Genomic DNA, 53,933 nt, shown 5'->3' with positions numbered 1-53,933 from the left:
TTGTCCGTGGAGGAATGGCCCCTCCTAACCCGGCTTGCCAACAAGGGCAATCGCCGCCGCACCATATGCGCAATTATTCAGCAATGTGGAGAAGGGTGTCGGGGTGGAACACCCCGAATGGCTCCGCGAGCTGGACTCGAACCAGCGACCATTCGATTAACAGTCGAACGCTCTACCAACTGAGCTATCGCGGAACACTTTTCGGTAGGCCTTTGGTAGGGGCCTTTCGGTGTGCCTTCTTGCTGAAGGCGAGGTCGATGTACCCCGACTGATTTGGTTTGCCAAGCCCCCAATGCATTTGCCTGTGAATAAAATTGGGAAAGCTCAATCGCGGCGGCGCTTTGGCGGGTTTTTCTCACACGCCGGCTCGGCGGAAAACGCCCGCGCTCTCAGGCTTTTTGTGCCCTGCGCTGCATTTCGATGAGGTCTGAGAGGCTATTGAGGCTGGCAAACGGGTCTTCCGTGAAGAGTTGGCTCCAGTCGACCCGTCGCGCTCCAATCGCCGCCAGAATCGACTTCGGACCGGCATTCGTCTGGTGAATCGCGAGAGCGGACCAAAGAGATTCGAGCGGCCAAGCCGCATTGGTTGGATAAAATGCGTCGCCGAAACTGGCATAGGCCGCGTCTTCGGGCGTCTGGGTAAGGCGCGGAACATAGTCCTCGGGGAGAAAGGGCGAATCCACCGCGACGCTCACAAGGACGTCGCGCGCTATGCCCATCTCGCGAAGATAGGACGCGGCCGCGGTGATTCCGGCCAGCGGGCCTCTGGATTGCATTTCGGCATCCGGCACGCCGATGGCTCCGGCCGGCAGCTTGAGCCTTGTGTGGGTGCCGGTCGAAACCAGCAGGGTTCCGTCTATTCCGCCCAGCCGACCCGCGACGCGGTCGATCAATCTCTGTCCGTCGACAATGAGGTCGGCCTTGCGCACATGCCCAAGCCGGGAGCCGAGGCCACCGGCCAGAATCACGGCATGGACACTCACGCCGGTGTCCGTGTGCGGAGCATGAGCAGCAGGGCGATGCCCCCGACAAGGCCCCAGAACGGGGCGCCGACCCCGATAATGGTCACGCCCGACGCCGTGGCGACAAAGGTGAGGATTGCCGGCAGCCGCGTTTGCTCCTCCGCCAGGGCACCCGACAAGGCTGAGGCGAGGCTGGACAGCAGGGCAAGCCCGGCGACGGCCTGGATGAGCACGGGCGGCGAGGCGGCGATGAACGCTGCGGCGATGCTCGCGGCCGGCCCCAGGATCAGATAGACGACGCCGGCGGCGACAGGCGCGGGCCAGCGCTTGTCCGGATCGGGATGCGCTTCCGGTCCTGCACAGATCGCTGCGGTGATCGCCGCCAGATTGCTGGTGTGCCCGCCGAAAAACGCGGTTACCGCGCTCGCGGCGCCGGTCAGTACGAAAAGCGGTGCCGGGCGCAAATCATAGCCATTGGCTTTCATCACCGCGAGCCCCGGCAGATTCTGCGAGGCCATGGTCACCACATAGAAGGGCAGGCCGATTCGCACGATTGCATCCCAGGTGAAGACGGGCATCACGGGCACGAGACTCGGCCATGCCCCGTCCAGCGCTCCGGCGGGCAGATTGGTCGTGGTGGCGAGGATAATCCCGGTGACCACCACGGCCACGGGCACTGCATAGCGCCGTGCAAATTTGAGCGCGATCATCCAGGCCAGCAGAATGGGCAGGGCCAGCATCGGCATTTCGGCCACCGCGGTGATCGGCGCGAGGCAAAGCGTCAGCAGCATGCCGGCCAGCATGGCATTGGCAAGCGCCGAGGGGATGGCGGCGATGGCGCGTCCCAGTGGCTTCACCAGCCCGGTAATCACGATCAGCACGGCGACAACGAGAAACGCCCCCGCCACAGCTGGAAACGACCCCACCGGCTCGCCAACTGTCAGGAGAAACGCGACCCCGGGGGTCGACCAGGCAAAACTGATCGGCGTTTTCACCCGCGCGGCCACGACAATATTGAGAATGCCGATGGCGATGCAGACCGAGAAGAGGCCCGAACCAGCCTGCTGGGGCGAGGCCCCCGCCGCGGTCAGCGCCGCCAGGACGAGTGTGAACGTGCTCGCATAGCCGACAATGGCGGCAAGCCCCCCCGCCAGCAATGGCTGCAGGAAGTCCTGTCGCGGCGCAGCTTCACTTGTGACGCTCGAGTTCATCCTGATTCCCCCCGAAAATTCGCCTCGCAGGCTATTCAGCCCCAGCTTGAATGGAAAGCACGCAGTCGGACCCGTGGGAATCGCTCCCGCCGTGCCGGCGCGCCCGGCGCTCTCCTCCGCGTCGCCCGCGCGGTGTTGCAGACGTGGGTGCGCAAACGACTTATTCGCGCCAATTCTTGCTAAACCCCCGGAAAACAAGACTTTCTTAATCTTTAGAAAGTGGATTATTAACCATAATCGCAAATTCTCGGACGCAAGATTGCTTCATCCGAGTTGGCGCTGTGTCGGTTTCACGCTTTGTTTTGTCTCTTGTGGTTGCCGGCGCTCTGCTGGGCGGATGTGCCAAGCCGGTGAGCCCCGAGCCGCGTCTGGCCGATACGGCCAAGCTCGACCCCATCGCCACTTCGGCCTTTGTGAGCCCTGCCGTCGCGCGCATGGAGCAGCCCCTGCCGCGGGAGATTTTCTCGCCGCGCAATATCGCGGGACGCACGCTGGCAGTCGCCAGCACCAGCGACATCGTCCTCAAGCCCGGCGAAGTCGTCCTGACATTCGACGATGGTCCGCGCGTCGGCAAGACATCTGTCATCCTGGACACGCTCGACGATTATGGCGTCAAGGCCACCTTCCTCATGCTCGGCTCGGCCGCCAAGGCCAATCCGCGCCTCGCCCAGCAGGTCGCGCAGCGCGGGCATGCCGTCGGCAGCCACACCTATGGCCATGTCGATCTCTCCAAACTGACGCGGCAGGAAGCGATCAACGAGATCGTCAAGGGCGAGGAGGCCGTTGCCGCCGCGCTCGAAGGGTCGGGCAGGGCGGCTGCCCCCTTCTTCCGTTTCCCATATCTCAGCCAGACCGGTTTCCTGCGCACCAATCTGTTGCAGAGCGGCGCCGTCGTGCTCGACGTCGATATCGATAGCAAGGATTATTATCGCGACAGCGCGGCCGTGGTCGCCCAGCGCACCATTGCGCGTCTGGATGCGCGGGGCAGCGGTATCATCCTCTTCCACGATATCCACCAACGCACCGTGGACATGCTCCCTGCATTCCTCGATCAGCTGGCGAAAAAGGGCTACACGGTCGTCCGGCTTGTCCCGCGCAACGGGAAGATCTTCGGTCGCGACCTGATCACCGCTGGAATGGCCGACGAGAGCGCCGAACAGCTCTAGAGCATTTCACCGCGTCGTTGACGCGATGAAATCACTGCAAGTCCTTGTTTTCTCGCGCTTCCGAACCGGAAAAGTGGTGTCCACTTTTCCTGGAAACGCTCTAGATAAGAAATAGGCGCCCAGTGGGCGCCTATTCGTCGTCTTCTTCGACATCGGTCAGGTAGACCGAAAACTCGATATCGATCCCAAAGCCCGCAATCGCCGCGACCGCATGAGCCGGCAGCCTTGCCGACATTGCTTCGCCATGGGGCGGGTAGTCGAATGCCATGTCGAGAACGGCCCGGCCAAGTCGGCGGTCTTCGAGCATTGCGGCAATGCTCGGCCCGGAGCGCTCCGCCAGATCGAGAAGCGCGCGCACCGGCTGTTCCACTGGAACATCCACCTGCGCGTAGAAACTGCCATCGGCATCTTCCGCCTCATAGCGCGAGGTCAGCTGCTTCAGCGCCGTTTCCAGCGCCTCCTGCTCCAGCGTAACGCCAGAGAGGCGAAGGGCCATGGCGAAGGGTTCGAAAACGCTCATCAGCTTCTCCCGGCCGTCGCGGCAAAGAGGGCAATCGCGGCGGCGTTGGACACGTTGAGGGATTTGATCGGGCCTGGCATGTCCAGCCGCACCATCTCGTCGCACAATTCGCGCGTGCGCTGGCGCAGTCCCTTGCCTTCGGCGCCGAGCACCACGGCCAGCGGCGTGTCGTCGGTTCGCGGCTTGAGCGGGGCAGATGCTTCCGAATCAAAGCCCAGCACGGTCATGCCGCGATCCTTGAGCTTCTCCAGCGCGTCCGCCAGATTGCGGACTTCGATCATCGGCACGAGATCGAGGGCGCCGGAGGCGGATTTCGCCATCACGCCGGTTTCGCGGGGCGAGTGGCGGGCCGTGGTGATAACGGCATCGGCGCCGAATGCGCAGGCCGTGCGCAGGATAGCGCCGACATTGTGCGGATCCGTGACCTGGTCGAGAACCACCACCAGCTTGAGGGCGTGGATGTCGTCGAGGCCAAAGCGGCTGACGGGATCGACTTCCAGCGCCAGGCCCTGGTGCACGGCTTCGCCGCCCAGCAGGCGATCGAGATCTTTGGGCGTCGTCTCGCGCACACTGACGCGCCCGATATCACCACTCTCCTTGAGGCGGTTCAGACCGTTGGGGGTGGCCAGCAGCTCCTTTTTGGTGCGGCCTGGATTGTCCAGCGCCGCCCGCACAGTGTGCAGGCCATAGAGATAAACGGGACCCTCATCGGGGTCGTATTTGGGCTTGGGCGGAAATTTGTTGCGGCTCATAGAAAGCGCGTAGCGCCTTTCGCGCATGGCGGCAATGCCCTGCGGTGCGCAATCACAACGATGTCTTGATTATTGCCTGGCAGGGGCTGGGGGACTCGAACCCACGACCCTCGGTTTTGGAGACCGATGCTCTACCAACTGAGCTAAACCCCTTCAGGCGAGCCAGTGTCTAATCGCAAACTTTCGCCTGCGCAAGGGGAAACGGCGTTTTCCCCCGGACCCGTTTCGCCATTTTCGGGAGGGGCGCCAAATCCTGCCGGCTCGCTCCCTTTCTGCGTCTGCGTCGCACACCCAAGGATCTGTCGCACAGCTTTCTTCTCGGACGGTCAGGCCCGGCGGCGCCAAATTGGTTTCGACCCGGCGCGGCGCAGGCGTCGTCCTCTACACCACTCGGTGAGTGGGGGAACGCTTGTGCTCGTTCCGGGATTGAGCAGGAGATACAAAGAAGGAGCCAGCTAAATGGATCATAGCAATCACGTGCGCCTCGGCGCTGCCGAACTCACCCCGGATGTTCTCAAGGATGCAACCATCTACGGTGCCGACGACCACAAGGTCGGCAAGATCGACCATGTGCACGGCGCTGGCGCGTCCACCACTGCCATTATCGATGTCGGCGGCTTCCTGGGAATTGGCGCAAAGCCGGTCGCCGTTCCCTTGAGCGATCTCGAGTTTATGCGCGACGAGAATGGCCATGTCCATGCGGTCACGACCTGGACCAAGGACCAGCTCAAGGAGATGCCTGAGCATCATCACCACTAAAATAGATCGGCCCGCTTCAAGCGGGCCTTTTTCTGTCGGGTATCGATGGGACGGAAGGTGATTCCGGCCTTGGTGCCCTAGACGTCGACCACGCCACCGGATTGTGTGATCACGTCGACCAGCCGCTGCATTTCCTCGCGGGAACACGGCTTGCCGAAGCGCTCGATATGGTCGAAGCGTTCGGGAATGGACCCGTCATTGTAGCCGGTCGCAAAAACGAAGGGTATCGACTGCCCGGCCAGTTCGTCAGCCAGCGGAAATACCAGCTCGCCCTGCAGATTGACGTCCAAAACAGCCGCGTGAATGCTCTCGGCAGCAATCAGCCTGCTGCCCTGCAGGACGGTGCCCACAGGCCCAATCACCTCGGCGCCAAGAGACTCCAGTGCTTCCACCAGATCCATGGCGATGAGGTATTCATCTTCAGCGATAAGGATCCGGCGCCCACTAAGCTCTTTCATGTCTCGCCTTCCCTTGGTCTATGGAATGGGCAGGGTTCGATGGCCATAATATTGGCAACGCGCGACGGTTCAATAGCCCGAGTTTAGGGCTTGTTTCTGCTCTGCTCAATTTAGTCCGGGCCCACATCGCTTTCGACCCTGGCACCACCGGCCAGGGAATCAGTGCCCGTCCCTTTATTCTCATCCAACAAGTCCGTGCGCGCATGCGGGCCCACTGGCGGGACAGGCGTGTCCTTTCGCGGTGCATAAGGATTGCGGTCGTCGTCCGGCTTCGCCATGTTAGCCTCAGCAATTATTAATGCGTCAACACCGTGAATGCGCGTAAGTTCCGTAAGGGAGTATGCGCATTTTGTGGCTGAATGCCGCATGCACGGCCCAAGCCAGAACATTTTTTGCCCGCCATCGAGGAGGCCGCCCGGGCTCGGCGTCTGAGTCTATATTTGCGCGTGGCCGTCCCGGCTGCGCCGACTCGCAAATTGTGCGCTTCCCGTCCCCGGGATAATTGCGGATCGCTAACCTGGGTTAATCTTCGACCGCCTGTGGCGATGACGTCGCCACAATCGTGCGAGAGGCCGACCACCGCACCTATCCCGCAGACCTCCCCTCTACGCGCTCGTTTAAGGCGTTTGGCCAAAATGCTGCCGGCTTGGCTTACAGTCATTTTACCCCAGCGGCGGGACCTAAAGCGATGCGCTGCGTTCTCTCCATGTTGGCAATTCATAGTGCCCTGGAGCGATGATGAAATTGTACCGGAACGACCGGGGCGGCGACTTCCTCGCCAGGCTGTCCGGAGGCGGTGTCTTGAAAGGAGCGGCAGGCGAGGCACTCTCTGACTTGCCCTGGAGTCGTCAGGATATTGCAACCCGCGCGCCTCTTGCCCTCAAGAACAGATTGGCGATTATCGGTGCAGGATGGATCGGACGGCACCGTGGCGGCGCCACCGGCAGCGAGCAATTGCTCGCCCTCTATCTCCCCGGTGAAATATGTGGGTACGGGGTACTGATGTCCGACCCGCCCGATACGATGTTGATGGCGCTCACTCCGGCGACGCTCTGGACGCTGCCTCTGGGAGATTTCCTGACCGTCAGTGAGAAGCACACGGAAGTCATTTCTGCCGTTCTGTCCGCCCTCGCGCGGGAAAGGGCAATTTCGGACGAGCATCTGATTTCGATCGGCTCAAGGAATGCCCTGATGCGCATGGCGCATCTGATCTGCGAAATTCAGTGGCGATTTGCCGCCAGCGGCAGCGCATTGGACGGCATCATCGAGTTTCCGCTGAGCCAGACCCGGCTGGCAGATTATCTGGGCCTGTCGAGCGTACACGTCAATCGGACGCTTCAGGCCCTGCGAAGAGATGGCCTCATCGAGACGCAGGCAAGGCGCCTCCGGGTCCTCGACCAGCAAAAGCTTGCGGACATCGGCGGCTTCACACCGACTTATCTGGAGTTGCCGTCCGCGCCAGCCTCCTCCGCATTACCCTGATCAAGAGGTGCGCCAGCCGGTCCTGGCTCTCGCGGGGCTTGAGGGCGGTATCGACCAGGATGGGTCTATCCAACTCGCGCGGGGCAGAAACCAGCCGGTCCATTTTTATCAGCAGTTCATCGCAGAGATATGGCTTTTGCACATAGGGCATTCCGCGGAACCGCTCGGGAATATGTTCGCTTCCCATCGCCGTGGCAAAAATGAGTGGAGTGCCCCGCTCGAGCAAAAGATCGGCCAGTTCGAAAACTGTCTCCGAATGCAGCCTTATGTCGAGGACCGCGCCGTCGACGCGCCGGCTGAGAAGGTTGGCTGCATAAAAAGGCGTGGGGGCGGGGCCCAATATTGTCGCCTCGTGTCGCCTGAAATAATCACAAACTTCGTTGGCGAGAAAATAATCGTCCTCGACGACCAGAATGCGTTTGCCTCGGAAATCCATGTCCGTCCCAATTGTCATTGCTAGCCTGGAAGGGCGGCGGATCCGGCAGACATACTTTCACACACCGCTCCCGCACTAACGCTATGGCGGCAGGGGCGATCCATCGACAACATGCGTTAGGCTGGGAAAGTTTTTTGCGCGGTCGTGACGGTTGGCGTGGCCGTGGGCAATTTGCACGGCTAGGCATAGGCGCAGCGGCGGGCGACGAGGCGAGCGAAGCTGACGCCAACAGGCCGAAACTGTGCAATACTAGGATTTGGGGGAGCCCGGTCTTCCGGGCGATTGGCCTCCCTGAGGGAGGCCGGTGGTGGAGGGGACTGGATTCGAACCAGTGTACGCTAAGCGGTCAGATTTACAGTCTGATGGATTTAACCACTCTCCCACCCCTCCACATTTCCGGGTAGGAAACGAAGCGCATCGCGTTTCGTTGGGCGGTTTATGGTTGCCACTCGCAAGAGTGTCAACACCCTTGATGCATCTACCCAAAAGAAATCGCGCAGCAGATGAAAAAACCCATCTCATCCACAGGCACGGTCTTGCATTTTGCCGCCTGGTTACGCTAAGCCATCCTTCGCTTCGGTGCTCCGGGCGGGTATAGCTCAATGGTAGAGCAGCAGCCTTCCAAGCTGAATACACGGGTTCGATTCCCGTTACCCGCTCCAGTTTCTCCCATTGAAATCATTGCTGTTCCTCGATGTCGCCAAGAGGGCGCATCAAGCGAACTTCCGTGAGTCCATCGGTCAACGAACCGCGCCGCTGGACGCCCTTCCGGGCGATCCACAACCGATGGTCTAGCCATCTCAATGACTTGGGCTCAGCGGAATCACTGCGTGCGTCATCCCCTCATCGCCTCAATCTCGGTTTGCGGGGGAACTTCCGCGTCTCCGCCTCGTTTTGTTTTCACACCTAAACTGGAGGCAAAAAAATGTTCAAAGGCGGTCTTCTCTGGCTGATCGGTATTCCGATCCCCGTCATTCTCGTACTCTGGTTCATGGGCTTCCTGGGATAATTCCCGGTGTTGGACCCACGCTTCTGACCGATTATTTCCACGGCACCTGTCGCCGGCCCAGAGCCGCACAGGTGCCGTTTCTTTGCACAGACGCGCGACGCCACCGCCCATTCATGTAGCGTTCACGCACCCCATGACACAGTGCGTCCGCAATGGCGCACCACCTTGCCCACCACAATGCAGCGCGAATCCCTATCGCAGCTGCCGCTGAGGAGAATTGAGAATGGCCCGTATTACCGCCAACGCCGGTTTCAACACTTACGATCCCGTCGCCTGGACCGGGCGCCCGACGTTCCTGGGCAGCAACCAGATGACCGTCACCAATGGGTATGACACGACCCGGATCGAAGGCTATAGCCTCACCTATTCTTTCGACGGCCGCTTGACTGGTGGCACCGTCACCAAGATTCAGTATTTCCAGGGCGAACAGCTAAAAGGCGCCATCGACAATTTCTCCCTCTGGGGCGGGACTGTTGGCCAGCATGTGAGCTGGGGCGACTATGCCGGCCTCTATCGCACCATCCAGCAGGGCCACGACACCGTCTTTGCGTCGAGCGGCAACGACCGCCTGGCCGGCCATGATGGCGACGACTCGATCACTGCCGGTGGGGGCACTGACCAGGTCTACGCAGGCGCCGGCAACGATACGATCACGCTGACCCGCGGCAGCACCTATGTGGATGGCGGCAGCGGCTTCGACATCGTCTACATGCCCGGTCGCGGTGGTACCTATGGCCAGTCCAAGACTGCCGAAGGCTGGCAGTTCTGGAACAACGCCGAAGGCATCAACTCCAATATCGCCAATGTCGAACGCGTGGCCTTCTCCGATGGCGTCCGTGCCTTCGACGTCGATGGCAATGCCGGCATGGGTTTCCGCGTTTACCAGGCGGCCTTCGCCCGCGACCCGGATGCGGGTGGCCTTGGCTGGTGGATCAAGGCGCTCGACGCCGGCCGCAAGGACCCGCACAGCATGGCCGCCGATTTCATCTATTCGAGCGAGTTCATCAACAAGTACGGCACGCCGCAGACCGTCAGCAACGGCCGCTACATCGAACTGCTGTACCAGAACGCGCTGGGACGCCAGCTCGACCAGAGCGGCTTTGACTTCTGGAACCAGAAGCTCAGCAGCGGCCAGATGGACCGCAGCGATCTGCTGCTCTACTTCGCGGACAGTGCCGAGAATCGCGCGCAGACCGCACCCGAGATTTCAGACGGCATCTGGTACGTCTGATCCAAAAGAAACGGGCCGCCCAACAGGGTGGCCCTTTCTCTTTCCTGCATCCGCATCTCGATCCGGCCAGCGATCCGCTGGGGCAGGGCACTTCATCCCTTACGGCCCCAAATTCTACTCGGCCGCCGTCAACACCGGCTGGTGCCTGGCCTTGAGCTTGTTCAGCTGCCTGGCGGCATGGGCCAGCAGCGCTTGCCGCACGGCTTCGGAACTGACGGTCCCAATATCCGCCTTCACCTTGAGATCGAGCGAGTAAGTGGTGATATTGCCCATGAAGGTTTCGCGGATTCGGACCCGCACGGCGCCCACCACACGCCCAGGCACCGCCCGATGTGGTCCGAAATGCAGAATCTGGCACGACTTGATTTCGAACGACATTGGGAAGCCCTCCCGCCCCTGCCGCGATTTCGTCACAATTTGATCCAAAGCCATGCGTGACATCTAGGCAAGTAACATTTTTGGATTACTCCTCATATGATTACCGCGCTGGCATTTGCCGATCGGCCCTGTGTGGTTGGTCTCACGAGATTGCATGTTGCAATTGGCATTAAGATTCACTAGATAGCCATCTCCAGCCGTGCGGGTGTCCTGCGCGGCCTTTGGTTTTGCACCAAGATAACCGGAACAGATTCGCTTATGGCTCGTACCAACCCGATCACCTTCTTCCAGCAGGTTCGCTCGGAAGTCTCCAAGGTCACCTGGCCGGGCCGGAATGAAGTCGTGATTTCGACGATCATGGTCCTGGTGCTCGTTGCCTTTGCCAGTGTGTTCTTCCTTTTGGCGGATCAGATTATTTCCTGGCTGGTATCTTTGATGCTTTCGATCCGCTAAGCGGATCTCACGACTAACGAGGAGCGGCGAGGCGGCATGGCCAAGCGCTGGTACATTGTTCAGGCGTATTCGAATTTCGAGCGCAAGGTCGCCGATGCGATCAAGGAAAAGGTCGCACAGACCAAGCTCGAGCATTTGTTCGACGACGTCATCGTGCCGACAGAGAAGGTCGTGGAAGTGCGTCGCGGCCGCAAGGTCGATACCGAGCGCAAATTCTTCCCGGGCTACGTTCTGGTGAAGATGGATCTTACCGATCAGACTTTCCATCTGATCAAGAACACTCCCAAGGTGACCGGTTTCCTGGGCGCTGATAACAAGCCCATGCCGATCTCCGAAAAGGAAGCCATGTCGATCCTGCAGCAGGTGCAGGAAGGCGTTGAGCATCCCAAGCCTTCCGTCAGCTTCGAGGTTGGCGAAAGCGTTCGCGTTTCCGACGGCCCCTTTGCCAGCTTCAATGGCATTGTCGAGGAAGTCGACGAAGAGCGCTCCCGCCTCAAGGTGGAAGTGTCGATTTTCGGGCGTCCCACTCCGGTGGAGCTCGAATACGGTCAGGTCGAAAAGGTCTGATATCAACCTTTTGGCGCAAGCCAAAATGGTTCCCAGCGTTTTGGCGACAGCCAAAATCGCATCAGCGTTTTGGCACCAGCCAAGATCGCGTCAGCGTAGCTTCCGCTGCGTAAAACCGAGACGCTCCGGTGTCTCGAAAACCGTGGAAGGAGATGGCGGTCGCCAAGCCGTCTACTCACTCCGCACCACGGCTCAACTGCCGGTTTCGGCACTAAGAGGATAGAAAATGGCAAAGAAAATCGTTGGCTACGTAAAGCTGCAAGTGCCGGCTGGCTCCGCCACTCCGTCTCCCCCGATCGGCCCGGCCCTCGGTCAGCGCGGTCTGAACATCATGGAATTCTGCAAGGCCTTCAATGCGGCCACGCAGGAGATCGAAAAGGGTGCTCCGATTCCGGTCGTGATCACCGCTTTTGCCGACAAGAGCTTCACCTTCGCGATGAAGCAGCCGCCGGTAACCTACTTCATCAAGAAGGCCGTCAACCTCAAGTCCGGCTCCAAGCTTCCGGGCAAGGAATCGGCTGGCACGATCACGACAGCTCAGCTGCGTGATATCGCCGAGAAGAAGATGAAGGATCTCAACGCCGACAACATCGAAGCCGCTATTTCGATGATCGCCGGTTCCGCCCGTTCCATGGGCATTCAGGTCGAGGGCTGATCACTATGGCAAAGATCGCAAAGAAGGTTGCCGCCGGCCGCGAAGGCATCGACCGCAACAAGCTCTACAAGCTCGAAGAAGCTGTGAAGATGGTAAAGTCGCGCGCTTCGGCCAAGTTCGACGAGACCATCGAGATCGCGATGAACCTGGGCGTTGACCCGCGTCACGCCGACCAGATGGTCCGCGGCGTTGTCAGCCTGCCCAACGGCACCGGCAAGACCGTTCGCGTCGCCGTGTTCGCCCGTGGCGCCAAGGCCGACGAAGCCAAGGAAGCCGGTGCAGACATCGTCGGCGCCGAAGACCTGCTGGAAATCATCCAGGGCGGCAAGATCGATTTCGATCGTTGCATTGCCACTCCGGACATGATGCCGCTCGTTGGTCGTCTCGGTAAGATCCTCGGCCCGCGCAATTTGATGCCGAACCCGAAGGTTGGCACCGTGACCATGGACGTCAAGGGTGCTGTCGGCGCTGCCAAGGGTGGCGCTGTCGAGTACCGCGTCGAGAAGGCTGGTATCATCCATGCCGGTATCGGCAAGGTCTCCTTCTCCGAGGAAGCTCTGCTGCAGAACATCAAGGCCTTCACCGACGCCGTCGTGAAGTCCAAGCCTGCTGGCGCCAAGGGCACCTACGTCAAGAAGGTCGCCGTTTCCTCGACCATGGGCCCTGGCGTCCATGTTGAGCCGGCTTCGGCCATCTAACTAGAATTCCGGGCGGTTCGCCGCCCGGTATGCTCTTCGCAAGAAGGGCAGAAGTCCTGTCCGAGACTGCCGGTGCCAATCAATCTGGGTTGGCTTAAAGCTGCAAGGCGCCAGCATAGATGGGGTGAAGACCAGGATTTCCTGTCCGCCAGGGCAGGGTGTCTCGGTTCGAACCAGGCCAGTTGCCCTTCGCGGGCATCACGGTTGACAGGCATGTAACCGTTGTCCCTCTCCTCCCTTCGGGGAGATCGGAGGGCAGCAATTGGCAATGGCCCGGATGATTTGTGCCGGGCTCAATGTGGAGACTAGCAGTGGAAAGAGCGGAAAAGCGTGAGCTTGTCGCATCGCTTCAGTCAGCCCTCGCGGGCGCTGGATCGATCGTCCTTGCGCAGAATACCGGTCTGACCGTGGCCAATCTGGAGTCGCTTCGCCGTGAGGTGAAGGCTGCAGGTGGCTACGTCAAGGTCGCTAAAAACCGTCTTGCCAAGCTTGCTCTTAAAGAAACCGATCACGCGGACATTTCGGACCTGTTTATCGGTCCGATCGTCATCGCCTACGCGGACGACCCCATGACTGCGCCGAAGATCGCGCAGAAATTCGCTGACAAGAACGCCAAATATGTCGTTCTCGGCGGCGCAATGGGCAAGACCGCGCTCGACGCCAATAGCGTCAAGGCGTTGTCGACCATGCCCTCGCTCGATGAACTGCGCGCCACGCTCGCCGGGATGCTCAAGCAGCCCGCAACGCGTATCGCGTCCGTCATCGTCGCACCGGCTGGTGGTATCGCGCGCGTGTTGGCCGCTCATGCGGAAAAGAGCAACGAAGCAGCGTAATCCCATGGTCCCATCTCGGGGCCGGTTTGAACTGAACACCTTAAAAGAGAGATTTATCAAATGGCCGATCTCGCCAAAATCGTAGACGACCTGTCCGCACTGACCGTTCTGGAAGCTTCCGAGCTGTCCAAGATGCTTGAAGAAAAGTGGGGCGTTTCCGCCGCTGCTCCGGTTGCTGTTGCAGCCGCTGCCGGCGCACCTGCTGCCGCCGCTGAAGAAAAGACTGAATTTGACGTGATCCTCGCCTCCTTCGGCGACAACAAGATCAACGTCATCAAGGAAGTCCGTGCCCTGACCGGCCTGGGCCTCGGCGAAGCCAAGGCTCTCGTTGAAGGCGCTCCGAAGGCCCTCAAGGAAGGCATCTCGAAGGCTGAAGCTGAAGACATCAAGAAGAAGCTGGAAGACGCCGGCGCCAAGGTCGAACTCAAGTAATTTCGACTTTTGCCTTGAAAAACGCGAAATGGCGCCTTATGTGCCATTTCGCTTTTGTCGTTTCTGAACGAAGCGATTCGCCGTGACCGATTGGATGGGTCACTGGCGTCCCCATTGAAATTGAGAAGAATTGGATGACCGCTGCTGGGTGAAAACCCCGTGTGACCTCCGCGGAGGTAGTTTCGGTTATCCCGGCCCGTTGGTCGCAAGACCTGGGCGCACAGAACTGCCCGGGCATATATCCCGAGATCCGACGGCTGATAGTCGGCTCTTTGGATATCTGCCTCCGAGACAATCGCTATAGAAACAGGAGCTTTCATGGCTACCACGTTCAACGGCCGCCGCAAGGTTCGTAAATCCTTCGGCTCCATCCGCGAAGTCACGGAGATGCCCAATCTGATCGAAGTCCAAAAGGCTTCCTACGATCAGTTCCTCATGGTCAACGAGCCCAAGGGCGGTCGTGGCGATGAGGGGCTTCAGTCCGTATTCCGTTCGGTCTTCCCGATCACTGACTTTTCCAACACTGCCAGCCTTGAGTTCGTGCGCTACGAATTCGAGCAGCCCAAATACGACATCGACGAGTGCCGTGCGCGCGACATCACGTTCGCTGCCCCGCTCAAGGTGACGTTGCGGCTGATCGTGTTCGAAGTGGACGAGGAAACCGGCGCCAAGTCCGTCAAGGACATCAAGGAGCAGGACGTCTATATGGGCGACATGCCCTTCATGACGTCGAACGGCACCTTCATCGTCAACGGCACCGAGCGCGTCATCGTCTCCCAGATGCACCGTTCGCCGGGCGTGTTCTTCGATCACGACAAGGGCAAGACCCACTCTTCGGGCAAGCTGCTCTTTGCCGGCCGCATCATTCCCTATCGCGGGTCCTGGCTCGATATCGAGTTTGACGCCAAGGACATCGTCTTTGCGCGTATCGACCGTCGCCGCAAGATCCCGGTCACCTCGCTGCTCAAGGCGCTGGGCATGGATGCCGAGGAAATCCTCGCCACCTATTACACCACGCTCGACTACGAGAAGATCGAGAAGGGCTGGCGCGTTCCCTACGATGCCGAAAAGTGGAAGGGTGCAAAGCCCAGCCATGATCTTATCGATGCCACCACTGGCGACGTCGTGCACGAAGCCGGCAAGAAGCTCTCGGCCCGTCAGGCCAAGAAGCTGGCCGAAGGCGGTCTGACGCACCTGCTGGCAGTCGATGAGGACCTCTACGGCACCTACATCGCCCAGGACATCGTCAACCTCAAGACCGGCGAGATCTATGCCGAGGCTGGTGACGAGCTTGACGAAAAGCTGCTCACCAAGCTGCTCGACATGGGCTTTGACGAGCTGCCGATCCTCGACATCGACCACATCACCATCGGGGCCTACATCCGCAACACGCTGGCCGTGGACAAGAACGAGTCGCGTGAAGACGCGCTGTTCGACATCTACCGCGTCATGCGCCCGGGTGAGCCGCCGACCGTCGATACCGCCGAAGCCATGTTCCAGTCGCTGTTCTTCGACAGCGAGCGCTATGACCTGTCGGCCGTTGGTCGCGTCAAGATGAACATGCGTCTCGAGCTCGATGCTCCCGACACCATGCGCACCCTGCGCAAGGAAGACATCGTTGAAGTCGTCCGCACCCTGGTCGACCTGCGCGATGGCCGCGGCGAAATCGACGACATCGACAATCTCGGCAACCGTCGTGTTCGCTCCGTCGGCGAACTCATGGAAAACTCCTATCGTCTTGGCCTGCTCCGCATGGAACGCGCCATCAAGGAGCGCATGAGCTCGGTCGAAATCGACACGGTCATGCCGCAGGACCTGATCAACGCCAAGCCGGCTGCCGCCGCTGTGCGCGAGTTCTTCGGCTCGTCCCAGCTGTCACAGTTCATGGACCAGACCAACCCGCTCTCCGAAATCACCCACAAGCGCCGTCTTTCGGCACTTGGACCGGGCGGTCTCACCCGTGAGCGCGCTGGCTTTGAAGTCCGCGACGTGCATCCGACCCATTATGGCCGTATCTGCCCGATCGAGACGCCGGAAGGCCCGAACATCGGCCTGATCAACTCGCTCTCGACCTTCGCCCGCGTCAACAAGTACGGCTTCATCGAGACCCCGTACCGCAAGATCGTCGATGGCAAGGTCACGGACGACGTCGTCTACCTCTCCGCCATGGAAGAGGCCAAGCACTACGTCGCCCAGGCCAACGTCGAGATCAACAAGGACGGCACCCTGGTGCACGACCTGGTTGTGGCGCGCCACGCCGGCGACAACGGTCTGACGCCCAAGGAAAACGTCGACCTGATGGACGTTTCCCCCAAGCAGATGGTGTCCGTCGCCGCCTCGCTGATCCCGTTCCTCGAAAACGACGACGCCAACCGCGCTCTCATGGGCTCGAACATGCAGCGTCAGGCCGTGCCGCTTCTGCGCGCCGAAGCCCCGTTCGTCGGTACCGGCATGGAGCCCATCGTGGCCCGTGACTCCGGCGCCGCCATCGTGGCCAAGCGCAAGGGCGTGGTGGACCAGGTGGACGCGACCCGTATCGTTATTCGCGCAACGGAAGAAACCGATGCGTCGAAGTCGGGCGTCGACATCTACAATCTGATGAAGTTCCAGCGCTCGAACCAGTCGACCTGCATCAACCAGCGTCCGCTGGTCGTGGTGGGTGACCATGTCAACCAGGGCGACATCATCGCCGACGGTCCCTCGACCGAACTGGGCGATCTGGCTCTCGGCCGCAACGTGCTCGTCGCCTTCATGCCCTGGAACGGCTACAACTTCGAAGACTCCATCCTGCTCTCCGAGAAGATCGCGATGCAGGACGTCTTCACCTCGATCCACATCGAGGAATATGAAGTCATGGCCCGCGACACCAAGCTTGGTCCGGAAGAAATCACGCGCGACATTCCGAACGTTTCGGAAGAAGCGCTGAAGAACCTCGACGAAGCCGGTATCGTTCACATCGGTGCTGAAGTTCAGCCGGGCGACATCCTGGTCGGCAAGATCACCCCGAAGGGCGAAAGCCCGATGACGCCGGAAGAAAAGCTCCTCCGCGCCATCTTCGGTGAAAAGGCCTCTGACGTTCGCGATACCTCGCTCCGCGTTCCGCCGGGCGATGCTGGTACTGTCGTTGAAGTGCGCGTGTTCAACCGCCACGGCATCGATAAGGACGAGCGCGCCATGGCCATCGAGCGCGAGGAAATCGAACGCCTCGCCAAGGACCGTGACGACGAACAGTCGATCCTCGACCGTAACGTCTATGCCCGTCTCAAGGAAATGCTGTTCGGCAAGGCCGCGACCGCGGGTCCGAAGGGCTATGTTGTGGGCACCAAGCTCAACGATTCCATCTTCGAAGCGCAGCCGCGTTCGAAGTGGTGGCAGTTTGCGGTCGATGACGACAAGGTCATGACCGAGATGGAAGCTCTTCATGCTCAGTATGAAGAGAGCCGTCGTCTGCTCGAGCAGCGCTTCATCGACAAGGTCGACAAGCTCCAGCGCGGTGACGAACTGCCTCCGGGCGTGATGAAGATGGTCAAGGTCTTCATCGCAACCAAGCGCAAGATCCAGCCGGGCGACAAGATGGCCGGTCGTCACGGGAACAAGGGCGTGGTTTCGCGCATCGTTCCGGTCGAAGACATGCCCTATCTTGAAGACGGTACCTCGGTGGATATCGTGCTGAACCCGCTCGGCGTGCCTTCGCGCATGAACGTGGGTCAGATCCTCGAGACCCATCTGGGTTGGGCTTGCGCCGGCATGGGCAAGAAGATCGACAAGATGCTCCGGGCCTATCAGAAGTCGGGCGATCTCAAGCCGCTCCGTCTTGAAGTCCAGGATCTCTTCGCCGGCGACACCGCCATCACCGATCTCGATGATGACGGCATGGTCCGCCTCGGCGAGCACCTCTCCAAGGGTGTTCCGATCGCCACTCCGGTGTTCGACGGCGCCAAGGAAGCCGACATCGTGGTCATGCTGGAAAAGGCGGGCCTCAAGTCCTCCGGCCAGTCGACCGTCTTTGACGGCCGTTCGGGTGAGCAGTTCGACCGCCAGGTGACTGTCGGCTACATCTACATGCTCAAGCTCGACCACCTTGTGGACAACAAGATCCACGCGCGTTCGATCGGTCCGTACTCCCTCGTCACCCAGCAGCCGCTTGGTGGTAAGGCCCAGTTCGGTGGTCAGCGCTTCGGCGAGATGGAAGTGTGGGCTCTTGAAGCGTATGGCGCCGCCTATACGCTGCAGGAAATGCTCACCATCAAGTCGGACGACGTGGCTGGCCGTACCAAGGTCTACGAAGCCATCGTGCGCGGTGACGACACCTTCGAAGCGGGTATCCCGGAAAGCTTCAACGTTCTGGTCAAGGAAATCCGGTCGCTCGGCCTCAATGTCGAACTCGACATGCGCGAGAAGGACGACCAGGGCCAGGCGGAAGCGGAACTCGCACCTCCTCGGGAAGCGGCGGAATAATCCGGCTCTTCCACCCCCATTCATCCTCCGTTCGGGTGCGCAGTGAGCGCGGCGCCCGAACGGATAGAGGAGAAATTTGATGAACCATCATTCCCACGTCATGGACCCGTTCAACCCGGCGGTTCCGGTGCAGACCTTCGATCAGATGAAAATCTCGATCGCGTCGCCCGAGAAAATCCTTTCCTGGTCCTATGGCGAGATCAAGAAGCCTGAGACCATCAACTACCGCACGTTCAAGCCCGAGCGTGACGGCCTGTTCTGCGCGCGCATCTTTGGCCCCGTGAAGGACTATGAGTGCCTGTGCGGCAAGTACAAGCGCATGAAGTTCAAGGGCGTCATCTGCGAGAAGTGCGGTGTCGAAGTCACCCTGAGCCGCGTCCGTCGCGAGCGCATGGGCCATATCGAGCTCGCCGCTCCCGTCGCCCACATCTGGTTCCTGAAGTCGCTGCCGAGCCGCATCGCCCTGCTGCTCGACATGACGCTCAAGGATATCGAGCGCATCCTGTACTTCGAGAACTACGTCATCCTGGATCCGGGTCTGACCCCGTTCACCCAGCACGAACTGCTGACCGAAGAGCAGTATCTCGACGCACAGGACGAATATGGTGCCGATAGCTTCACCGCCAAGATTGGCGCCGAAGCGATCCGGGACATCCTGCTCGCCCTCGATCTCGAAACGATCGCCGCCGATCTGCGCGTCGAAATCGCCGAGTCGACCACCGAGCTGAAGCCCAAGAAGCTGGCCAAGCGTCTCAAGATCGTCGAGCAGTTCATCGTTTCGGGCAACAAGCCCGAATGGATGATCATGACCATTATTCCGGTCATCCCGCCCGAGCTGCGTCCGCTGGTTCCGCTGGATGGCGGCCGCTTTGCGACCTCCGATCTGAACGACCTCTACCGTCGTGTGATCAACCGCAACAACCGCCTGAAGCGCCTCATCGAGCTGCGTGCGCCCGATATCATCATCCGCAACGAAAAGCGCATGCTGCAGGAAGCTGTGGACGCGCTGTTCGACAACGGCCGCCGTGGCCGCACCATCACCGGTGCCAACAAGCGTCCGCTGAAGTCGCTGTCCGACATGCTCAAGGGCAAGCAGGGCCGCTTCCGTCAGAACCTGCTCGGCAAGCGCGTCGACTATTCGGGTCGTTCGGTCATCACCGTGGGCCCGTACCTCAAGCTGCACCAGTGCGGCCTGCCCAAGAAGATGGCGCTTGAGCTCTTCAAGCCCTTCATCTACTCGCGCCTCGAAGCCAAGGGTCTGTCCTCGACCGTCAAGCAGGCCAAGAAGCTTGTGGAGAAGGAAAAGCCAGAGGTCTGGGATATCCTTGACGAAGTCATCCGCGAGCACCCGGTTCTGCTGAACCGCGCGCCCACGCTGCACCGTCTTGGCATCCAGGCGTTCGAACCGATCCTCATCGAAGGCAAGGCTATCCGTCTGCACCCGCTCGTCTGCTCGGCCTTCAACGCCGACTTCGACGGTGACCAGATGGCCGTGCACGTTCCGCTGTCGCTCGAAGCACAGCTGGAAGCGCGCGTGCTGATGATGTCGACCAACAACATCCTGCACCCTGCCAATGGTCAGCCGATCATCGTGCCGTCGCAGGACATCGTGCTTGGCCTCTACTATCTCTCGCTGATGAATGAGCGCGAGCCGGGCGAAGGCATGGCGTTCGCGTCCTATGCAGAGCTCGAGCATGCGCTCGACAACAAGGTCGTGACCCTGCACACCAAGATCAAGGCACGCGTGCCTGCCTGGGATGCAGAGGGCAAGCAGATCACCGAGATCGTGGAAACGACCCCGGGCCGCATGTTGATTGGCCAGATCCTGCCCATCAGCCCGGCGGTGCCGTTCGCAACTGCGAACCAGCTGATGACCAAGAAGATGATCTCCAAGATGATCGACACCGTCTATCGCGGTTGCGGTCAGAAGGAGACGGTCATTTTCTGTGACCGCGTCATGCAGCTCGGCTTCAAGAACGCTTGTGACGCCGGCATCTCGTTCGGCAAGGACGACATGGTTATCCCTGCGTCCAAGTACACGATCGTGGACGAGACCCGTAAGCTGGTCGAGGAATTCGAGCAGCAGTACAATGACGGCCTGATCACCCAGGGCGAAAAGTACAACAAGGTCGTGGACGCCTGGGCCAAGTGCGGTGACAAGATCGCCGAAGAGATGATGAAGGGCATTGCTGCCGTTCAGATCGACGAGGTAACGGGTCGCCAGAAGCCGATCAACTCGGTTTACATGATGAGCCACTCCGGTGCTCGTGGTTCACCGGCACAGATGAAGCAGCTCGCCGGCATGCGCGGCCTTATGGCCAAGCCGGACGGCTCGATCATCGAGACACCGATCACCGCGAACTTCAAGGAAGGCCTGAACGTTCTCGAGTACTTCAACTCGACCCACGGTGCCCGTAAGGGTCTGGCCGATACCGCCCTGAAGACCGCTAACTCCGGTTACCTGACGCGTCGTCTCGTCGACGTCGCCCAGGACGCAATCATCGTCACCGAGGATTGCGGCACCGAGCGCGGCCTCACCATGGAGCCGATCGTCGATGCGGGCCAGATCGTGGCTTCGCTGGGCCAGCGTGTCCTGGGCCGCACCACTGCGGATGATGTCTTCCACCCGATCACGGGTGATCTCATCGCTCCCAAGGGCATCCTGCTCGAGGAAAAGCATGTCGACGTGATCGAAGAGGCGCGTATCCAGTCGATCCGCATCCGTTCGCCGCTGACCTGCGATCTTCGCCAGGGTTGCTGCGCCGCCTGCTATGGTCGTGACCTTGCACGCGGTACGCCGGTCAATATCGGTGAAGCTGTCGGCGTTATCGCCGCTCAGTCCATCGGTGAACCCGGCACCCAGCTCACCATGCGCACGTTCCACATCGGTGGCACGGCACAGGTGGTCGACAGCTCGTTCCTCGAGTCCGGTGCTGAAGGCAAGATCACCATCCGCAACCCCAACCTCGCCAATGTCGAGGGTGGGCGCCAGGTGGTCATGGCCCGTAACGTCGCTCTCGTCATTCTCGATGACGAAGGCAAGGAACGCGCCACCCACAAGGTGACCTACGGCTCCAAGCTGCTCGTCAAGGAAGGCGACAGCGTTCGTCGTGGCCAGCGTCTGGCTGAATGGGACCCCTACACCCGTCCCGTTCTGGCCGAAGTCGAGGGCGAGGTCCTGTTCGAGGATCTGGTCGACGGTGCTTCCGTTGCGGAAAACACCGACGAGGCCACCGGCTTCACCAAGCGCGTTGTCATCGACTGGCGCGGCAATCAGCGTGGTGAGGGTCTCAAGCCCGCACTGGCCATTGCCCGTGGCGGTACGGTGGCCAAGGTCGACCGTGGTGGCGAAGCCCGCTACCTGCTCTCCGTGGACGCGGTTATTGCCGTCGAGCCGGGTGAAAAGGTCATCCCAGGTGACGTTCTCGCGCGTATCCCGCTCGAAAGCGCCAAGACCAAGGACATCACCGGCGGTCTGCCGCGTGTGGCCGAGCTGTTCGAAGCCCGTCGTCCGAAGGATCACGCCATCATCGCCGAGATCGATGGTACCATCCGCTTCGGCCGCGACTACAAGAACAAGCGTCGCGTCATCATCGAGCCGACCGAGGACGGTGCAGATCCGGTCGAGTACCTGATCCCGAAGGGCAAGCCTTTCCACCTCCAGGAAGGCGACACCATCGAGAAGGGCGAATACATCCTGGACGGCAATCCCGCTCCGCACGACATCCTTGCCATCAAGGGCGTCGAGGAACTGGCACGCTACCTCGTCAACGAGATCCAGGAAGTGTACCGCCTGCAGGGCGTGTTGATTAACGACAAGCACATCGAAGTGATCGTTCGCCAGATGCTGCAGAAGGTCGAGATCGTGGATCCAGGTGAGTCTGGCCTGCTCAAGGACGAGCAGCTCGACAAGCTGGACTTCGACGAACTCAACGACCAGCTGGTCAGCGAGGGCAAGAAGCCTGCTACGGCCAACCCGGTGCTGCTCGGCATCACCAAGGCGTCGCTGCAGACCCGTTCGTTCATCTCGGCTGCATCGTTCCAGGAAACCACCCGCGTCCTCACCGAGGCGGCGGTTTCCGGCAAGGCCGACCTGCTCGAAGGCCTCAAGGAGAACGTCATCGTTGGCCGCCTGATCCCGGCGGGTACCGGTGCCGGCACTTCGTCTGCACGCCTCATCGCTGCCAAGCGCGACGAACTCATCCTCGAGGAACGTCGTCGTCAGGCAGAGACGGTGCAGATCGCCGCTCCTGCCGCCGAGTAACTCCCGGCTCCATGAAGAATAGGGAAGGGGCCTTCGGGCCCCTTTTTCTTTTTGTCATTTTCGCACCTCGGGCGGACAAACGGTAACAGTCTGTTAGCGTTCACCATCCGGATGCGAATCGTAACCTTGCCTGCACCGAACGCTTTCAAAACGATCCGTCCACCCCCTCCCGGGGAGCCCCGCAAGGCTGTACTCCCTGAAACGCAAGGCTCTCCGTCCGGTTTTTCACGAAAGAATCCTTGACGGAACGAGTCATCGGTTCTAAACAGCGCCTACCTTAGCGGTCGGTCGTGGTCGTCACACCGGGTCCCTGCCATCTAGCGCGGGAATCCAAGACAACCAAACACACTGTCGGGTAACTAGACGAAGCAAATCCTTGTGCGCATGACTGCCGCCAGAAATGGTGCGTGGTCCGCTGCAATAGAGGCGCCGCCGGTCCTGAAAGGGTTCGGGTGAGCGCCACTTTGGTTTGCTTGTGTAGACCGTATATTTTTGGACCAATGGAAAGAGCGCAATGCCCACCATTAATCAGCTGATCCGCAAGCCACGCGCCAGCAAGCCAAAGCGGAACAAGGTTCCGGCCATGGAAGCTAACCCGCAGAAGCGCGGCGTCTGCTCTCGTGTGTACACCACGACCCCAAAGAAGCCGAACTCCGCTCTCCGCAAGGTGGCCAAGGTTCGTCTCACCAACCAGCGTGAAGTGATTTCCTACATCCCCGGCGAGGGGCATAACCTGCAGGAACACTCCGTGGTGCTGATCCGCGGCGGCCGCGTTCGCGACCTTCCCGGCGTTCGCTATCACATCCTGCGCGGCGTCCTCGACACCCAGAGTGTGAAGGATCGCAAGCAGCGCCGTTCGAAGTATGGCGCGAAGCGTCCGAAGTAAGGAGATCCTGAGTCATGTCCCGTCGCCACCGCGCAGAAAAGCGTGACGTTATTCCAGATGCCAAGTTCGGCGATCTGGTGCTCACCAAGTTCATGAACTCCCTGATGAGGGACGGCAAGAAGTCCGCTGCCGAATCCATCGTCTATGGTGCATTCGACATCGTCGAAGCAAAGCTCAAGCAGGACCCGGTCACCGTTTTCCATGGTGCCCTGGACAACATTCGCCCGGCCGTTGAAGTCAGGTCGCGCCGCGTTGGCGGTGCTACCTACCAGGTGCCGGTTGAGGTTCGTACCGATCGTCAGCAGGCTCTTGCCATTCGCTGGCTGATCGAAAGCGCCCGCAAGCGCGGCGAGAACACCATGCGCGAACGTCTGTCCGGCGAGCTCATGGATGCCATCAACGGCCGCGGTCAGGCCGTCAAGAAACGCGAAGACACGCACCGTATGGCCGATGCCAACCGTGCCTTCTCGCACTACCGCTGGTAGTAGGAGTATCCAATGGCACGCGAATTCCCGATTCACCTCTATCGTAACTTCGGCATCATGGCTCACATTGATGCTGGCAAGACCACTACGACCGAGCGCATCCTCTACTACACGGGCAAGAACCATAAGATGGGCGAGACCCATGATGGTGCTTCGACCATGGACTGGATGGAGCAGGAGCAGGAACGCGGCATCACCATCACTTCGGCTGCCACGACCACGTCGTGGAAGTCGCGTGACGGTGTGCAGCATCGCTTCAACATCATCGACACGCCCGGTCACGTGGACTTCACCATTGAGGTCGAGCGTTCTCTCCGCGTGCTTGACGGTGCCGTTGCGCTGCTTGACGCCAACGCCGGCGTCGAGCCGCAGACCGAAACTGTCTGGCGTCAGGCCGACAAGTACGAAGTTCCGCGTCTGATCTTTGTCAACAAGATGGACAAGATCGGCGCCGACTTCTTCCGCTGCGTCGAAATGATTGGTTCTCGCCTGGGTGCCAAGGGCATTCCCGTGCAGATCCCCGTCGGTGCAGAAACCGAGTTCAAGGGCGTCGTTGACCTGATCGAGATGAATGCTCTGATCTGGCACAACGAAGAGCTGGGCGCTCAGTGGGACGTCGTCGAAATCCCGGAAGACCTCAAGGCAACTGCCGAGAAGTTCCGTGAGAAGATGATCGAAGCCGCCGTCGAAATGGACGACGACGCGATGGAAGCCTATCTGAACGGCGAACTGCCCAACAACGACACCATTCGTCGTCTGCTGCGCAAGGGCGTTCTGGATACCAAGTTCTTCCTCGTCTATGCTGGCTCGGCCTTCAAGAACAAGGGCGTTCAGCCTCTGCTCGACGGCGTGATCGACTTCCTGCCTGCGCCGACCGACATCCCGGCCATCAAGGGCGTCGATGCCAAGACCGACGAGCCGATCGAGCGTCATGCCGACGACAGCGAGCCGCTCTCGATGCTGGCGTTCAAGATCGCCAACGACCCGCACATGGGCACGTTGACCTTCTGCCGCATCTATTCGGGTCACCTCGAAGCCGGTATCAGCCTGGAAAACACCGTGAAGGGCAAGCGCGAACGCGTTGGCCGCATGTTCCAGATGCACTCGAACAGCCGTGAGCAGATCACCGAAGCTTTTGCTGGTGACATCGTGGCTATCGTGGGCCTCAAGGACACCACCACCGGTGACACCCTGGCGCCGACCAACTCGCAGGTTATCCTCGAGCGCATGGTCTTCCCGGATCCGGTTATCGACATCTCCGTCGAGCCGAAGTCCAAGGCCGACCAGGAAAAGATGGGCCTCGCCCTGAACCGCCTGGCTGCCGAAGATCCGTCCTTCCGCGTCAAGACCGACGAAGAATCCGGTCAGACGATCATTTCGGGCATGGGCGAGCTTCACCTCGACATTCTCGTCGATCGCATGAAGCGTGAATTCAAGGTGGAAGCCAATATCGGTCAGCCGCAGGTGGCTTACCGTGAGACGATCACCAAGAAGACCGAAAAAGACTACACCCACAAGAAGCAGTCTGGTGGTTCGGGTCAGTTCGCCCGCATCAAGATCATTGTCGAGCCGGGTGAAGCTGGTAAGGGCCTCGAATTCGTCAACGCCATCGTCGGCGGCGCTGTTCCTCGTGAATACGTCCCGGGCGTTTCGAAGGGTATCGAATCGGTCATGGGCGCAGGCCCGTTGATCGGCTTCCCTGTCGTTGACGTTAAGGTGACCCTTGTCGACGGTGCCTACCACGACGTGGACTCCTCGGTTCTGGCCTTCGAAATCGCCGGCCGTGCAGGCTTCCGTGAAGCCCTGCGTGAAGCTGGCCCGAAGATCCTCGAGCCGATCATGAAGGTTGAAGTTGTCACGCCGGACGATTACATGGGCGATGTCATCGGCGACCTCAACTCGCGTCGTGGGCAGATCCAGGGCACTGAAAGCCGTGGTGTTGTCCAGGTCGTGAATGCGTTCGTGCCGCTTGCAAACATGTTCGGTTATGTGAACTCGCTGCGCTCGATGAGCCAGGGTCGTGCTCAGTACACGATGACGTTCGACCATTACGAGCAGGTTCCGCAGGCCGTCGCTGACGAAGTCCAGGCCAAGTACGCCTAAAAACAGCGCAAGCTATAAACTCAACTGAAAGTCGGCCTTTGCGCTGACGATTTTGGAGAAAAAAGATGGGTAAGGAAAAGTTTTCCCGCTCCAAGCCGCACTGCAACATTGGCACCATTGGCCACGTTGACCATGGCAAGACCTCGCTGACTGCAGCGATCACCAAGGTTTTGGCTGAAGCCGGTGGCGCTCAGTTCAAGGACTATGCGTCGATCGACAGCGCGCCCGAAGAAAAGGCACGCGGCATCACCATCAACACGTCGCACGTCGAGTACGAGACGGCTAACCGTCACTACGCTCACGTCGACTGCCCAGGCCACGCTGACTATGTGAAGAACATGATCACCGGTGCCGCCCAGATGGACGGCGCGATCCTGGTCGTGTCCGCTGCCGACGGCCCGATGCCCCAGACCCGTGAGCACATCCTGCTCGCTCGTCAGGTTGGCGTGCCGGCTCTCGTCGTGTTCCTGAACAAGTGCGACATGGTCGACGATCCGGAACTGCTCGAGCTCGTCGAACTCGAAGTTCGTGAACTGCTGTCCTCGTACGAGTTCCCGGGCGACGATATCCCGATCATCAAGGGTTCGGCTCTGGCCGCTCTTGAAGATTCCGACAAGAAGCTCGGCCACGACGCCGTTCTCGAGCTGATGGCCGCTGTTGACGCGTACATCCCGCAGCCGGAACGTCCGGTTGACCAGCCCTTCCTGCTCCCGATCGAAGACGTGTTCTCGATCTCGGGTCGCGGTACGGTTGTGACCGGTCGCGTTGAGCGCGGTATCGTCAAGGTTGGTGAAGAAGTCGAAATCGTCGGCATCAAAGCCACCCAGAAGACGACCGTTACCGGCGTTGAAATGTTCCGCAAGCTGCTCGATTCGGGCCAGGCTGGCGACAACGTTGGCGCCCTGATCCGTGGTATCGACCGCACGCAGGTCGAGCGCGGCCAGGTGCTCTGCAAGCCCGGTTCCGTGACCCCGCACACCGACTTCACGGCTGAGGTTTATATCCTCACCAAGGAAGAGGGTGGCCGTCACACGCCGTTCTTCGGTAACTACCGTCCGCAGTTCTACTTCCGCACGACGGACGTGACCGGCATCGTGACCCTTCCCGAAGGCACCGAAATGGTGATGCCGGGCGACAACCTGAACATCAACGTTCAGCTGATCGTTCCGATCGCCATGGAAGAGAAGCTCCGCTTCGCTATCCGTGAAGGTGGCCGTACGGTTGGTTCGGGCGTCGTTGCTACGATCCTGAAGTAAGCCTCTTAGACATTCGCGGCGCGCGGATGATCGCGCGCCGCGATCAATTTTGTCAGGATTTGAGAAGATGAACGGTCAGAATATCCGCATCCGCCTCAAGGCGTTTGACCATCGCGTGCTCGATACGTCGACCCGCGAGATCGTCAATACCGCCAAGCGCACGGGTGCACAGGTTCGCGGTCCCATTCCGCTGCCGACCCGCATCGACAAGTTCACCGTCAACCGCTCGCCGCACATCGACAAGAAGGCTCGCGAGCAGTTTGAGATCCGGACCCACAAGCGTTTGCTTGACATTGTGGACCCGACCCCTCAGACGGTGGATGCACTGATGAAGCTTGACCTCGCCGCCGGCGTCGACGTCGAAATCAAGCTCTAAAGCATAAAACAAATTCCGCGCCTGCCGCTAAAGGGGTCCTCTGAAACCATGACCCGGCAGAGCGCCAACAAGAAGGTATAACCGATGCGTTCTGGATTGATCGCACAGAAGCTGGGGATGACTCGCATCTTCGCAGAGGACGGCTCGCACGTCCCTGTGACAGTTCTGAGTCTGGAAAACTGCCAGGTGGTAGCCCAGAAGACCGTGGAGAAGGACGGCTACGTCGCCCTGCAGCTCGGCGCAGGCCAGGCTAAGGCAAAGAACACCTCCAAGGCAGAGCGCGGCCACTTCGCCGCTGCCAAGGTCGAACCCAAGCGTCACGTGACCGAATTCCGCGTCGATGCAGAGAACCTGATCGAGGTTGGCGCCACTCTTAAGGCTGACCACTTTGCTGAAGGCCAGCTCGTCGATGTGACCGGAACGTCCATCGGTAAGGGTTTTGCCGGTGGTATGAAGCGCTGGAACTTCGGTGGTCTGCGCGCCTCGCACGGTGTTTCCGTGTCTCACCGCTCCATCGGTTCGACTGGTGGTCGTCAGGACCCCGGTAAGACCTTCAAGAACAAGAAGATGCCTGGTCACATGGGTGACCGCCGCATCACCACTCAGAATGTCAAGGTCGTCAAGACTGACGTGGAACGTGGCCTGATCCTGATCCAGGGTTCGGTGCCGGGCTCCAAGGGTGCTTGGATCACGATCAAGGACGCCGTCAAGAAGCCGGCTCCCGCGAACGCTGCCCTTCCGGGTTCGTTCGAGGCCGCTGCTGCGGGAGAAGCGAAGTAAATGGAACTCCAGGTAACTACTCTCGACGGGAAGTCGGCCGGTACTGTCGCCCTCGCGGATGACGTGTTCGGTCTCGAGGTTCGCCCCGACATCCTGCACCGTATGGTTCGCTACCAGCAGCTTAAGGCTATGGCTGGCACGCATGACGTGAAGAACCGTTCCGAAGGCGTGCGCACGGGCAAGAAGTTCGTGAAGCAGAAGGGTTCGGGCGGCGCTCGTCACGGCGATCGCAAGGCTCCCCAGTTCCGTGGTGGCGGCCGTGCATTCGGTCCGACCCCGCGTAGCCACGCGATCGATCTTCCCAAGAAGGTCCGCGCCCTGGCACTTAAGCATGCTCTGTCGGCCAAGGCCGCTGCAGGCTCGCTGATCGTGCTGGAAAGCGTTGCACAGGCGGAAGCCAAGACTGCAGCTCTGCGCACCACCTTCGGCAAGCTCGCCTGGGCAAACGCTCTGATCATCGACGGTGCAACCGTCGACCAGAACTTCGCTCTTGCCGCGCGCAACATCCCGAATATCGACGTGCTGCCGGTGCAGGGGATCAACGTTGTTTCGATCCTTAAGCGTGACAAGCTCGTCCTGACCAAGGCAGCGCTTGAGGCGCTGGAAGCGAGGTTCGCATGAACAAGCTTGCCGCTTACGATATCGTCCGTAACCCCGTCGTGACTGAAAAGTCGACGATGGCTTCGGAAAACAACCAGGTCGTTTTCGACGTGGCCATCGATGCATCCAAGCCCGAGATCAAGGCTGCCGTCGAGCAGCTCTTCTCGGTCAAGGTCAAGGCAGTGAACACCCTCGTCCGCAAGGGCAAGGTGAAGCGCTTCCGCGGCCGCATCGGCACCCGGAACGACGTGAAGAAGGCCGTTGTGACCCTCGTCGACGGCCAGTCGATCGATATTTCGACCGGCCTCTAAGGGACAAGAGACAGCAAAATGGCTCTAAAGACTTACAATCCCACCTCCGAAGGCCGTCGTACTCTCGTTACGACCGACCGTTCGCAGCTCTGGAAGGGTGCCCCGGTCAAGGCTTTGACCGAAGGCCTCAGCAAATCCGGTGGTCGTAACAACCGTGGTCGCATCACTGCGTTCCACCGTGGTGGCGGTCACAAGCGTACGTATCGCATGATTGATTTCAAGCGTGCCAAGTTTGACGTCGTCGGGACCGTAGAACGTCTCGAATACGATCCGAACCGCACCGCTTGGATCGCTCTGATCAAGTACGAAGATGGCGAGCTTGCCTATATCGTGGCTCCCCAGCGTCTGGCTGCAGGTGACAAGGTCATCTCGTCCATGTCGGCTCTCGACGTGAAGCCGGGCAACGCCATGCCGCTCGAGCGCATGCCGGTCGGCACCATCGTGCACAACGTCGAGCTGAAGCCCCGCAAGGGTGGCCAGGTCGCCCGTTCTGCCGGCGCCTATGCCCAGTACGTTGGCCGCGACTCCGGTTGGGCCATCCTGCGCCTCAACTCGGGTGAGCAGCGTCGTGTGCATGGCACTTGCCTTGCAACCGTCGGTGCTGTGTCCAACCAGGATCACGCCAACACCTCGCTCGGCAAGGCTGGTCGCAATCGCTGGCTCGGCCGCAAGCCGGTCAACCGCGGTGTGACCATGAACCCGGTCGATCACCCGCATGGTGGTGGTGAAGGCCGTACCTCCGGTGGTCGTCACCCGGTTACCCCGTGGGGCAAGCCGACCAAGGGCAAGCGTACGCGTAGCAACAAGGCAACGGACAAGTTCATCGTTCGTAGCCGTCACGTTAAGAAGGGCAGGTAAGCGATGACCCGTTCGATTTGGAAGGGCCCGTTCGTAGACGGCTACATGCTCAAGAAGGCTGAGAAGGCCTTGGCATCCGGCCGCAACGACGTTGTCAAGATCTGGAGCCGTCGCTCTACCATCCTGCCGCAGTTCGTGGGTATCACGTTCGGCGTGCACAATGGCCAGAAGCACATTCCGGTCAGCGTCACCGAAGACATGATCGGCCACAAGTTTGGCGAGTTCGCGCCGACCCGTACCTATTACGGTCACGCCGCCGACAAGAAGGCCAAGAGGAAGTAAGATGGGCAAGCCAAAGACTGAGCGCGCTCTCAAGGACAACGAGGCTAAGGCTGTCCTGCGCATGCTGCGCATCAGCCCTCAGAAGCTGAACCTCGTCGCGCAGTTGATCCGTGGCAAGAAGGTTGAGAAGGCCCTGGCCGATCTCGAATTCAGCCACAAGCGCATCTCTGGCCAGGTGAAGAAGGTGCTCGAGAGCGCCATCGCCAATGCCGAGAACAACCATGGCTTGGACACCGACGCCCTCGTCGTTGCCGAAGCCTTCGTGGGCAATTCGCTTGTCATGAAGCGTTTCACTGCACGTGGTCGCGGTAAATCGTCGCGGATCGAGAAGCCTTTCTCGCATCTGACGATCGTCGTCCGGCAAGTTGAGGAGGCCGCATAATGGGTCAGAAGATCAATCCAATCGGCTTCCGCCTGGGCATCAACCGCACCTGGGATAGCCGCTGGTACGCCAATAAGGGCGAGTATGGTTCGCTGCTTCAGGAAGACCTGAAGATCCGCACCATGCTGATGAAGGATCTGAAGGCGGCCGCCGTCTCCAAGATCGTCATCGAGCGTCCGCACCGCAAGTGCCGCGTGTCGATCCACACCGCCCGTCCGGGCATCGTGATCGGCAAGAAGGGCGCTGACATCGACAAGATCCGCGCCAAGGTGAAGAAGTTCACCGACTCGGAAGTGCACATCAACATCGTTGAAGTGCGCAAGCCCGAGACGGACGCGACCTTGGTTGCCCAGGGCATTGCTCAGCAGCTGGAACGCCGTGTGGCATTCCGTCGCGCCATGAAGCGTGCCGTTCAGACCGCAATCCGCATGGGCGCCGGTGGTATCCGCGTCAATGTTGGTGGTCGTCTTGGTGGTGCCGACATCGCTCGTACCGAATGGTACCGCGAAGGCCGCGTGCCGCTGCACACCCTGCGTGCGGACATCGACTACGGCACGGCCGAAGCCGAAACCACGTATGGCATCATCGGCATCAAGGTCTGGGTCTTCAAGGGCGAAGTCCTCGAGCATGATCCGTCCGCTCATGAGCGTCGCGCTACCGAAGGTAGTGAAGGTGGCCAGCGTAGCGAGCGCGAACCGCGCCGTGAGCGTGGCGATCGCGACCGCGAACGCGCATAAGAAGGTTGAACGACTATGCTGCAACCGAAGAGAACTAAGTTCCGCAAGGCCCACAAGGGTCGCATCCATGGCCAGGCCAAGGGTGGCACCGAGCTGGCATTCGGCCAGTACGCACTGAAGGCCACCGAGCCGGAACGTGTTACTGCCCGCCAGATCGAGGCAGCCCGTCGCGCGATCACTCGCGAGATGAAGCGTCAGGGCCGCGTGTGGATCCGGATTTTCCCGGATCTGCCAGTTTCCAAGAAGCCTACCGAAGTCCGAATGGGTAAGGGTAAGGGCTCCGTGGAGTTCTGGGCGGCACGTGTAAAACCTGGTCGCATCGTTTTTGAGATTGACGGCGTACCCGAAGACGTTGCAAAGGAGGCCCTTCGCCTCGGAGCAATGAAGTTGCCGATCACCACGCGCATCGTACAGCGCATTGTCGACTAAGGAACACGAGCATGAAAGCCAGTGATGTGCGGAGCAAAACCGCAGACGAACTGAAAGATCAGCTCGTCGACCTCAAGAAAGAACAGTTCAACCTGCGTTTCCAGCGTGCTACCCAGCAGCTGGAAAAGCCGGCCCAGGTCAAGCAGGTCCGCCGCGATATCGCGCGGATCAAGACGATCCTCGGCCAAAAGAACGCAGCTAAGTAAGGAATCGATCCCATGCCAAAGCGCGTTCTGCAGGGGACTGTTGTCTCCGACGCCAATGACAAGACTATCGTTGTTCGTGTCGAGCGCCGTTTCACGCACCCCCTTCTGAAGAAGACGGTGCGTCGGTCCAAGAAGTACCATGCCCATGACGAGGCCAATGTGGCCAAGGTCGGGCAGATCGTCTGGATCGAGGAAACTGCGCCGATCAGCAAGAACAAGCGTTGGACGCTTGTTCCGTCAGCGTAAGAGAATTTTTGATATTAGGTCGGCGAGCCGGATGACGGTGCAGCCGGTTCAACTAGAAGGCATCCAGTTATGATCCAGATGCAGTCCAATCTCGACGTCGCCGATAATTCCGGCGCTAAGCGAGTCATGTGCATCAAGGTGCTGGGCGGCTCGCATCGCAAATACGCCTCGGTCGGCGACATTATTGTCGTTTCGGTCAAGGACGCTATTCCGCGTGGTCGCGTTAAGAAGGGCCAGGTAATGAAGGCTGTGGTGGTTCGCACCGCAACTGACATCCGTCGCCCCGATGGCACCGTCATCCGTTTTGACAAGAACGCCGCTGTTCTTCTGAACAATCAGAAAGAGCCCATCGGCACCCGTATCTTCGGACCGGTTCCGCGCGAACTTCGCGCCAAGAACCACATGAAGATCATCTCGCTCGCCCCAGAGGTGCTGTAATGGCCTCCAAGATCAAGAAGGGCGACAAGGTCGTCGTCCTCGCTGGTAAGGACAAGGGCAAGACCGGTCAGGTCCTGCAGGTAATTCCCAGCGAAACCCGCGCGCTCGTTCAGGGTATCAACCTGATCCGCCGCCACACCAAGCAGACTGCGTCGACCGATGCCGGCATCTTCACCAAGGAAGCGCCGATCCATCTGTCCAATCTCGCCGTTGCTGATGCCAATGGCAAGCCGACCCGCGTCGGTTTCCAGATCAAGGACGGCGTGAAGACCCGCGTCGCCAAGACTACCGGAGATGGGATCGATGGCTGAGACCGCTTATATTCCGCGCCTGCGCACGGTCTATGAAGAGACCATCAAGGCTGAACTGACCAAGCAGTTCAACTACACCAACGTCATGCAGCTGCCCAAGGTCGACAAGATCGTGCTGAACATGGGCGTTGGTGAAGCCGTGGCCGACACCAAGAAGGTGAAGTCCGCTGCTGCCGAAATGGAAAAGATCGCTGGTCAGAAGCCGGTTATCACCCATGCGCGCAAGTCTATCGCTGGCTTCAAGGTCCGCGAAGAAATGCCGCTCGGCGTCAAGGTCACCCTGCGCGGCGTGCGCATGTACGAATTCCTGGACCGCTTGGTGAACATCGCCCTGCCGCGCGTCCGTGACTTCCGTGGCCTCAATCCGAATTCCTTTGACGGCCGTGGCAACTATGCCATGGGCATCAAGGAACACATCATTTTCCCCGAAATCAACTACGATCAGATCGATCAGGTTTGGGGCATGGATATCGTGATTGCCACGACGGCCAAGACGGACGATGAAGCACGCGCGCTTCTGCGGGCTTTCAACTTCCCGTTCCGCCAGTAAGCGGGCAGGGAAGGGATAAAGGATCAGGACATGGCAAAGACCAGCTCCATCGAAAAGAACAACAAGCGCGCGGCCCTGGCCAAGCAGTATGCTGACAAGCGTTCTGCCCTCAAGGCAACGATCAAGGACCAGAATCTGTCCATTGAAGAGCGCTTCAACGCAACGCTCAAGCTCGCAGAACTTCCCCGCAACTCGGCAAAGGTGCGCGTGCGCAACCGTTGCGAGGTCTCGGGTCGTCCGCGTGGTTACTATCGCAAGCTCAAGATGAGCCGTATCGCCCTGCGTCAGCTGGGCAACCTGGGTCAGATCCCGGGTTTGGTCAAGTCGAGCTGGTAAGGAGAGAAGACAATGAGCTTTTCCGATCCCATCGGCGATATGCTGACCCGCATCCGCAACGCTCAAGAGCGTCGCAAATCTTCCGTTTCGACACCGGCATCGACCCTTCGCGGTCGCGTGCTGGACGTTCTCCAGTCCGAGGGTTTCATCCGCGGCTATTCGGAGACCAAGTTCGAGAACGGTGCTTCCGAGTACGAGATTGAACTCAAGTACTCCGAGAACGAAGGCGTGATCCGCACCATCGAGCGCGTTTCCCGTCCCGGCCGCCGCGTGTACGCGTCGGTAAAGAATATTCCGCAGGTGGCTAATGGCCTCGGTGTGTCGATCCTGTCCACCCCCAAGGGTGTTATGGCCGACCACGAAGCCAAGGCTGCCAACGTTGGTGGCGAGGTACTCTGCCGCGTCTTCTAAGGTGTGAGCCCGGAATGCAGGGTCCCCTGCGTTCCGGTCACTTGCTCGCATCGCGCGGTAAGACGATTACTCAAGGATAAGAAATGTCACGTACTGGCAAGAAACCGGTGGCCCCGGTAAGCGGCGTCACGGTAACGATCAATGGTCGTACCGTCTCGGCTAAGGGCCCGAAGGGCGAATTGAGCATCGCGCTCATGGATGTGGTGAACGTCGAGCAGGGTGAAGAAGGCGTTGTCGTCTCTCCTGCCAACGACAGCCGTGAAGCCCGTGCGGCTTGGGGCACCACCCGCGCCCTCATCCAGAACATGGTCACCGGTGTCAGCGCCGGCTTCGAAAAGAAGCTTGCGATCCAGGGCGTGGGTTATCGCGCCGCGATGCAGGGTAAGGATGTGAAGCTGTCTCTGGGCTTCAGCCACGAAGTAGTCTATCAGGCGCCCCGGGGGATCACCTTGGCCGTGCCGGCTCCGACCGAAATCATCGTGACCGGTATCGACAAGCAGGCTGTTGGCCAGGTGGCCGCAGAGATCCGCGGCTGGCGTCCGCCCGAGCCCTACAAGGGCAAGGGTGTGCGGTACTCGAACGAGACCGTGTATCGCAAAGAAGGCAAGAAGAAGTAAGGAGCGCCTGCAATGGCTATCACTGCAAAAGGTGCGGATCGCCGCAAGGCCCGTGTCCGCAAGGCGCTCAAGGCTCGTGCCTTTGGTCGTCCCCGTCTCAGCGTTTTCCGCTCGGACAAGAATATCTACGCCCAGATCATCGACGACACGACTGGTCGTACGCTGGCTGCCGCTTCGACCCTCGACAAGGATCTGCGCTCGGGCCTCAAGAGCGGTTCGACCGCCGAGGCTGCTGCGTCCGTCGGCAAGGCGATTGCCGAGCGTGGCGTGAAGGCAGGCGTTGGCGAAGTCGTCTTCGACCGTGGCGCCTACATCTATCACGGCCGTGTTAAGGCCCTTGCAGACGCTGCCCGTGAGGGCGGTCTGCAGTTCTAACCACGGCGAGGAAGAGATAAAATGAGCAGAGACGTTCAAGAGCGCGAAAGCGAATTCGTCGATCGCCTGGTCCACATCAATCGTGTGGCCAAGGTTGTGAAGGGCGGCCGTCGCTTCGGTTTCGCAGCACTCGTCGTTGTTGGTGACCAGAAGGGTCGCGTCGGTTTCGGTCACGGTAAGGCCCGTGAAGTTCCCGAGGCAATCCGCAAGGCCACTGAACAGGCCAAGCGCCAGATGATCCGCGTGCCGCTCCGCGATGCACGTACCCTTCACCACGACGTGACGGGTCGTCACGGCGCCGGCAAGGTGATCCTGCGTGCCGCCGTTCCGGGTACTGGTATCATTGCCGGTGGTCCGATGCGCGCCGTGTTCGAAACGCTTGGCATCAACGATATCGTTGCCAAGTCCCAGGGCACTGCAAACCCCTACAACATGGTTCGCGCCACATTTGATGCGCTCAAGCGCGTTGATAGCCCCCGTGCGGTGGCTTCTCGTCGCGGCCTGAAGGTCTCCGAACTGCAGGCTCGCCGCGGCGAAACTGCTGTCGAAGCTTGACCGTAAGGACGGAGAAGCAAAATGGCTGACAAGAAGACCATCACTGTGCAGCAGATCGGTTCGCCGATCCGCCGCGAAAAGAGCCAGCGCGCGACCCTTATCGGTCTCGGGCTCAACAAGATGAACAAGCAGCGCGAGCTGGTTGATACGCCCGAAGTTCGTGGCATGATCAACAAGGTCCCGCACCTCGTCCGCGTTGTCGGCGAGTAAGAGAGGGTCCGTACAAATGACTCGTTTGAACGAACTTCGCGATAATCCAGGTGCCAACAAGGTCCGCGTTCGCGTTGGCCGTGGTATCGGTTCGGGCGTCGGCAAGACCGGCGGCCGCGGCGGCAAGGGCCAGACAGCTCGCGCCGGTGTTGCGATCAACGGCTTCGAAGGCGGCCAGATGCCCCTTCACATGCGTATGCCGAAGCGTGGCTTCAATGCTTGGAATCCCAAGGATTGGAACGAAGTACGCCTCGACCGCATCCAGGCCTACATCGACAGCGGCAAGCTGGACATCAAGGGTGTGGTTGACTCCGCGGCCCTGGTTGCAGCTGGTGTCATCCGTCGTCCCAAGGACGGCGTGCGCCTGATCGGCTCGGAAGGTTTTTCGGCCAAGAAGGTGACCTTCAAGGTTGACTACGCCACCAAGGGCGCAGCCGCTGCCATCGAGGCAGCCGGCGGCAAGCTTGACCTGATCCCGGTCAAAGAGACCTGGAAAAAGACTCCTTACGCCGCCAAGTAATCTGGCAAATGCGCACCCGACCATTGGATTGGGTGCGCTTTTTGGTTTGTTGCGCCAGGGTGGCAGGACTATATGCTCCTCAGGCGCTCCAACTGCGCCTGGCCTTGAAGCCTTAGGGAGCGAAGTATGGCGTCCGCAGCCGAGCAACTAGCTCGCAATCTTTCTTTTTCGACCTTCTCCAAGGCGAAAGCCCTGCAGCAGCGCATCTGGTTCACGCTGGGCGCGCTGCTTGTGTATCGTTTGGGCACTTTCATTCCGGTTCCGGGCATCGATCCAGATGCGTTCCGGGCCACTTTCGAGCAGAGCCAGCAAGGCATCATCGGCATGTTCAACATGTTCTCCGGTGGCGCCGTGGAACGTATGGCGATCTTTGCTCTCAACCTGATTCCCTACATTACGGCGTCCATCGTCGTGCAGGTGATCTCGACGGCGTCTCCGCGCCTCGAAGCCCTCAAGAAAGAGGGTGAGGCTGGCCGTCGCAAGATGAACCAGTACACCCGCTACCTCGCCGTGCTGTTCTGCGCGGTGCAGGCCTATGGCATTGCCGTGGGTCTGGAAGGCAGCCAGGGCGTCGTCCTCAATCCGGGCTGGTTCTTCCGCATCTCGACCGTCATCACCCTCGTTGGTGGCACGATGTTCCTGATGTGGCTGGGCGAACAGATCACGGCACGCGGCGTCGGCAACGGTATCTCGCTGATTATCTTTGCAGGTATCGTGGCCAATCTGCCCTCGACAGTGGCTCAGACGCTCGAGCTCAGCCGTACTGGCGCCATTCCTGGTTTTGCCGCGCTTGGCATGATCGTTTTGGCCCTCGTGGTCATCGCGATCATCGTCTTCTTCGAACGGGCCCAGCGACGCTTGCTGATCCAGTATCCGAAGCGTCAGGTCGGCAACAAGATGTTCCAGGGGGATACCTCGCATCTGCCGCTCAAGCTGAACACCGCCGGCGTTATCCCGGTGATCTTCGGCTCGTCGCTCCTCCTGCTGCCGGCGACCATTGCGTCCTTTGCAGCGCAGGGGAACGCACCGGGCTGGCTGACCACCGTCACGGCCCTTCTCGGCCGCGGGCAGCCCCTCTATCTGGCGCTGTTTGCGTTCCTGATCATCTTCTTCGCCTTCTTCTACACGGCCATCGTGTTCAATCCCACGGAGACGGCGGATAATCTCAAGCGCTCTGGCGGTTTCATTCCGGGCATCCGTCCGGGTGAGCGGACCGCACAGCACATCGACTATGTGCTGACGCGCATCACCGTTGTCGGTGCTATATACCTCACGGTCGTGGCTCTGATTCCGGAAGTTATGTTCAGCCAGCTCGCTGTCAGCCAATTCATTGGCGGCACCTCGCTCCTGATCATGGTGACGGTGACCCTTGATACGGTCAGTCAGATCCAGAGCCATCTCGTTGCCCAGCAATATGAAGGGCTTTTGAAGAAATCCCGACTTGGAGGGGGCAAGCGTCGATGAGGTTGATCCTTTTGGGACCGCCGGGGGCAGGCAAGGGTACACAGGCAAAGATTCTGGTCGAAGCCTATGGTATTCCCCAGCTGTCCACTGGCGACATTCTGCGCGCCGCGATTGCGGCCAAGACCCCGCTCGGGGTCGAGGCGAAGGCGATCGTGGATCGTGGTGACCTCGTGTCGGACGCCATTGTGAACGGTATTGTCTCTGAGCGGCTCGACGCCGAGGATTGCAAGCCTGGCTTCATCCTCGACGGTTTCCCGCGGACCATCGCCCAGGCGGAAGCCCTCGATGGCATGCTCAAGGACAAGGGTGTCTCGCTTGACGCGGTTATCGAGATCAAGGCAGACGCCGACATTCTCGTGCAACGTGTTATCAATCGGGCTAAGGAATCGGGTGGCGCGCGCGCCGACGACAACGAGGAAGTGCTGCGCAAGCGCCTTGGTGTTTATGCCGATCAGACTGCCCCGCTGGTTTCGTACTATTCCGATAAGGGCCTCCTGTGCCCCGTGGATGGTATGGCCCCGGTGAACGAAGTGACCACTGCCATCAAGGCAGCGATTACCAAATAATTTGATAGAGCGGGGCCTGTTGACTCCGCTCGGTCGAATCCTTAAAGAACCGCATCAGTCTCATGGATTTTTGGGCTGGATTCGGTTCTCAACCATGGTTGGGGGTCGAGATCCGGTCCCTTGTTGTTTAAGGACACCCGCCGGGATGGCGCGTGTTGAATGAAGGAGAGCAGACGTGGCTCGTATTGCTGGCGTCAATATCCCGACGAACAAGCGCGTTGTTATCGCGCTGCAGTATATTCACGGGATCGGCGAAAAGTTCGCCAAGGACATCACCGACACGGTCGGTATCCCCGCTGAGCGTCGGGTCAATGAACTGACCGACGCCGAGGTGATTCAGATCCGTGAAGCCATCGACCGCGACTATGTCGTGGAAGGTGATCTTCGTCGCAGCGTTGCGATGAACATCAAGCGCTTGATGGACCTTGGTAATTATCGTGGTCTGCGTCATCGTCGTGGCCTTCCGGTCCGCGGCCAGCGCACCCACACCAATGCTCGTACCCGCAAGGGTCCGGCAAAGCCGATCGCCGGTAAGAAGAAGTAAGTTTCGCACCCGCTGGGGCGGGGCGGTTGTTTTATCGGAAGTGGCGGGTTTGATCCCTCTGGAGCTTCGTGCTCCTGGATGCGATTCGCTTCTTTCGTGGTGGAGCTGCTGGCACTACGGCAGCGCCGATACCTAAGAGGACCTTTATGGCTAAGACCGAAGTCGCGCGCGTCCGTCGCAAGGAGCGCAAGAATATCACTTCTGGCGTTGCACACGTGAACGCCTCCTTCAACAACACCATGATCACCATCGCGGACATGCAGGGCAACACGATCTCGTGGTCGTCCTCGGGCGTGATGGGTTTTAAGGGCTCGCGCAAGTCGACCCCCTATGCTGCCCAGGTTGCCGCGGAAGACGCAGCAAAGAAGGCTCAGGAACACGGCATGAAGACCCTCGAGGTCGAAGTGCGTGGTCCCGGTTCAGGCCGTGAGTCGGCGCTGCGCGCCCTTCAGGCTGCTGGCTTCAATGTCACCTCGATCCGCGACGTGACTTCGATTCCGCACAACGGTTGCCGTCCGCGCAAGCGGCGCCGCGTCTAAACCTTAGACCACTTGGTAAACTCCCGGCTTCAAGGGCCGGGAGTCCTATTGTGTTTGCGGCGGAGCGGCCTTAGCGGGCCGCGAATTTGAAAGGACAATACCGTGACGATCCAGAGGAACTGGCAGGAACTCATCAAGCCGACCAAGCTGGAGATTGTTTCGGATGGCGTCGATACGCGCCAGGCATCGGTGATCGCCGAGCCTCTCGAGCGCGGCTACGGCCTTACCTTGGGCAATGCGCTGCGTCGCGTTCTGCTGTCGTCGCTTCAGGGCGCCGCAGTCACCGCGATTCAGATCGACGGCATTCTGCACGAATTCTCGTCTCTGCCCGGCGTGCGTGAGGACATCACCGATCTGGTGCTGAACGTCAAGGAAATCGCCATCAAGATGGGTGGCGAAGGTCCGAAGCGTCTCACTCTGACCCGGCAAGGCCCGGGCTCGGTGACGGCTGGCGACATCAAGGTGTCGGGCGACATCGAAGTGCTCAATCCCGAACTCGTGATCTGCCATCTCGACGATGGTGCCGAAATCAATATCGAGTTCACCGTCAATACCGGCAAGGGCTATGTCCCCGCCGACAAGAATCGTCCGGAAGATGCCCCGATTGGCTATATTCCGGTCGACGCCCTGTTCTCGCCGGTTCGCCGCGTGAGCTACAAGGTTGACGCGACCCGCGCTGGCGAAAGCTTGGACAAGGACAAGCTCACCCTGCAGGTCGAGACCAATGGCGCCGTGTCGCCGGAAGATGCCGTGGCTTACGCTGCGCGCATTCTCCAGGACCAGCTGTCGGTTTTCGTGAACTTCGAAGAGCCCAGCAAGGAAAAGGCACAGGATGCCGTTCCCGAACTGGCCTTCAACCCGGCTCTGCTCAAGAAGGTGGACGAACTCGAACTCTCCGTTCGTTCGGCCAACTGCCTCAAGAACGACAACATCGTCTACATCGGCGACCTTATCCAGAAGACGGAAGCCGAAATGCTGCGGACTCCGAATTTCGGCCGCAAGTCGCTCAATGAAATCAAGGAAGTCCTGGCACAAATGGGGCTTCATCTCGGGATGGACGTCAACAACTGGCCGCCTGAGAATATCGATGACCTCGCCAAGCGCTACGAAGATCATTACTGATCCGGCGCCGGCCAAGACTTTTAGGAGATAACCCATGCGACACGGTAATCGCGGCCGCAAATTCAGCCGTACCGCTTCCCACCGTAAGGCGATGTTCGCCAATATGTCTGCTGCGCTGATCAAGCACGAGCAGATCGTTACCACGCTTCCCAAGGCCAAGGACCTGCGTCCGATCGTCGAGAAGCTGATCACCCTCGGCAAGCGCGGCGACCTGCACGCTCGTCGTCAGGCGATCGCCCAGATCCGTGACGAAGCCATGGTTGCGAAGCTTTTCGCAGTCCTCGGCCCGCGTTATGCCGAGCGTCAGGGCGGCTACATCCGCATCCTCAAGGCCGGCTTCCGCTATGGCGACAACGCCCCGCTGGCCGTGATCGAGTTTGTCGATCGCGACGTCAATGCCAAGGGCTTGGACTCCGGTCCGTCCTTCGCACAGGACGACGAAGCCGAAGCCGCATAAGAGCGCTTCAGCATCAAATTCAAAAGGGCGGCCTCTGTGGTCGCCCTTTTTGTTTTCTGTGATCCGGTTGGTACGGTCGGTGTCTGCCTGGGCGGGCAGGGCGGTTCAGCCGCGTCTCTCGGCTTCCGCCCGGGCTTTGAGCCGCTCCGGCGGCACGGGATTGAAGGCCCGGACCTCGACGGGCGCCCTGCAAGCGATTGCGGCCTTCTTGCCCCAGTCCAGCGCGTCCTCGATGTCCTTGCATTCGAGCACCCAGAACCCTCCAACATGCTCCTTGGCTTCGACGAAGGGGCCGTCCGTGATCACGGTGCCGCCATTGCGGTCGGCTCGGATTGTTCGAGCCCGCCGCGCCGGCTCGAGGCCTCCCACGAAGGCCCGAACATTTTTAGCGATCATCTCTTCATTGAGATCTGAAATGTCCGCCCGCAGCGCGCTGTTTTCCTGCGCGGTGTCGTAGTCGTCGGGCAAATGGATCGCGACCAGGAACTGCATTTTCGTCTCCTCACGTTCGGTGGAGCCTCTCTCCGCCGTTGAATCTAGACGAACGGCATGGCGGCAGTCAGACTAAGCAGTTCAATATTCGGGCCCCGACCCTTCGCTGCCAGGTGCAATGACCCTGGCGCCGGGCTTGTTTTCCCGCTTTCACGCGATCCATCCAGTGTGTACCCATTGAGGAGATACGGGGGGACATAATGGATCGCATTCTCGTCACCGGAGCTTCGGGCTTCGTTGCCAGGCATCTTATCGGTGAACTCCTCCGCGCCGGATATCTGGTGCGGGGCACGGTCCGAACCCGCTCGCGCCTGCAGTCGATCCAGGCGGCCACCGTGGCCCTAGCCCCGGGCAGGGAGGATCGCCTCGAGATCGTGGAGGCCGACCTCCTCGACGATGCGGGGTGGGCGTCGGCCATGGCCGATGTCCAGGCGGTGATGCATGTTGCGACTGTCATCGTCGCCGAAGAGCCCCGGGATCCGTCCACTGTAATCCGTCCGGCTGTGGAGGGCACGGAACGCATCCTGCGCTTTGCGCACGCCGAAGGCATCAGGCGCGTGGTGATGACCTCTTCCATTGCCACTGTCGGCTATGGTCATGGTTACGATAGTGGCGTCCGCACTTATACCGAGGCGGATTTCACCGATCTGTCAAAAATGCGCCATCCCTGGGCCTATTGCATCGGCAAGACCCGGGCCGAGCAGGCGGCGTGGGCCTTCGCCAGCGGCAAGGGAATGGAACTTACCACGATCCACCCCGGGGCCATTCTCGGTCCCGCGTCCGATCCCCAGACCAGCATCTCGCTCGGCCTTGTCAGCGGGCTCCTGGATGGCTCGACCCCCGCCATGCCGCGCATCGGCTTTGCGATTTCCGATGTGCGCGATGTCGCGGCAATGCATCTGGCGGCCCTGCGCGATCCCGAAAGCATTGGCCAGCGCTATCTGTGCACGGGCCCCTACACCCGCTTTGACCAGGTCGCCGCGATTCTCCGCCGCGCCTATCCCGATTACCCCGTGACGCTCAAGACTGTCCCCGACTGGCTGATGCGCCTCGTGGCCCTAATGAATGGCCCCGTCCGGCAGATCATAAACGATATCGGCAACGAGAAACATTTTGATGGCGCAAAAGGTGAGCGCCTCCTGGGCCGGCCCTATTTTACCGTCGAGGAGGCAATTCTGAGCGCTGCCGAGAGCCTCATCCGGCTAGGACTTGTGCATCGTCCGAATTCGGCGCGACCGCGTCAGCCTGAGCCGGCGGAATAGGGAAGTTCGTGCCGAACAGCTGGCCTGGATCGTATTCTGCCTTGAGCAAACGCAGTTTTTGCAGCGTCTCGCCGGGGAAGGCCCTGTCGAGCTGAGCGCGGTCCCGCGATGTTTCGAAGTTGAGGTAGAGCCCGTCGAGATAGGGTTCGACTATCGGCCACAGGCTTTCGAGACGGTGGGCTGTGCTGCCAAATCCGCTAGCGTTGAGGCTGAAATTCTGGTGCCGATGGGCGTATGCGGTCGCGTCAACAGGCACATCGTTCACCGCGCCGCCGACCGCCCGCAACTGCATCATATTGGTCGCCTTGCCGCGCAGGATTTCGCCCATGGCCCCGGCCAAGTCGGGCGTCAGCCCTGTCACGAGGCCCGCCCGTGAGACAAAATCGCCGGACCCGTCATGCCCGCTGAAATTGGTTTCGACGAGCCCTGTATAGGGAATGATATAGGCCTGGCTGCCCAGTACCGGGCCGACGCTGAGGAAGGGCTGCAGCATGGGTTCGGCTATGGTTGGATCAGGATTGGCGATCACGATGCTGGCCTGCCCGATTGCCGGATTGCCTGACCGGGCCGGAACCATGGTCAGGAAGCTCGTGAGCTCCCGTGGCGCGGAGACCACCGCCTCTGCCCAGCGGGGCAGGACGGCACGAGCATCGCTGAGATCGTAGGTGAGCTGCGCGAACACAACATTGCCGACGGGATAGGCTTCCAGCTCCAGCGCTGTCACCGCACCAAAATTGGCGCCGGCGCCGCGAATGGCCCAGAACAGGTCCTTGTGATTGTCCTTGTCCGCCCGCACGAGCCGCCCATCGGCCAACACGATCTCGGCCGCCTTGACGTGATCGAGGGTCAGGCCATGTTTTCGCGAAAACCAGCCGATACCGCCTGCCGTGGCGAGCCCACCGACGCCGACATCGCCATAGTCGCCCGAGCCCATGCCCAGCCCATGAGGCGCCAGTGCTGTCGCCACATCGCCCCAGCGGGCCCCCGCGCCGACGCGGAACAGGCCGGTCCTGGCGTCGAGAAGCCTGATCTCGTTCATCTGCCCCAAATCGAGGACGATGCCGCCATCATTGGTAGCCTGGCCTGAAATGCCGTGGCCGCCGCTGCGCACCGCCAGGGCGACGTTCTGCCGTGCCGCATAGGTAGTGGCCGCCGACACCTCTTCCGCCGTCCACGGCCGCAGCACGAGGCCAGGATTCCCCCTATAGAGATAGGTGGAGCGGAATTTGGGAAAGTCGTGGTCGCCCGGTTCGACGACCCGCTCTGCCAGGCTCGCCGGAATAGCGTCGTAGTCTATTCCGATGCGCCTCTTTGCCATTACCGCTCTCGTCCGGCCTGGGGCCGCAGCCGTGCCTTTCGACGCCCGGGCCGCTTCCACCTTGGCGCGTACGGCCGGCGCGACCTCGTCGCCGAACAGCGCGATCGGCCCCGAACTGTCTGCAGGCAGGATGAATGTCGAGAAACCGTGCTCGCGCGCCAATCCGACGAGCTGGTCGACCATCTCTGCAACATCTTCGGGCGTTGCCAGCCGGCCGCTGATATTGAGCAGCCGCCTGATGTCGCGCGGGTCGCGTCCGGCCTCCACGGCCGCGTCATCGATAATGGCATTGGATTCGGCCATGGTCGGCGACTTGATATATCCAAGCGAGGGCAGCCAGCCATCGGCCTTTCGGCCCACCAGCCTCAGCATGCGTGGCTTATAGGCGCCGAGCCAGATACCGACGGGATGATGGGGCAGGGGGCCGCGGCGCGCGCCGCGCGCTTTGTGATAGGTGCCATCGAGCCGAGCACCGCCGGCCTCGCCCGCGTCCCAGATACCCCGGATGATATCCATGGCTTCTTCCAGCGCGTCGACCGCCTGTCCGGGCGTGAGCTTTTCTTCGCCCATCGCCTCGATGCCATCCCAGAACGCGCCCGCGCCGAGGCCAAGTTCTACGCGCCCTTGCGTCAGCAGATCGAGGCTGGCAACGGCGCGTGCCAGCACGGCCGGCTGGCGCAAGGGCAGGTTCAGCACATTGCCCGAAAGGCTCACGCGACTGGTCTTGGCCGCGACATAGGACAAGAGCGTCCAGGTATCGACGAAGTTGGACTGGTAGGGGTGGTCCTGGAAGGTGACGAGGTCGAGCCCGTGGGCTTCGGTCTCCTGCGCTAGCACGACGACGTCGTCCACCCGCTGGGCCGAGGGGGTGATGAACGTGCCGAAACGCAGATTATGCCGATAATCGCTCATGGCATGGTCTCTGTGGTTACGAAAGGATACTTGCTATCTAGGCAGTACCGAGCCGATCGCAAGGCGGCACACGGATGTAACTATCGGCTATTGCGCCCCGTGCATGGCGAAACTGGGGGCCCGCCACCAAAATTTAGCCGCGCAGGGGCATTCCCCGGCTGGACCCCAGGCACGCGCCAGCCTGCGACATAGGTTCCCTCTTTTCCTTCCGCCGGTTCTGGGCCATAAGGAGGCGTTCGCGCGACTGGCGAGATGAGATGGGTAACCATCGGGGAACGCGAACCTGAGAGAGCCGCTCGCCTGGGCATCCATCCGTCAATCAGGGGAGCCCTATGATTCTTACTGACTTAACCCGGCCTTGGAATCGCGCCCACCGTCGTGATAACACCGCCGCCACGCCCGTCCGTATCCTCTTGTCCGAGGTTTTCTTCTCATGAGTGCTGCAAACTCACTTCCGCTGTTTCCGAATTTCTTTTCCAATACGCTGGCCGAGACCGATCCCGAGATCGCCGGCGCCATCGGTCAGGAGCTCGGTCGTCAGCAGCACGAAATCGAGCTGATCGCCTCGGAAAACATCGTCTCCCGCGCCGTCCTTGAGGCGCAGGGGTCGGTCATGACCAACAAATATGCCGAAGGCTATCCGGGAAAGCGCTACTACGGCGGCTGCGAGTTCGTCGACATTGCCGAAAGCCTCGCCATCGAGCGCGCCAAGCAGCTCTTCGGCGTCGAGTTCGCCAATGTTCAGCCCAATTCCGGCTCCCAGGCCAACCAGGGCGTCTATCAGGCGCTGGTCCAGCCCGGCGACACCATCCTCGGCATGTCGCTCGACGCCGGTGGCCACCTGACCCACGGCGCCAAGCCTAACCAGTCCGGCAAGTGGTTCAATGCCATCCAGTACGGTCTGCGCAAGCAGGACGGCCGCGTCGACATGGACCAGGTCCGCCAGCTCGCCCGCGAGCACAGCCCCAAGATGATCGTGGCAGGCTTCTCGGCCTATTCGCGGGTCATGGACTGGGCCGAGTTCCGCGCCATCGCCGATGAAGTCGGCGCCATCCTCTTCGTCGACATGGCTCACGTTGCCGGTCTCGTCGCTGGCGGTCAGTACCCCAGCCCGTTCCCGCATGCCCATGTCGCTACCACCACCACGCACAAGACCCTTCGTGGCCCGCGCGGCGGCCTGATCCTGACCAATGACGAGGCGATCGCCAAGAAGATCAACTCGGCCATTTTCCCGGGCATCCAGGGCGGCCCGCTGATGCATGTGATCGCCGCAAAGGCCGTTGCCTTCAAGGAAGCGCTGCAGCCCGAGTTCAAGCAATACGCCGCTCAGGTCGTTGCCAACGCCCAGATCCTGGCCGAAACCCTCGTAAAGGGTGGGGTGGATATCGTCTCGGGCGGTACCGACAACCATCTGATGCTGGTGGACCTGCGTCCCAAGGGGCTCACAGGCAAGGCCACCGAGGCGGCCCTCGGTCGCGCCTTCATCACCTGCAACAAGAACGCCGTCCCGTTCGATCCGGAAAAGCCTGCGATCACCTCGGGCATTCGTCTCGGGACGCCGGCCGGCACCACCCGTGGTTTCGGCACCGAAGAGTTCCGCGAAGTTGGCGAGCTCATCATCGAAGTGCTCGACGGCCTCAAGACCAACGGCGAAGACAACAATTCATCCGTCGAAGCGGCCGTGCGTGAGAAGGTCAAGGCCCTCACCGCCCGCTTCCCAATCTACGCCAACTAAGGGTTACCCATGCGCTGCCCCTATTGTGGCAACGACGACACCCAGGTGAAGGATAGCCGCCCGACCGAAGATTCGGGCGCTATCCGCCGCCGCCGCGTGTGCAATGCCTGCGGCGGCCGCTTCACCACGTTCGAACGTGTGCAGCTGCGCGACCTCACCGTGGTCAAGAAGAGCGGCCGCAAGGTCCCCTTCGACCGCGAAAAGCTCTCCCGCTCGGTCTATACCGCGCTGCGCAAGCGCGCCGTCGATCCCGAGCGCGCCGAGCGGATGATTTCGGGCATTGTCCGCCAGCTCGAAAGCCTCGGCGACGTCGAAATCACCTCCGACCAGATCGGCGAATACGTGATGGAGGGGCTCAAGGGCCTCGACGATGTGGCCTTTGTCCGCTTTGCCTCCGTGTACAAGAATTTCTCTTCTGCCGACGATTTCCGCGACTTCCTGGCTGAACTGGCCGAGGGCGTGACCCCGTCATTCCCGGACGAGGATTGACCGGTCCCTGTTGCAGACCCCGTCAGGCCGGATTAAGGGAATGGACTAGCTCGTGCGCTCCGATTTGGCGGGGCGCGCGGAACACAAGGGTTTCGAGTCATGGACTCCTACGGCGAGCGCTTCCCTATTGAAGCCAATTCGGCGGCCGGACAGCACTTCCTCATCGTGGAAGGGCGCTCCTATCCCGGCATTGCCGATGAGATGCGCGGCGGCGCCGTTGCTGCCCTTGAGGCCGCCGGTGCGACGCACGAGGTCATCGGCGTACCCAGTGCCATGGAAGTGCCTGTCGCCATCGCAATGGCGCTCGAGGCTGGCGACTATGACGGGTTTATCGCCCTTGGCTGCGTTATGCGCGGCCATACCAATCACTACGAGGCTGTGGCCGGCGAGAGCATCCGTGCCTTGGCCGAACTGGCAGTCGTCGATGCCCTTCCGTTGGGCATCGGCATCCTGACCGTCGAGAATGAAGCGCAGGCCTGGATCCGCGCCCGCAAGAATGAGCAGGACCGGGGCGGCGATGCCGCTCGTGCCGCATTGGCCCTGGCCGCGCTTAAGGCAAAGTTGAACGCATAAATGACAGATATTCCCAAACGAGACTCACAGGTCCATCGGCCAGCCAATCAGCGGGGCGCCGCTCGCCTCGCTGCGGTGCAGGCTCTCTATCAGATGGATGTGGGCCGTCAGACACTGGAAGATACGCTCGCCCAGTTCGGCGCCTTCCATCTCGGCCGTGAGATCGAGGGTGAGCAATATCTGCCCGCCGACGCCGACTTCTTCCGTCAGATCGTCCGGGGCGTAGCCAAGCACCAGCTCGAAATCGACCCTGCTGTCGATCAGGCGCTGGCTGACGGCTGGCCGATGGAGCGCGTCGATGCCACCCTGCGCGCCATTTTGCGCGCCGCCGCCTTCGAGCTGCTGCGCCGCAAGGATATCCCCGCCAAGGTGGTCATCACCGAATATGTCGATGTCGCCCGGGCCTTTTACGAAGACGACGCCTCCGGCCTCGTCAACGCCGCCCTCGACACCATCGCCCGCGCTGCCGGCGCCGAACTCTGAGCCAAGCCTCCCGCACCAGGCCTACAATCCCCGCCCAGCGCGGGGATTTTTGTTTTTGGGGCAGCGCGCTGGGCCAGCACTGCCCCCTTCACCTCCCCCTCCGAAGGGGGAGGCAAGCAAAGCTAGGCCCGTTGGCCGTAGCGTCGCTCGGAGGGGGTGACCTCCGTGCTCAGAAAAATCCCAACAAAAAAAAGCCCCGGTGAACCGGGGCTTCCAAAATCTAAAAATACGTAAGACCGATCAGAACGACTGCAGGATCGAGTCGATGAAGGTGCGGTCTTCGCCGAAGGACTGGGTGCGGCGTTGCTCGATGGTCACCACCTTGCCATCGGTCAGGCCGTAGACGGCCTTGTCCGAAACGCGCTTGTTCTTGTCGAAATACACGGCGAGAACGGTGCGTTCCTGGACCATCGACAGGCCAAATGCAGTCTGCTGCACCTTGGTCTCGACATAATACCAGGCGCTCTGGTCGCCGAAGGAATTGGTGGACTGTGGCGATCCCAGCACGACGCGAACCAGGTCCTGGCTCTGGCCGACGCGGATCTGCTGCATGGCCGAGTCGGAAATCTCGTAGCCCTGCGTGCGGCTGGTAACAACCGACGTGCTGCTGGTGCAGGCGACAAGGGCGAGTGCCATGACGGCTGCTGCCGCGATCGGTGCGATAGGAGCGGAGGCAATACGCAGGAGCATGAATTTGACTTTCCCGATGGCTCTCGACTATAGGCGTGACAACAAGGCGCGTGCCCAATGACCGCCGGAATGTGTAGCTGTCAACACCCTGATCTGGCAAGCTGGCAAGCAGCCCGGCGCGCTAATCATGTGTTTGACCGATCCCGAGGCTGAGCGCAATCCCATGATCCTGTCGTTGTTCCGCAAGAACACAGCAACTGACGCCGTTTATGCCGTCTATCGGGCCATTGTGGCGCAATCCCGACAGCCGCAATTCTATGCCCAATTGGGCGTGCCGGATACGGTTACCGGCCGGTTCGACATGATCAGCGTGCACATGGCCCTGTTGTTCCGGCGCCTGCGCGCCGAGACGACCAAGGATTTCAGCCAGGCCGTGTTCGATCTTTTCTTCAAGGATATGGACCGCTCCCTGCGCGAAATGGGCGTCACCGATCTGGGCGTTCCGAAGAAGATCCAGAAGATGGGTAACATCTTTTTCGGGCTGCTCGCCGCCATGAATGAGGCTCTCGATCGCAACGATTCCGAGGCCCTTGCGGGTGTCCTGGCGCGCAATATTTACGAAGGCGAGGCATCCGAGCATGCCGCGGCACTGGCCACATACGTCGCCGCCCAGGATGCCTTTCTTCATACCCAATCGGCCGATTCCATCGTCAAGGGCTCGATCACTTTCGGAGAAGCCGCATGACGCATAAGGCAGAACCCATTTTCGACGCCATCGTCCGTATCGACAAGCTGCCCTCCGCCGGTCGCTCGCTTTCCGTCGATGCCGATGCGCCCACCCGCGCGGCCATTGCCGAGGCCATGAAGGTGACGGCTGTGGAGCGCTTCCAGGCCGAGCTGACCATTGTGCCCCTCCGGGGCGGCCTGCGGGCCCAGGGATGGCTCAAGGCGCGCATCGAGCAACCCTCGGTGGTCACTTTTGAGCCTGTATTCCAGGATATAGCTGCAGAAATCGACCGCGTCTTCCTCCCGGCCAGTGGGCAGAAGGACGCTCCGGCGCCAGGCTCGGAAGTGTTCATCGATCTCGAGGATGACGATTTTCCAGACCATATCGATGGTCCGGAAGTTGATCTGAGCGCGCTTTTGCTTGAAACACTGGGCCTTGAGATCGACCCTTACCCGCGGGCATCAGGTGAAAGCCTCGACGCGCTCGGTCTCGATGAAAAAGACGGGGAAGAAGGGCCATTCGCCGCCCTTGCACGGTTGAAGGCCGAAAAAAAGGACGAAGACTGATCGCAGCGGGCCCTTTCGGTCCGGCGCGGTCGAACGCGTAGGGATGCAGTTCGATCTTGGATCGTCGTGTTCCTTCCCATCGGGTCGGGGCTTGCACCCACCCAGTGATGGGATATGTTTGCATGCCTGCCCAAGCGGGCCGAAACACGGGCTGAAATGACCGATACAATAACGATTTCCGTGGATGCCATGGGCGGCGATCACGCCCCGCGTGCCGTCATCCATGGCGCCGATCTGGCTCTGCGCGAGCGCAAGAATGCCCGGTTCATCTTTCATGGCCGCGAGGAGCAGATCACCCCGCTTCTCGAAGAATTTCCCAGGCTCAAGGCCGCGTCCACCGTTCGCCATTGCGAAACGGTCATCGCCATGGACGAAAAGCCCAGTCAGGCTCTCCGCAAGGGCAAGGGCACGTCCTCCATGTGGATGGCCATTCAGGCGGTCAAGGATGGCGAGGCCGATGTGGCCATCTCTGGGGGCAATACCGGCGCCCTGATGGCCATGGCCACGTTCTGCCTGCGTCCCATGGAAGGCATTTCCCGGCCCGGCATTGCTGCCATCTGGCCGACCCTGAGGACCGACATCATCGTGCTCGACATGGGCGCGACCATCGGTGCCGATGCTCGCCAGCTCGTCGACTACGCCATTCTTGGCTCCGCCCTGGCGCGTTCGCTCTTCGATTCGGAATCGCCCACTGTCGGCCTTCTCAATGTCGGCACCGAGGAAGTGAAGGGGCTCGACTACATCAAGGAAGCCGGCAAGATCCTCCAGCAGGCCAGCGGATCGGGATTCACCTATCACGGCTTCGTCGAAGGGGATGATATCGGCAAGGGCACGGTAGATGTCGTCGTCACCGAAGGATTTGTCGGAAATATCGCCCTCAAGACCGCTGAGGGCACGGCCCGGCAGGTCGCGTCCTATCTCCGCAGCGCTCTCATGGCCAATTGGATGAGCAAGCTGGGCGCTCTTTTCGCCAGTTCGGCGCTCAATGCCCTCAAGCGCAAGATGGACCCGCGCACCGTCAATGGCGGGGTGTTCATGGGCCTCAATGGCATCGTCATCAAATCCCATGGCGGCACCGACGAGATTGGTTACAAGAGCGCCCTGGGCCTTTCCTATGAAATGGCGCGCAGCCGTCTGATCGAGAAAATCGGCGACAGCATGCAGCGCTTTCCCGTCAACAGGGAGGCGCCCAAATCGCCTTCCGATAGTGAGGCCAAGTCGGCGTGACCAGGATTCGTTCAATCGTGCGCGGGGTTGGTGCCTACCTGCCCCAAAAAGTGCTGACCAATGCAGAACTCGCCAAGACGGTCGATACGTCCGACGAGTGGATTCAGCAGCGCGTCGGCATCAAGGAACGGCACATCGCTGCCGAAGGCGAGTACACCTCTGATCTCGCCGTCGCCGCCGCCAAAAACGCGCTCGCCAATGCGGGCCTGACGCCTGATGACATCGACCTCATCATCGTTGCCACGACGACGCCCGACTACACCTTCCCCGCCGCTGCAACCCTCGTGCAGATGAAGCTGGGCATCCACCACGGCATGGCGTTCGACATCCAGGCCGTGTGCTCGGGCTTTGTCTACGCCGTCGCGACTGCCGACAGCTACATCAAGAATGGCCTCGGCACCCGGGCTCTCGTCATCGGCGCCGAGACTTTCTCGCGCCTGCTCGACTGGACCGACCGCACCACCTGCGTGCTGTTCGGCGACGGCGCCGGCGCCATGATCCTCGAAAAAGTCGACCTTGCCGATGGCGAGCCCGAACGCGGCGTTCTGGCTTCTGCGCTCCGCTCCGATGGCCACCATTGGGACAAGCTCTATGTCGATGGTGGTCCGTCCACCACCGGCACCACCGGCCACGTCCATATGCAGGGCCCCGAAGTCTTCCGTCACGCCGTCGGCAAGATCACCGACGTGGTCTATTCCACGCTCGAAAAGACCGGCTACACGGTTGGCGATCTCGACTGGTTCGTCCCTCATCAGGCAAATCGCCGCATTATCGACGGGGCAGGGGCCAAGCTGGGCCTGCCGCCTGAAAAGGTCGTGGTCACTGTCGATATCCACGCCAATACCTCCGCCGCCTCCGTGCCCCTGGCACTCAGCGTGGCGACTGCGGATGGCCGCATCAAGCAAGGCGACCTCGTCATGCTCGAGGCCATGGGCGGCGGCTTCACCTGGGGCGCATCGCTGATCCGCTGGTAACCTTTCTCCACCCGCATTGACCTTAAGCGTTTCAGGGCGTTAGTGTATTTTCGGGTGGAGGAGCCTGGCGCTGAAGCTGGACAAGAAAGTCACGGCGGCGTCGTTTGAGCGGTTTACCTGCCGGCGCAGGCAGTTCGGCGACGAGCTGTGGGGGGTTGTTCGCCGTCTTGCCGGGAAACCACTCATGCAACAGCAATGGGGGTGCTTATGGCGCAGAAGACGGTTACGCGGGCTGACCTATCCGAAGCAGTTTACGGCACTGTGGGCTTGTCCCGCACCGAGTCGGCGGAGCTGGTTGAGCGCGTGCTTGAGCTCATTACCGAGGCCTTGGTCACGGGAGCAAACGTCAAACTGTCGTCCTTTGGGTCGTTCCAGGTCCGCTCCAAGAATGAGCGAGTGGGCCGCAATCCCAAAACCGGTGAGGAGGTGCCGATCCTCCCCCGGCAGGTTCTTGTGTTCAAACCCAGCAACGTGTTGAAGTCCAAGATTAACAAGTCTATGGTCGGCGCTGAAAAGTAAGGTTTTCTTACTGAAGGGGCTAGCGGTTTGGACAAGTCTCCAGACGCATTCCGGACCATTTCTGAGGCGGCTGAGGAGCTTGACCTTCCTCAGCACGTTCTCCGGTTCTGGGAAACGCGCTTCGCGACGATCAAGCCGCTGAAGCGTGGCGGCGGCCGCCGTTATTACCGGCCCGAAGACGTCATGCTCCTGCGGGGCATTCGGCACCTTCTTTACGATCAGGGTTTCACCATCAAGGGCGTCCAGCGCATCCTCAAGGAGCAGGGGCCTCGCTATGTCATCGCCGTTGGCGAGGGCAGGCCGGTGGATGAGATCATCCCGCTCATCGAGGACGCTGAGGAAGCCGCCGA

At 60.6% G+C, this 53,933-nt stretch carries 64 protein-coding genes, 4 tRNA genes and 1 riboswitch (1 of these 69 cut by a window edge); of the genes, 55 read left to right on the top strand and 13 right to left on the bottom strand.

All coding sequences use genetic code 11. From position 1 onward, the window contains the following. Window positions 1–118 precede the first annotated feature (118 nt). The 3 genes from N0P34_RS13375 to N0P34_RS13365 form a co-directional block, all read right to left on the bottom strand. Window positions 119–194 (bottom strand) — tRNA-Asn (locus N0P34_RS13375). 195 nt (window positions 195–389) lie between these two features. Next, window positions 390–983, bottom strand: a complete 594-nt coding sequence (locus N0P34_RS13370) for an NTP transferase domain-containing protein (RefSeq protein WP_275603725.1) — start codon at window positions 981–983, stop codon at window positions 390–392. Then, window positions 980–2,173: a benzoate/H(+) symporter BenE family transporter gene (locus tag N0P34_RS13365; RefSeq protein WP_275603724.1), complete on the bottom strand. Its 1,194-nt coding sequence runs from the start codon at window positions 2,171–2,173 to the stop codon at window positions 980–982. The genes N0P34_RS13370 and N0P34_RS13365 overlap by 4 nt, the downstream gene beginning before the upstream one ends. A 281-nt stretch (window positions 2,174–2,454) precedes the next feature. Here N0P34_RS13365 and N0P34_RS13360 point away from each other — a divergent pair, with 281 nt between their 5' ends. Beyond that, window positions 2,455–3,339, top strand: coding sequence for a polysaccharide deacetylase family protein (locus tag N0P34_RS13360; protein ID WP_275603723.1), 885 nt, complete (start codon window positions 2,455–2,457; stop codon window positions 3,337–3,339). Between the two features lie 130 nt (window positions 3,340–3,469). Here the strand turns inward: N0P34_RS13360 and N0P34_RS13355 are convergent, their stop codons facing one another. The 3 genes from N0P34_RS13355 to N0P34_RS13345 form a co-directional block, all read right to left on the bottom strand. Then, complete coding sequence (locus tag N0P34_RS13355; RefSeq protein ID WP_275603722.1) at window positions 3,470–3,859, bottom strand: hypothetical protein; 390 nt, start codon at window positions 3,857–3,859, stop codon at window positions 3,470–3,472. Next, window positions 3,859–4,611, bottom strand: coding sequence for a 23S rRNA (guanosine(2251)-2'-O)-methyltransferase RlmB (gene rlmB, locus N0P34_RS13350; RefSeq protein WP_275603721.1), 753 nt, complete (start codon window positions 4,609–4,611; stop codon window positions 3,859–3,861). Before rlmB ends, N0P34_RS13355 begins: the two co-directional genes overlap by 1 nt. Window positions 4,612–4,688: 77 nt before the next feature. Continuing rightward, window positions 4,689–4,764: transfer RNA gene (locus tag N0P34_RS13345), tRNA-Trp, on the bottom strand. 306 nt (window positions 4,765–5,070) lie between these two features. Between N0P34_RS13345 and N0P34_RS13340 the strand changes: the two genes are divergently transcribed. Next, complete coding sequence (locus N0P34_RS13340) at window positions 5,071–5,370, top strand: PRC-barrel domain-containing protein (protein ID WP_275603720.1); 300 nt, start codon at window positions 5,071–5,073, stop codon at window positions 5,368–5,370. A 77-nt stretch (window positions 5,371–5,447) separates the two neighbouring features. On the opposite strand, the gene N0P34_RS13335 is transcribed toward N0P34_RS13340, so the two are convergent. Further along, window positions 5,448–5,828 (bottom strand): response regulator, encoded by a 381-nt coding sequence (locus tag N0P34_RS13335; protein WP_275603719.1) that lies wholly within the window; start codon window positions 5,826–5,828, stop codon window positions 5,448–5,450. A 744-nt stretch (window positions 5,829–6,572) separates the two neighbouring features. Here N0P34_RS13335 and N0P34_RS13330 point away from each other — a divergent pair. Beyond that, window positions 6,573–7,310: a Crp/Fnr family transcriptional regulator gene (locus tag N0P34_RS13330; protein ID WP_275603718.1), complete on the top strand. Its 738-nt coding sequence runs from the start codon at window positions 6,573–6,575 to the stop codon at window positions 7,308–7,310. On the opposite strand, the gene N0P34_RS13325 is transcribed toward N0P34_RS13330, so the two are convergent. Further along, entirely contained in the window at window positions 7,255–7,746 is a 492-nt protein-coding gene (locus tag N0P34_RS13325; RefSeq protein ID WP_275603717.1) for a hypothetical protein, read from the bottom strand. The two genes, N0P34_RS13330 and N0P34_RS13325, sit on opposite strands and share 56 nt — an antisense overlap. 305 nt (window positions 7,747–8,051) lie before the next feature. After that, window positions 8,052–8,136: transfer RNA gene (locus N0P34_RS13320), tRNA-Tyr, on the bottom strand. Window positions 8,137–8,334: 198 nt separating this feature from the next. Here N0P34_RS13320 and N0P34_RS13315 point away from each other — a divergent pair. Both N0P34_RS13315 and N0P34_RS13310 read left to right on the top strand, forming a co-directional pair. Then, a tRNA-Gly gene (locus tag N0P34_RS13315) sits at window positions 8,335–8,408 on the top strand. 570 nt (window positions 8,409–8,978) lie between these two features. After that, a complete protein-coding gene (locus tag N0P34_RS13310) occupies window positions 8,979–9,986 on the top strand; it encodes a DUF4214 domain-containing protein (RefSeq protein WP_275603716.1) in 1,008 nt (335 codons plus the stop codon). 114 nt (window positions 9,987–10,100) lie between these two features. Here the strand turns inward: N0P34_RS13310 and N0P34_RS13305 are convergent, their stop codons facing one another. Next, on the bottom strand, window positions 10,101–10,364 hold the full coding sequence (locus N0P34_RS13305) for a hypothetical protein (RefSeq protein WP_275603715.1): 264 nt from the start codon (window positions 10,362–10,364) through the stop codon (window positions 10,101–10,103). A gap of 258 nt (window positions 10,365–10,622) precedes the next feature. On the opposite strand from N0P34_RS13305, the gene secE reads away from it, so the two are divergent. The 39 genes from secE to rplQ all read left to right on the top strand — a co-directional run bounded on the left by secE (window position 10,623) and on the right by rplQ (window position 41,676). Then, window positions 10,623–10,817: a preprotein translocase subunit SecE gene (secE, locus tag N0P34_RS13300; protein WP_275603714.1), complete on the top strand. Its 195-nt coding sequence runs from the start codon at window positions 10,623–10,625 to the stop codon at window positions 10,815–10,817. 36 nt (window positions 10,818–10,853) lie between these two features. Continuing rightward, window positions 10,854–11,384 carry a transcription termination/antitermination protein NusG gene (gene nusG / locus N0P34_RS13295; RefSeq protein WP_275603713.1) on the top strand — a complete coding sequence of 177 codons (531 nt, stop codon included), beginning with the start codon at window positions 10,854–10,856 and terminating at the stop codon, window positions 11,382–11,384. Window positions 11,385–11,610: 226 nt separating this feature from the next. Beyond that, window positions 11,611–12,039, top strand: a complete 429-nt coding sequence (gene rplK / locus N0P34_RS13290; RefSeq protein ID WP_275603712.1) for a 50S ribosomal protein L11 — start codon at window positions 11,611–11,613, stop codon at window positions 12,037–12,039. A 5-nt stretch (window positions 12,040–12,044) separates the two neighbouring features. Beyond that, window positions 12,045–12,737 (top strand): 50S ribosomal protein L1, encoded by a 693-nt coding sequence (gene rplA / locus N0P34_RS13285; protein WP_275603711.1) that lies wholly within the window; start codon window positions 12,045–12,047, stop codon window positions 12,735–12,737. A 311-nt stretch (window positions 12,738–13,048) separates the two neighbouring features. Then, window positions 13,049–13,570, top strand: coding sequence for a 50S ribosomal protein L10 (gene rplJ, locus N0P34_RS13280; RefSeq protein WP_275603710.1), 522 nt, complete (start codon window positions 13,049–13,051; stop codon window positions 13,568–13,570). 60 nt (window positions 13,571–13,630) lie between these two features. Next, entirely contained in the window at window positions 13,631–14,002 is a 372-nt protein-coding gene (rplL, locus tag N0P34_RS13275) for a 50S ribosomal protein L7/L12 (protein ID WP_275603709.1), read from the top strand. Window positions 14,003–14,320: 318 nt separating this feature from the next. Next, window positions 14,321–18,460: a DNA-directed RNA polymerase subunit beta gene (gene rpoB, locus N0P34_RS13270; protein ID WP_275603708.1), complete on the top strand. Its 4,140-nt coding sequence runs from the start codon at window positions 14,321–14,323 to the stop codon at window positions 18,458–18,460. 79 nt (window positions 18,461–18,539) lie between these two features. Next, entirely contained in the window at window positions 18,540–22,724 is a 4,185-nt protein-coding gene (gene rpoC / locus N0P34_RS13265) for a DNA-directed RNA polymerase subunit beta' (RefSeq protein WP_275603707.1), read from the top strand. Window positions 22,725–23,238: 514 nt separating this feature from the next. Continuing rightward, a complete protein-coding gene (rpsL, locus tag N0P34_RS13260; protein WP_191772539.1) occupies window positions 23,239–23,610 on the top strand; it encodes a 30S ribosomal protein S12 in 372 nt (123 codons plus the stop codon). 14 nt (window positions 23,611–23,624) lie between these two features. After that, entirely contained in the window at window positions 23,625–24,095 is a 471-nt protein-coding gene (gene rpsG / locus N0P34_RS13255; protein WP_275603706.1) for a 30S ribosomal protein S7, read from the top strand. A gap of 12 nt (window positions 24,096–24,107) precedes the next feature. After that, entirely contained in the window at window positions 24,108–26,198 is a 2,091-nt protein-coding gene (fusA, locus tag N0P34_RS13250; protein WP_275603705.1) for an elongation factor G, read from the top strand. A gap of 65 nt (window positions 26,199–26,263) precedes the next feature. After that, window positions 26,264–27,454 (top strand): elongation factor Tu, encoded by a 1,191-nt coding sequence (gene tuf / locus N0P34_RS13245; RefSeq protein ID WP_275603704.1) that lies wholly within the window; start codon window positions 26,264–26,266, stop codon window positions 27,452–27,454. Window positions 27,455–27,521: 67 nt separating this feature from the next. Beyond that, complete coding sequence (rpsJ, locus tag N0P34_RS13240) at window positions 27,522–27,830, top strand: 30S ribosomal protein S10 (protein ID WP_035080820.1); 309 nt, start codon at window positions 27,522–27,524, stop codon at window positions 27,828–27,830. A gap of 84 nt (window positions 27,831–27,914) precedes the next feature. Beyond that, on the top strand, window positions 27,915–28,610 hold the full coding sequence (gene rplC, locus N0P34_RS13235) for a 50S ribosomal protein L3 (protein WP_275603703.1): 696 nt from the start codon (window positions 27,915–27,917) through the stop codon (window positions 28,608–28,610). Continuing rightward, window positions 28,611–29,231 (top strand): 50S ribosomal protein L4, encoded by a 621-nt coding sequence (rplD, locus tag N0P34_RS13230; RefSeq protein WP_275603702.1) that lies wholly within the window; start codon window positions 28,611–28,613, stop codon window positions 29,229–29,231. Next, window positions 29,228–29,521, top strand: a complete 294-nt coding sequence (locus N0P34_RS13225; RefSeq protein ID WP_275603701.1) for a 50S ribosomal protein L23 — start codon at window positions 29,228–29,230, stop codon at window positions 29,519–29,521. Before rplD ends, N0P34_RS13225 begins: the two co-directional genes overlap by 4 nt. An 18-nt stretch (window positions 29,522–29,539) precedes the next feature. Beyond that, a complete protein-coding gene (rplB, locus tag N0P34_RS13220; RefSeq protein ID WP_275603700.1) occupies window positions 29,540–30,379 on the top strand; it encodes a 50S ribosomal protein L2 in 840 nt (279 codons plus the stop codon). Between the two features lie 3 nt (window positions 30,380–30,382). Continuing rightward, window positions 30,383–30,661: a 30S ribosomal protein S19 gene (gene rpsS / locus N0P34_RS13215; protein ID WP_137152192.1), complete on the top strand. Its 279-nt coding sequence runs from the start codon at window positions 30,383–30,385 to the stop codon at window positions 30,659–30,661. Between the two features lies 1 nt (window position 30,662). Then, window positions 30,663–31,043, top strand: a complete 381-nt coding sequence (gene rplV, locus N0P34_RS13210) for a 50S ribosomal protein L22 (RefSeq protein WP_275603699.1) — start codon at window positions 30,663–30,665, stop codon at window positions 31,041–31,043. Then, complete coding sequence (rpsC, locus tag N0P34_RS13205; RefSeq protein ID WP_275603698.1) at window positions 31,043–31,780, top strand: 30S ribosomal protein S3; 738 nt, start codon at window positions 31,043–31,045, stop codon at window positions 31,778–31,780. Before rplV ends, rpsC begins: the two co-directional genes overlap by 1 nt. Window positions 31,781–31,795: 15 nt before the next feature. Further along, a complete protein-coding gene (gene rplP, locus N0P34_RS13200; protein WP_275603697.1) occupies window positions 31,796–32,209 on the top strand; it encodes a 50S ribosomal protein L16 in 414 nt (137 codons plus the stop codon). An 11-nt stretch (window positions 32,210–32,220) separates the two neighbouring features. Beyond that, window positions 32,221–32,415, top strand: a complete 195-nt coding sequence (gene rpmC / locus N0P34_RS13195; RefSeq protein ID WP_275603696.1) for a 50S ribosomal protein L29 — start codon at window positions 32,221–32,223, stop codon at window positions 32,413–32,415. 12 nt (window positions 32,416–32,427) lie between these two features. Beyond that, on the top strand, window positions 32,428–32,661 hold the full coding sequence (rpsQ, locus tag N0P34_RS13190; protein ID WP_275603695.1) for a 30S ribosomal protein S17: 234 nt from the start codon (window positions 32,428–32,430) through the stop codon (window positions 32,659–32,661). Between the two features lie 69 nt (window positions 32,662–32,730). After that, entirely contained in the window at window positions 32,731–33,099 is a 369-nt protein-coding gene (gene rplN, locus N0P34_RS13185) for a 50S ribosomal protein L14 (protein WP_086469610.1), read from the top strand. Then, a complete protein-coding gene (gene rplX / locus N0P34_RS13180) occupies window positions 33,099–33,410 on the top strand; it encodes a 50S ribosomal protein L24 (RefSeq protein WP_275603694.1) in 312 nt (103 codons plus the stop codon). The genes rplN and rplX overlap by 1 nt, the downstream gene beginning before the upstream one ends. Then, window positions 33,403–33,960, top strand: a complete 558-nt coding sequence (gene rplE, locus N0P34_RS13175) for a 50S ribosomal protein L5 (protein ID WP_275603693.1) — start codon at window positions 33,403–33,405, stop codon at window positions 33,958–33,960. The genes rplX and rplE overlap by 8 nt, the downstream gene beginning before the upstream one ends. Before the next feature lie 30 nt (window positions 33,961–33,990). Further along, entirely contained in the window at window positions 33,991–34,296 is a 306-nt protein-coding gene (gene rpsN, locus N0P34_RS13170) for a 30S ribosomal protein S14 (protein ID WP_275603692.1), read from the top strand. 12 nt (window positions 34,297–34,308) lie between these two features. Further along, on the top strand, window positions 34,309–34,707 hold the full coding sequence (gene rpsH, locus N0P34_RS13165) for a 30S ribosomal protein S8 (protein WP_275603691.1): 399 nt from the start codon (window positions 34,309–34,311) through the stop codon (window positions 34,705–34,707). A gap of 83 nt (window positions 34,708–34,790) precedes the next feature. Continuing rightward, complete coding sequence (gene rplF, locus N0P34_RS13160) at window positions 34,791–35,324, top strand: 50S ribosomal protein L6 (protein WP_275603690.1); 534 nt, start codon at window positions 34,791–34,793, stop codon at window positions 35,322–35,324. Between the two features lie 12 nt (window positions 35,325–35,336). Then, window positions 35,337–35,699: a 50S ribosomal protein L18 gene (rplR, locus tag N0P34_RS13155; RefSeq protein WP_275603689.1), complete on the top strand. Its 363-nt coding sequence runs from the start codon at window positions 35,337–35,339 to the stop codon at window positions 35,697–35,699. Window positions 35,700–35,720: 21 nt separating this feature from the next. Further along, window positions 35,721–36,254: a 30S ribosomal protein S5 gene (gene rpsE / locus N0P34_RS13150; RefSeq protein ID WP_275603688.1), complete on the top strand. Its 534-nt coding sequence runs from the start codon at window positions 35,721–35,723 to the stop codon at window positions 36,252–36,254. Between the two features lie 21 nt (window positions 36,255–36,275). After that, entirely contained in the window at window positions 36,276–36,464 is a 189-nt protein-coding gene (gene rpmD / locus N0P34_RS13145) for a 50S ribosomal protein L30 (protein WP_275603687.1), read from the top strand. A 16-nt stretch (window positions 36,465–36,480) separates the two neighbouring features. Continuing rightward, window positions 36,481–36,984 carry a 50S ribosomal protein L15 gene (gene rplO / locus N0P34_RS13140; protein ID WP_275603686.1) on the top strand — a complete coding sequence of 168 codons (504 nt, stop codon included), beginning with the start codon at window positions 36,481–36,483 and terminating at the stop codon, window positions 36,982–36,984. A 126-nt stretch (window positions 36,985–37,110) separates the two neighbouring features. After that, the gene (gene secY / locus N0P34_RS13135) at window positions 37,111–38,448 is read left to right on the top strand and encodes a preprotein translocase subunit SecY (protein ID WP_275603685.1); all 1,338 of its coding nucleotides are present in this window, start codon (window positions 37,111–37,113) and stop codon (window positions 38,446–38,448) included. Next, on the top strand, window positions 38,445–39,014 hold the full coding sequence (locus N0P34_RS13130) for an adenylate kinase (protein WP_275603684.1): 570 nt from the start codon (window positions 38,445–38,447) through the stop codon (window positions 39,012–39,014). Before secY ends, N0P34_RS13130 begins: the two co-directional genes overlap by 4 nt. Before the next feature lie 175 nt (window positions 39,015–39,189). Continuing rightward, complete coding sequence (gene rpsM, locus N0P34_RS13125) at window positions 39,190–39,558, top strand: 30S ribosomal protein S13 (RefSeq protein WP_275603683.1); 369 nt, start codon at window positions 39,190–39,192, stop codon at window positions 39,556–39,558. A gap of 146 nt (window positions 39,559–39,704) precedes the next feature. Beyond that, the gene (gene rpsK / locus N0P34_RS13120; RefSeq protein WP_046104437.1) at window positions 39,705–40,097 is read left to right on the top strand and encodes a 30S ribosomal protein S11; all 393 of its coding nucleotides are present in this window, start codon (window positions 39,705–39,707) and stop codon (window positions 40,095–40,097) included. Window positions 40,098–40,199: 102 nt separating this feature from the next. Further along, window positions 40,200–41,219, top strand: coding sequence for a DNA-directed RNA polymerase subunit alpha (locus tag N0P34_RS13115; RefSeq protein WP_275603682.1), 1,020 nt, complete (start codon window positions 40,200–40,202; stop codon window positions 41,217–41,219). Between the two features lie 34 nt (window positions 41,220–41,253). After that, window positions 41,254–41,676: a 50S ribosomal protein L17 gene (rplQ, locus tag N0P34_RS13110; RefSeq protein ID WP_275603681.1), complete on the top strand. Its 423-nt coding sequence runs from the start codon at window positions 41,254–41,256 to the stop codon at window positions 41,674–41,676. Between the two features lie 105 nt (window positions 41,677–41,781). On the opposite strand, the gene N0P34_RS13105 is transcribed toward rplQ, so the two are convergent. Continuing rightward, entirely contained in the window at window positions 41,782–42,168 is a 387-nt protein-coding gene (locus N0P34_RS13105) for a YciI family protein (RefSeq protein ID WP_275603680.1), read from the bottom strand. Between the two features lie 200 nt (window positions 42,169–42,368). On the opposite strand from N0P34_RS13105, the gene N0P34_RS13100 reads away from it, so the two are divergent. Beyond that, complete coding sequence (locus tag N0P34_RS13100; protein ID WP_275603679.1) at window positions 42,369–43,430, top strand: NAD-dependent epimerase/dehydratase family protein; 1,062 nt, start codon at window positions 42,369–42,371, stop codon at window positions 43,428–43,430. Here the strand turns inward: N0P34_RS13100 and N0P34_RS13095 are convergent. Further along, window positions 43,363–45,660 (bottom strand): LLM class flavin-dependent oxidoreductase, encoded by a 2,298-nt coding sequence (locus tag N0P34_RS13095; RefSeq protein ID WP_275603678.1) that lies wholly within the window; start codon window positions 45,658–45,660, stop codon window positions 43,363–43,365. The genes N0P34_RS13100 and N0P34_RS13095 overlap by 68 nt on opposite strands. 230 nt (window positions 45,661–45,890) lie before the next feature. Beyond that, window positions 45,891–45,973, top strand: a riboswitch (ZMP/ZTP riboswitch). A 120-nt stretch (window positions 45,974–46,093) separates the two neighbouring features. Between N0P34_RS13095 and glyA the strand changes: the two genes are divergently transcribed. From glyA to nusB, 4 genes are all read left to right on the top strand, one after another. Further along, window positions 46,094–47,395: a serine hydroxymethyltransferase gene (gene glyA / locus N0P34_RS13090; RefSeq protein ID WP_275603677.1), complete on the top strand. Its 1,302-nt coding sequence runs from the start codon at window positions 46,094–46,096 to the stop codon at window positions 47,393–47,395. Window positions 47,396–47,404: 9 nt separating this feature from the next. Beyond that, a complete protein-coding gene (nrdR, locus tag N0P34_RS13085) occupies window positions 47,405–47,884 on the top strand; it encodes a transcriptional regulator NrdR (protein WP_275603676.1) in 480 nt (159 codons plus the stop codon). Between the two features lie 99 nt (window positions 47,885–47,983). Continuing rightward, a complete protein-coding gene (ribH, locus tag N0P34_RS13080; RefSeq protein WP_275603675.1) occupies window positions 47,984–48,457 on the top strand; it encodes a 6,7-dimethyl-8-ribityllumazine synthase in 474 nt (157 codons plus the stop codon). After that, the gene (gene nusB, locus N0P34_RS13075) at window positions 48,458–48,940 is read left to right on the top strand and encodes a transcription antitermination factor NusB (protein WP_275603674.1); all 483 of its coding nucleotides are present in this window, start codon (window positions 48,458–48,460) and stop codon (window positions 48,938–48,940) included. A 240-nt stretch (window positions 48,941–49,180) separates the two neighbouring features. Here the strand turns inward: nusB and bamE are convergent, their stop codons facing one another. Continuing rightward, entirely contained in the window at window positions 49,181–49,630 is a 450-nt protein-coding gene (gene bamE, locus N0P34_RS13070) for an outer membrane protein assembly factor BamE (protein WP_275603673.1), read from the bottom strand. Window positions 49,631–49,757: 127 nt separating this feature from the next. On the opposite strand from bamE, the gene N0P34_RS13065 reads away from it, so the two are divergent. From N0P34_RS13065 to N0P34_RS13040, 6 genes are all read left to right on the top strand, one after another. Further along, window positions 49,758–50,315 carry a ubiquinol-cytochrome C chaperone family protein gene (locus N0P34_RS13065; RefSeq protein WP_275603672.1) on the top strand — a complete coding sequence of 186 codons (558 nt, stop codon included), beginning with the start codon at window positions 49,758–49,760 and terminating at the stop codon, window positions 50,313–50,315. After that, complete coding sequence (locus tag N0P34_RS13060; protein ID WP_275603671.1) at window positions 50,312–50,863, top strand: DUF177 domain-containing protein; 552 nt, start codon at window positions 50,312–50,314, stop codon at window positions 50,861–50,863. The genes N0P34_RS13065 and N0P34_RS13060 overlap by 4 nt, the downstream gene beginning before the upstream one ends. 156 nt (window positions 50,864–51,019) lie before the next feature. Beyond that, window positions 51,020–52,090: a phosphate acyltransferase PlsX gene (gene plsX / locus N0P34_RS13055; RefSeq protein WP_275603670.1), complete on the top strand. Its 1,071-nt coding sequence runs from the start codon at window positions 51,020–51,022 to the stop codon at window positions 52,088–52,090. Beyond that, window positions 52,087–53,064 (top strand): beta-ketoacyl-ACP synthase III, encoded by a 978-nt coding sequence (locus N0P34_RS13050; RefSeq protein WP_275603669.1) that lies wholly within the window; start codon window positions 52,087–52,089, stop codon window positions 53,062–53,064. Before plsX ends, N0P34_RS13050 begins: the two co-directional genes overlap by 4 nt. Before the next feature lie 207 nt (window positions 53,065–53,271). Next, a complete protein-coding gene (locus N0P34_RS13045) occupies window positions 53,272–53,583 on the top strand; it encodes an integration host factor subunit alpha (RefSeq protein WP_275603668.1) in 312 nt (103 codons plus the stop codon). Window positions 53,584–53,610: 27 nt separating this feature from the next. Further along, a protein-coding gene (locus N0P34_RS13040) for a MerR family transcriptional regulator (protein WP_275603667.1) crosses the window boundary here: on the top strand, window positions 53,611–53,933 show its 5' portion. Its footprint extends 133 nt past the window's final position; the window shows 323 of its 456 coding nt (coding positions 1–323); the start codon lies at window positions 53,611–53,613; its stop codon lies off the right edge, out of view.

Origin of the sequence: Devosia sp. FJ2-5-3 (genome assembly GCF_029201545.1) — a bacterium.
Classification (GTDB): domain Bacteria; phylum Pseudomonadota; class Alphaproteobacteria; order Rhizobiales; family Devosiaceae; genus Devosia.
The sequence above is the reverse complement of the archived record's forward strand: the minus strand, read 5'-3'. Positions and strand labels throughout refer to the sequence as shown.

Bases quoted from the DNA above. Each gene is read 5' to 3' on its own strand.
- N0P34_RS13365 (WP_275603724.1), bottom strand. From the start codon at position 2,173: ATGAACTCGAGCGTCACAAGTGAAGCTGCGCCGCGACAGGACTTCCTG.
- N0P34_RS13355 (WP_275603722.1), bottom strand. From the start codon at position 3,859: ATGAGCGTTTTCGAACCCTTCGCCATGGCCCTTCGCCTCTCTGGCGTT.
- rlmB (WP_275603721.1), bottom strand. From the start codon at position 4,611: ATGAGCCGCAACAAATTTCCGCCCAAGCCCAAATACGACCCCGATGAG.
- N0P34_RS13340 (WP_275603720.1), top strand. From the start codon at position 5,071: ATGGATCATAGCAATCACGTGCGCCTCGGCGCTGCCGAACTCACCCCG.
- N0P34_RS13335 (WP_275603719.1), bottom strand. From the start codon at position 5,828: ATGAAAGAGCTTAGTGGGCGCCGGATCCTTATCGCTGAAGATGAATAC.
- N0P34_RS13325 (WP_275603717.1), bottom strand. From the start codon at position 7,746: ATGGATTTCCGAGGCAAACGCATTCTGGTCGTCGAGGACGATTATTTT.
- N0P34_RS13310 (WP_275603716.1), top strand. From the start codon at position 8,979: ATGGCCCGTATTACCGCCAACGCCGGTTTCAACACTTACGATCCCGTC.
- N0P34_RS13305 (WP_275603715.1), bottom strand. From the start codon at position 10,364: ATGTCGTTCGAAATCAAGTCGTGCCAGATTCTGCATTTCGGACCACAT.
- secE (WP_275603714.1), top strand. From the start codon at position 10,623: ATGGCTCGTACCAACCCGATCACCTTCTTCCAGCAGGTTCGCTCGGAA.
- nusG (WP_275603713.1), top strand. From the start codon at position 10,854: ATGGCCAAGCGCTGGTACATTGTTCAGGCGTATTCGAATTTCGAGCGC.
- rplK (WP_275603712.1), top strand. From the start codon at position 11,611: ATGGCAAAGAAAATCGTTGGCTACGTAAAGCTGCAAGTGCCGGCTGGC.
- rplA (WP_275603711.1), top strand. From the start codon at position 12,045: ATGGCAAAGATCGCAAAGAAGGTTGCCGCCGGCCGCGAAGGCATCGAC.
- rplL (WP_275603709.1), top strand. From the start codon at position 13,631: ATGGCCGATCTCGCCAAAATCGTAGACGACCTGTCCGCACTGACCGTT.
- rpoB (WP_275603708.1), top strand. From the start codon at position 14,321: ATGGCTACCACGTTCAACGGCCGCCGCAAGGTTCGTAAATCCTTCGGC.
- rpoC (WP_275603707.1), top strand. From the start codon at position 18,540: ATGAACCATCATTCCCACGTCATGGACCCGTTCAACCCGGCGGTTCCG.
- rpsL (WP_191772539.1), top strand. From the start codon at position 23,239: ATGCCCACCATTAATCAGCTGATCCGCAAGCCACGCGCCAGCAAGCCA.
- rpsG (WP_275603706.1), top strand. From the start codon at position 23,625: ATGTCCCGTCGCCACCGCGCAGAAAAGCGTGACGTTATTCCAGATGCC.
- fusA (WP_275603705.1), top strand. From the start codon at position 24,108: ATGGCACGCGAATTCCCGATTCACCTCTATCGTAACTTCGGCATCATG.
- tuf (WP_275603704.1), top strand. From the start codon at position 26,264: ATGGGTAAGGAAAAGTTTTCCCGCTCCAAGCCGCACTGCAACATTGGC.
- rpsJ (WP_035080820.1), top strand. From the start codon at position 27,522: ATGAACGGTCAGAATATCCGCATCCGCCTCAAGGCGTTTGACCATCGC.
- rplC (WP_275603703.1), top strand. From the start codon at position 27,915: ATGCGTTCTGGATTGATCGCACAGAAGCTGGGGATGACTCGCATCTTC.
- rplD (WP_275603702.1), top strand. From the start codon at position 28,611: ATGGAACTCCAGGTAACTACTCTCGACGGGAAGTCGGCCGGTACTGTC.
- N0P34_RS13225 (WP_275603701.1), top strand. From the start codon at position 29,228: ATGAACAAGCTTGCCGCTTACGATATCGTCCGTAACCCCGTCGTGACT.
- rplB (WP_275603700.1), top strand. From the start codon at position 29,540: ATGGCTCTAAAGACTTACAATCCCACCTCCGAAGGCCGTCGTACTCTC.
- rpsS (WP_137152192.1), top strand. From the start codon at position 30,383: ATGACCCGTTCGATTTGGAAGGGCCCGTTCGTAGACGGCTACATGCTC.
- rplV (WP_275603699.1), top strand. From the start codon at position 30,663: ATGGGCAAGCCAAAGACTGAGCGCGCTCTCAAGGACAACGAGGCTAAG.
- rpsC (WP_275603698.1), top strand. From the start codon at position 31,043: ATGGGTCAGAAGATCAATCCAATCGGCTTCCGCCTGGGCATCAACCGC.
- rplP (WP_275603697.1), top strand. From the start codon at position 31,796: ATGCTGCAACCGAAGAGAACTAAGTTCCGCAAGGCCCACAAGGGTCGC.
- rpmC (WP_275603696.1), top strand. From the start codon at position 32,221: ATGAAAGCCAGTGATGTGCGGAGCAAAACCGCAGACGAACTGAAAGAT.
- rpsQ (WP_275603695.1), top strand. From the start codon at position 32,428: ATGCCAAAGCGCGTTCTGCAGGGGACTGTTGTCTCCGACGCCAATGAC.
- rplN (WP_086469610.1), top strand. From the start codon at position 32,731: ATGATCCAGATGCAGTCCAATCTCGACGTCGCCGATAATTCCGGCGCT.
- rplX (WP_275603694.1), top strand. From the start codon at position 33,099: ATGGCCTCCAAGATCAAGAAGGGCGACAAGGTCGTCGTCCTCGCTGGT.
- rplE (WP_275603693.1), top strand. From the start codon at position 33,403: ATGGCTGAGACCGCTTATATTCCGCGCCTGCGCACGGTCTATGAAGAG.
- rpsN (WP_275603692.1), top strand. From the start codon at position 33,991: ATGGCAAAGACCAGCTCCATCGAAAAGAACAACAAGCGCGCGGCCCTG.
- rpsH (WP_275603691.1), top strand. From the start codon at position 34,309: ATGAGCTTTTCCGATCCCATCGGCGATATGCTGACCCGCATCCGCAAC.
- rplF (WP_275603690.1), top strand. From the start codon at position 34,791: ATGTCACGTACTGGCAAGAAACCGGTGGCCCCGGTAAGCGGCGTCACG.
- rplR (WP_275603689.1), top strand. From the start codon at position 35,337: ATGGCTATCACTGCAAAAGGTGCGGATCGCCGCAAGGCCCGTGTCCGC.
- rpsE (WP_275603688.1), top strand. From the start codon at position 35,721: ATGAGCAGAGACGTTCAAGAGCGCGAAAGCGAATTCGTCGATCGCCTG.
- rpmD (WP_275603687.1), top strand. From the start codon at position 36,276: ATGGCTGACAAGAAGACCATCACTGTGCAGCAGATCGGTTCGCCGATC.
- rplO (WP_275603686.1), top strand. From the start codon at position 36,481: ATGACTCGTTTGAACGAACTTCGCGATAATCCAGGTGCCAACAAGGTC.
- secY (WP_275603685.1), top strand. From the start codon at position 37,111: ATGGCGTCCGCAGCCGAGCAACTAGCTCGCAATCTTTCTTTTTCGACC.
- N0P34_RS13130 (WP_275603684.1), top strand. From the start codon at position 38,445: ATGAGGTTGATCCTTTTGGGACCGCCGGGGGCAGGCAAGGGTACACAG.
- rpsK (WP_046104437.1), top strand. From the start codon at position 39,705: ATGGCTAAGACCGAAGTCGCGCGCGTCCGTCGCAAGGAGCGCAAGAAT.
- rplQ (WP_275603681.1), top strand. From the start codon at position 41,254: ATGCGACACGGTAATCGCGGCCGCAAATTCAGCCGTACCGCTTCCCAC.
- N0P34_RS13105 (WP_275603680.1), bottom strand. From the start codon at position 42,168: ATGCAGTTCCTGGTCGCGATCCATTTGCCCGACGACTACGACACCGCG.
- N0P34_RS13100 (WP_275603679.1), top strand. From the start codon at position 42,369: ATGGATCGCATTCTCGTCACCGGAGCTTCGGGCTTCGTTGCCAGGCAT.
- N0P34_RS13095 (WP_275603678.1), bottom strand. From the start codon at position 45,660: ATGAGCGATTATCGGCATAATCTGCGTTTCGGCACGTTCATCACCCCC.
- glyA (WP_275603677.1), top strand. From the start codon at position 46,094: ATGAGTGCTGCAAACTCACTTCCGCTGTTTCCGAATTTCTTTTCCAAT.
- nrdR (WP_275603676.1), top strand. From the start codon at position 47,405: ATGCGCTGCCCCTATTGTGGCAACGACGACACCCAGGTGAAGGATAGC.
- ribH (WP_275603675.1), top strand. From the start codon at position 47,984: ATGGACTCCTACGGCGAGCGCTTCCCTATTGAAGCCAATTCGGCGGCC.
- nusB (WP_275603674.1), top strand. From the start codon at position 48,458: ATGACAGATATTCCCAAACGAGACTCACAGGTCCATCGGCCAGCCAAT.
- bamE (WP_275603673.1), bottom strand. From the start codon at position 49,630: ATGCTCCTGCGTATTGCCTCCGCTCCTATCGCACCGATCGCGGCAGCA.
- N0P34_RS13065 (WP_275603672.1), top strand. From the start codon at position 49,758: ATGTGTTTGACCGATCCCGAGGCTGAGCGCAATCCCATGATCCTGTCG.
- N0P34_RS13060 (WP_275603671.1), top strand. From the start codon at position 50,312: ATGACGCATAAGGCAGAACCCATTTTCGACGCCATCGTCCGTATCGAC.
- plsX (WP_275603670.1), top strand. From the start codon at position 51,020: ATGACCGATACAATAACGATTTCCGTGGATGCCATGGGCGGCGATCAC.
- N0P34_RS13045 (WP_275603668.1), top strand. From the start codon at position 53,272: ATGGCGCAGAAGACGGTTACGCGGGCTGACCTATCCGAAGCAGTTTAC.